The sequence below is a fragment of the Janthinobacterium sp. KBS0711 genome (genome assembly GCF_000988085.1).
Lineage (GTDB): Bacteria > Pseudomonadota > Gammaproteobacteria > Burkholderiales > Burkholderiaceae_D > Janthinobacterium > Janthinobacterium lividum_E.
Genome location: NZ_LBCO01000035.1, coordinates 617,941 through 666,047 on the forward strand (window position 1 = coordinate 617,941; position 48,107 = coordinate 666,047).

Below are 48,107 nucleotides of genomic sequence, written 5' to 3' on the forward strand. Positions count from 1 at the left end.
GCGATCTTGTCGCCCACGTTGACTTTCAATTCCTTGACGACACCGGCGTGGCTCGATGGAATTTCCATGCTGGCCTTGTCCGATTCGACCGTGATCAGGGACTGGTCGACCTTGACCGTATCGCCTGGCTTGACCATCAGTTCAATGATCTCGACTTCCTTGAAATCGCCGATATCCGGGACTTTGACTTCCACAATGCTCATAGCTTGCTCCGTTATTTTATTTGTCAGATGGACCCGCACACACGCCAGGGCGGCGCTTTCGCACCGCCCTGGCATCATCGGGTCCGCACAACGATTACTGGGTCACCGGATTCGGTTTGTTCGCGTCGATGCCGTACTTGGCAATCGCCTGCTCCACCACCGACACGTCGATCTTGCCTTCGTCAGCCAGCGATTTCAACGCGGCCACGGTGACATAATAACGGTTCACTTCGAAGAACTCGCGCAGCTTGGCGCGGCTGTCCGAGCGGCCAAAGCCATCGGTACCGAGCACTTTATAAGTGCGGCCCTTCGGCATGAAGGCGCGGATCTGTTCTGCAAACGCGCGCATGTAGTCGGTCGTGGCGACGATCGGGCCGTCCGTATCCTGCATCAGCGACGTCACGTACGGCACGCGCTGCTCTTTCGACGGGTTGACCATGTTCCAGCGTTCCGCATCCTGGCCATCGCGGGCCACCAGGGTCAGCGACGGCGCCGACCACACGTCCGCAGCCACGCCCCAGTCGTTCTGCAGCAATTCGGCGGCGAAGATCGATTCGCGCAGGATGGTGCCGCAGCCGATCAGCTGTACGCGCAGCTTGGCGTCCGCAGAGCCTTCCTGCAGCTTGTACATGCCTTTCAGGATGCCTTCTTCCTGGCCTGGCTTGATGCCTGGCTGGGCGTAGTTTTCGTTCATGATCGTGATGTAGTAGAACACATCTTCCTGGTTGGCGATCATGCGGCGCAGGCCGTCCTGGATGATGACGGCGACTTCATGGCTGAAGGTCGGATCGTACGGCATGCAGGTCGGGATGGTCGCGGCGAAGATATGGCTATGGCCATCTTCGTGCTGCAAGCCTTCGCCGTTCAGGGTCGTACGGCCAGCCGTGCCGCCCATCAGGAAGCCGCGGGCGCGCATGTCGGCCGAAGCCCAAACCTGGTCGCCGATGCGCTGGAAGCCGAACATCGAGTAGAAGGTGTAGAACGGGATCATGATGCGGTCGTTGGTCGAATACGACGTCGCCGCGGCGATCCACGAGCTCATGCCGCCCGCTTCGTTGATGCCCTCTTGCAGGATCTGGCCAGCCTTGTCTTCGCGGTAGTACATGACCTGGTCTTTGTCGACCGGCTCGTACAACTGGCCTTTCGGGTTGTAGATGCCGATCTGGCGGAACAGGCCTTCCATGCCGAAGGTACGCGATTCATCGACCAGGATAGGCACGACGCGCTGGCCCAGGTTCGGGTCTTTCAGCAGGGTCGAAATGACGCGCACGAACGCTTGCGTGGTCGAGATTTCACGGCCTTCGGGCGTTGCTTCCAGCACGTTCTTGAACGCGTCCAGGCCAGGCACCGGCAGGGTTTCTTCCGCTTTCTGGCGGCGCTGCGGCAGGTAGCCGCCCAAGGCCTTGCGGCGCTCGTGCAGGTAGACCATTTCCGGCGCGTCGTCGGCTGGCTTGAAGAACGGGATGTCGGCCAGCTTGTCGTCAGGGATAGGCAGCGAGAAGCGGTCGCGCATTTCGCGGATGGCTTCGTCGTCGAGTTTTTTCGTCTGGTGCGCCGTGTTGCGCGCTTCGCCGGACTTGCCCATGCCGTAGCCCTTGATGGTTTTCACCAGCAGGACGGTAGGCTGGCCCTTGTGTTCCTGGGCGATCTTGAATGCCGCGTAGATCTTGTGCGGATCGTGGCCGCCGCGGGTCAGGCGCCAGATGTCGTCGTCCGTCATGTTGGCAACCATTTCCAGCAGCTTCGGATGCTTGCCGAAGAAGTGCTTGCGCACGTAGGCGCCGTCTTTCGCCTTGTAGTTCTGGTATTCGCCGTCGACGGTTTCCATCATCACGCGCTGCAGGATGCCTTCTTTATCTTGTGCCAGCAGGGCGTCCCAGCCCGGACCCCAGATGACCTTGACGACGTTCCAGCCGGCGCCACGGAATTCGCCTTCCAGTTCCTGGATGATCTTGGTGTTGCCGCGCACAGGGCCGTCCAGGCGCTGCAGGTTGCAGTTGACCACGATGACCAGGTTGTCGAGCATGTCGCGTGCGGCCAGGCCGATCGCGCCCAGCGATTCCGGCTCGTCCATCTCGCCATCGCCGCAGAAGGCCCAGATCTTGCGGTTGTCGGTTTTCGCGATGCCGCGTGCGTGCAGGTATTTCAGGAAGCGCGCCTGGTAGATCGCCATGTGCGGGCCCAGGCCCATCGACACGGTCGGGAACTGCCAGAAGTCAGGCATCAATTTAGGATGCGGGTACGAAGACAGGCCCTTGCCATCGACTTCCTTGCGGAAGTTCAGCATTTGCTCTTCCGTCAAGCGGCCTTCGAGGAAGGCGCGCGCGTAGACGCCGGGCGACGAGTGGCCCTGGATGTACAGCAGGTCGCCGCCGTGGTCGGCCGTTGGCGCGTGCCAGAAATGGTTGAAACCGATGCCCAGCATGTTCGCCAGCGAAGCGAACGAGGACAAGTGGCCGCCCAGGTCGCCGTCGGCGCGGTTGGCCTTGACGACCATGGCCATGGCGTTCCAGCGCATCCACGAGCGCAGGCGCTCTTCGTATTCCAGGTTGCCGGGACAGTGTGCTTCTTGTTTGGTGGGGATGGTATTGACGTAGGCGGTGGTGCTGGAGAACGGGATCTGGGCGCCGCGGCGGCGGGCCAGGTCAACCATGCGCTCCATCAGGTAATGCGCGCGTTCCGGACCTTCATTTTCCAGAACGGCTTCGAGCGCGTCCAGCCACTCCTTGGTTTCCTGCATATCCGGGTCGGTGCCGATCTGTGTCGTTACCTGGTTCAGTTGAGCTGACATCTGTTGAGTCTCCTTTGTGAACGCCCCACCCCGATTTTCCGGATCGCTGTCGGACGGTATTTCGCTGATTATTTACTATTAAGTCGGTTTAGTGTGGGGATTCTAACAGCGTATTTACTATTTTTCAAATTACGATATAGCATTTCGTATTGTGAAATCACCCTATGAAATTTATGCTGCACTGCCGCAAATTCCACCCGGAAATTAGGGTGATCAAAGTGCCAAAAACGACGCCAAAACCCCCGGCCCTTGCGCTCCCTACGCCACCAGCACACGAGCAAAACGCATTGAGGCCCCAATCGCCCGCCCAGGCGCTTCGGGCCAAGCGGGCCTGAAAAATGTCGAGGGCAAGGCGCGGCGACGCAGACAGTACGCATGTACGGCAAGGAGCTGCAACGCCGCCATCGGCATTTTCTCAGGCCCGCGTCTCTGGCCCGCTTTTTAACATAAGGGCTTGGCGCCAAAACCGCCCCTTTGCGCCGCCCGGCTTTATAATCTGTCTTTTCCCTCCCACACAGCCTCCTACCATGCCAGCACAACTGATCGACGGAATCGCCCTCTCCCAAAAACTGCGCAGCGAGATCGCCACGCGCGCCGCCGCCCTCACGGCCAAGGGCACCCAGCCCGGCCTGGCCGTGATTCTCGTCGGCGAAGACCCGGCCAGCCAGGTGTATGTCCGCAACAAGGTCAAGGCGTGCGGCGACGTGGGTTTCCACTCCGTGCTGGAAAAATATGAGGCGGACCTGTCCGAAGCGGACTTGCTGGCACGCATCGCCAGCCTGAATACAGACCCTGCCATCCACGGCATCCTCGTGCAAATGCCGCTGCCAAAACATATCAACCCGCACAAGGTCATCGAAGCGATCGCCACGACAAAAGACGTGGACGGCTACTCGGTCCTGAGCGCAGGCGAACTGATGACGGGCTTGCCCGGCTTCCGCCCGTGCACACCATACGGCTGCATGAAACTGATCGAAAGCACGGGCGTGGACTTGCGCGGCAAGCATGCCGTCGTCATCGGCCGCAGCAACACTGTCGGCAAGCCGATGGCCCTGCTGCTCTTGCAAGCGAACGCTACCGTCACCATCTGCCATAGTGCGACCCCGGACCTGGGCCTGTACACGCGCCAGGCGGACGTGGTCGTGGCCGCCGTCGGCCGCCGCAATACCTTGACGGCCGACATGGTCAAGCCGGGTGCCATCGTCATCGACGTGGGCATGAACCGCGACGATGAAGGCAAGCTGTGCGGCGACGTGGATTTTGCCGGCGTGAAGGAAGTCGCCTCCCACATCACCCCTGTACCGGGTGGCGTGGGTCCGATGACGATTACGATGCTTCTCATGAACACGGTAGAGGCTGCCGAGCGCATTTAAGAATCACCGGGGCGGCATGACCGCCCTTTTATATATGGATGGAACCGACGATGAATACCAACCCCCTGCTTGATTTTTCCGGCCTGCCACGCTTCGACGCGATCACGCACGAGCATGTCACGCCTGCCATCGATACCCTCCTGGCCCAGGCGCGCGCCACGGTGGCGCAGCTGGAAGCGCCCATGGAAGTAGTGAGCTGGGAAAACTTCGTCGCGCCCCAGGACCAGATCGCCGAAACCCTGGGTCGCGCCTGGAGCATCGTCAACCATTTGAACAGCGTGATCGATACGCCGGAGCTGCGCGCCGCCTACAATGCCAACCTGCCCAAGGTGACGGAATTCTGGACCGAGCTGGGCCAGAACGAAATCCTGTTTGGCAAATACAAGCAATTGCAGGCCCGCGCCGATTTCGCCAGCCTGTCGCCGGCGCGCCGCCGCATCGTCGACAATGCCGTGCGCGACTTCCGCCTGGGCGGCGCCGAGTTGCCCGAAGACAAGAAAGAGCGCTTTGGCGCCATCCAGGAAGAGCACGCAGCCGTTTCGACGCGTTTTTCCGAAAACGTGCTCGACGCCACCAATGACTACAAGCTGCTGGTCGAAAACGAGCTTGACCTGGCCGGCCTGCCGGACGACGTGAAGGCGGCCGCGCGCGCCGCCGCCGAAAAAGCGGGCAAGCAAGGCTACGAATTCTCGCTGCACTTCCCGTCGTACTACCCGATCCTGCAATTTGCCGACAATCGCGCGCTGCGTGAAACCATCTACCGCGCCAACGCCACCAAGGCGTCGGACCAGGGCGACGTGTTCAGCAAGAAAGAGGACTGGGACAACACGCAAAACATCGTCACCTTGTTGCGGCTGCGCAACGAAGAGGCACAACTGCTCGGTTACGCCAATTTCGCCGAAGTGTCGCTCGTCCCCAAAATGGCCACCTCGCCCGCGCAAGTCATCGCTTTCCTGGAAGACCTGGCCAAACGCGCGCGTCCGTTCGCCGAGAAGGACCTGGCAGAACTGAAACAATTCGCCCGCGAAGAACTGGGCATCGCCGAGCTGCAGGCGTGGGACGTGCCTTACGCTTCGGAAAAGCTGCAGGAGCGCCGCTACGCATTCTCGGCCCAGGAAGTGAAACAGTATTTCCCTGAACACAAGGTGATCGACGGCCTGTTCCGCCAGATCCAGAACCTGTTCGCGGTCGAGATCAAACTCGATACGGCACCCGTCTGGCACCCGGACGTGCGTTTTTACCGCATCGAGCGCGACGGCAAGCTGGTCGGCCAGTTCTACCTGGACCTGTATGCGCGCGCAGGCAAGAGCGGCGGCGCCTGGATGGATGACGCGCGCGGCCGCCGCGCCGACGCACAGCACGTGCAAACGCCGATCGCCTACCTGACCTGCAATTTCACGGAGCCGGCCGTGGTCGACGGCAAGGCTCAGCCTGCCCTGTTCACGCACGATGAAGTGATCACCCTGTTCCACGAATTCGGCCACGGCTTGCACCACATGCTCACCGTCGTCGACGAGCTGGGCGTGTCGGGCATCGCCGGCGTCGAATGGGATGCCGTGGAACTGCCATCGCAATTCATGGAAAACTTCTGCTGGGAATGGGAAGTGCTCGAGCACATGACGGCGCATGCCGCCACGGGCGAGCCGCTGCCGCGCGCGCTGTACGACAAGATGCTGGCGGCCAAGAATTTCCAGTCCGGCTTGCAAACCCTGCGCCAGGTGGAGTTCTCCCTACTCGACATGCATTTGCACTATGACTACGATGCCAGCACGGGCCAGAGCGTGCAGCAGTTGATCGACGGCGTGCGCGCCAAGTTTTCGTTGCTCATCCCGCCTCCGTTCAATCGCTTCCAGAATGCCTTCGGGCATATCTTTTCCGGCGGCTACGCGGCTGGCTACTACAGCTACAAGTGGGCCGAGGTGCTGTCCGCCGACGCCTATGCGGCTTTCGAGGAAGCCAAGGCGCTGGGACCGGCCGCCATTACTGCAGCGGGCAAACGTTACCTGGAAGAAATCCTGTCCGTCGGCGGCTCGCGCCCCGCGCTGGAATCGTTCACGGCCTTCCGCGGCCGCGAGCCAAGCATCGACGCCCTGCTGCGCCACAGCGGCATGGCTGCTTGATCGCCATGAGCCGCGTCGATTTTCACAGCAACGTGCCGGACAAGCTGGCCTACGCCTGCCGCCTGGCGCGCAAGGCCTATATGGCCGGCAACAAGGTCGTCGTGCTGGTGGCCGACAGCGCCCAGCTCGACACCTTGAACAGCGCCATGTGGACCATTTCCGCCACGGATTTCCTGCCGCACGTGCTGGCGGGCGACCCGCTGGCGGCGCAAACGCCGATCATCCTGACCGATGACGAAACGGCGGAGCTGCCCCATCACGACATCCTCGTCAACCTGTCGCAGCTGCCGCCGGCCAATTACGCGCAGTTCCAGCGCGTCTTCGAGATCGTTTCCATGGATGAGCAAGATGCGCAGGCGGGCCGCCAGCGCTTCCTGCACTACCGCCAGCAAGACGTGCAGCCGACCCACTTCGTGGCAGGCAACTCAGTGGACAAACAATGAGCCAGCAGCCATTCGACCAGGGCATCCCCCTGCTGACGGAGGTGCTGCTGGGGCCGGAAGTGCCCGAGGCCGTCGCGCCCGCTGCGGCTCTGCCTGCCGCCGAGGAAGCGCCGGCGTTGTCGCCTACGGTGGCGCAGCCCGACTGGGATGCCATCGAACAGCGGCTGACGCAGCGCATCCTGCACCAGGTGCAGGGCAAGATCGACCATCTGCTGGAAGAGCGCATCGCCCACGTCCTGCAGACGGCCCTGCAAAACGCCCTGATCGGCATGCGGGGGGCCTTGCGCGAAGACTTGCAGCAGTCGCTGGAGCAGATCGTGGCGCATGCGGTCAGTCACGAATTAGGACACCTGCATCCTCCCGTACAGTAACTGCACGTCTGTCGGCGGCACCATTTCACCCACCGGCAAAAATCTGGGGTCAGACCCGACGGGTCTGACCCCGGCATTTCGCAAGCCTGAGCATGCTGCGCAATGTCGTGTTACGCGCTGCGCGCTAACCCGACCTACCCTATTCTCCCTCCCAACGCCATTCTTTGGTGCGCTCGCGCCTGCGAAATCGGTGCATCGCGCCTCACTTTGGTGATTGTTGCGACAAAATGTAAAAAGCCCGAAATGCGGCTTTGCGCCGCCTGTTTTTTGTTGTACCTTTCTTCACACGTACCGCCCCTCGAAGCGGTTTTCACGAGACGCCGCCGTATCTTTATCCATTGGAGAATGTTTATGCTGCTCAAGACCAAAGTCCTTCCTCTCGCCCTCGCCCTCGCTTTTGCCGGCCATGCGGGCGCACAGGAAATCATCAAGATCGGCCACGTCGCCCCGGTCTCTGGCGCCAGCTCCCACCTGGGCAAGGATAACGAGAACGCGGCCAAGATGGCCATCGAGGACTTGAACGCTAAAGGCTTCAAGATCGACGGCAAAGCCGTGAAATTCGTGCTGGTGCCCGAAGATGACGCAGCCGATCCCAAGCAGGGCACGGCCGTGGCGCAAAAGCTGGTCGACGCCAAGGTCAACGGCGTCGTCGGCCACTTGAATTCGGGCACGACGATTCCCGCCTCGCGCATTTACTTCAATGCCGGCATTCCGCAGATTTCACCGGCGGCCACCAACCCGACGTACACCCAGCAGAAATTCAACACGGCCTTCCGCGTCGTCGCCAACGACAACAAGCTGGGGGGAACTTTGGGCGCGTATGCCGTGGGCAAGCTGCAGGCGAAGAAAATCGCCGTCATCGACGACCGCACGGCCTACGGCCAGGGCGTGGCGGAACAGTTCGTCAAGGGCGCCAAGAAGGCGGCGCCCGGCGTGCAAATCGTCGGCAAGGAATTTACGAATGCCAACGCGACGGACTTCAATGCCATCCTGACCAGCATCAAGTCGAAAAATCCCGACCTGATCTTCTTTGGCGGCATGGATTCCGTGGGCGGCCCCATGCTGCGCCAGATGAAGGCGCTGGGCATCAAGGCCAAGTTCATGGGCGGCGATGGCTTGTGCACGGAACCGCTGGGCAAGCTGGCGGGCGACGCCGTGGGCGAAGACATGGTCACCTGCGCGGAAGCGGGCGGCGTGACGGGCGCGCAGCAAAAAGGCATGGACGATTTCCGCGCCCGCTACAAGCAGAAATACAATATGGAAGTGCAGCTGTACGCGCCGTACGTCTACGATGCCGTGATGACCATGGCCACCGCCATGCAGGATGCGAAGTCGTCGAAACCGTCCGTCTACCTGCCCTTCCTGGCCAAGGTGCACTACCAGGGCGTGACGGGGCCGATCTCGTTCGATGCCAACGGCGACATCAAGGATGGCGCGCTGACCTTGTTCACGTACCGGGATGGCAAGAAGACCAAGATGGAAGTGGTCAAGTAAGCGGCTGCGTCGCCACGTAAGCCTGCAAGCCTTCGGCCAGCGCGTCGAAGGTGGCGCGGCAGCGCAGGCTGCCGCGCAAGTCTTCATGCATGGTGATCCAGGTTTCCATCGGTAGCGCAAACGCTTGCGGCAACACGCGCCGCAGGGCCGGATCGCGCGCCGCCAGCCCCGCCTGGCACACGCCGATGCCGGCGCCAGCCCGTATCAGGGCCAGCTGGGCCAGGTCGCTGTCGCTGCGCCAGGCAAAATTTTCCCGCGTAAATCCCTGGAAGGCCGCGCCCGCGTTGCGCACGAAGGGGCTCGCCTCGTCGTAGCCGATGACGGCATGGCGCGCCAGGTCCTCCAATGCCAGCGGCGTGCCATGCCGCGCCAGGTAATCCGCGTGCGCATGCAGGCCCAGTTCGATATCGCCCACCTTGCGCGCCACCAGTTGTTCCTGGCGGGGCCTAAGCATGCGCACGGCGATATCCGCTTCCCGGCGCAGCAAATCCTGCACCTTGTTGCTCAATACCAGTTCGATGACCAGGTCCGGATGGCGTGCGCGCAAGCGGGCCAGGATGGGCGGCAGCACTTCCACGCCCACCACTTCGCTGGCCGCGATGCGCACGACGCCGGCCACGCCCTGCCCCTGGCTGCTGGCGGCGCGCTCCATCAGCGCGGCAGTATGTTCCATCGTTTCCGCATGGGGCCGCAGCGCCAGCGCCACTTCCGTGGGTAGCAAGCCCAGCTGGGAACGCGTGAACAGGGTCGCACCCAGCGCCTGCTCGAGCGCGGCGATATGCCGGCCGACGGTCGGTTGCGTGATGGCGAGCGCGCGTGCCGCGCCAGAAAGCGAGCCGTGCTTGAGCACGGCCAGCAGCGAGCGGTAGTATTCCCAGGCAATCGAGGTAGTCATACATAAATGTATAGCCTGTGGTCGATGCTAGTCAATTCCCAATTAGCCTTGCAGGACAGATACTGGCTCAATCAACCACACGGAGGTCATGATGGACAAAACAGCATTGGTACTGGGCGCCACGGGCGGCATCGGCGGCGAGATGGTGCGCCAGCTATTGGCGGCAGGCTGGCAGGTACGCGCCTTGACGCGGGGAGCAACGCCATCGCCACGCGGCGATAACGTCGAGTGGCTGCGCGGCGACGCCCTGTCGCGCGCGGACGTGCTGGCGGCCGCCAAAGGCTGCGCCGTCATCGTGCACGCCGTCAACCCGCCCGGCTACCGCCACTGGGGCCAGCTGGTGCTGCCCATGCTCGACAACACGATTTCAGCGGCGATTGCCGAAAACGCCACCATCGTGCTGCCCGGCACCGTGTACAACTTCGGCCCCGACGCCTTCCCCGTGCTGGCGGAAGACGCGCCGCAACGCCCGCTCACGCGCAAGGGCGCCATCCGCGTGGAACTGGAAGCACGGCTGGAGCGGGCCAGCACGCAGGGCGCCAAGGTCATCATCGTGCGCGCGGGCGACTTCTTCGGCCCCCGCGCCGGCAATAACTGGTTTTCGCAGGGCCTCGTAAAACCGGGCCAGGGCGTGCGCAGCGTGCTGTATCCGGGCGCGCCCGGCGTGGGCCACCAGTGGTCCTACCTGCCCGACGTGGCGCGCACGATGGTCCAATTGCTGGCCATGCGCGCCACCTTGCCCGCCTTTTCGCGCTTTCACATGGCAGGCCACTGGGACCACGACGGCCGGCAAATGACGGGGGCGATTGTCCGCGTGGTGGAACAAGCGACGGGAGCTGCGCCCTCCATCCGGCGTTTTCCATGGTGGCTGGTGGCGCTGGCGTCGCCGTTCGTGGCGACCCTGCGCGAAATGCGCGAGATGCGCTATCTGTGGCAAACGCCTTTGTCCATGGAGAATGCGCGGCTGCTGGCCGTGCTGGGCCAAGAGCCGCACACGCCGCTCGACGAGGCGGTGCGGGCGACATTGGAAGGCATGGGCAATCTGCAAAAGGTGGCGGGCAAAAAAAACGCGCCGGGATTGCCGGCGCGCTAATTGCTGGTACTGCGGCACAGATTATTTCTGTGCCAGTACCCATTTGACCAGGGTGTGGGCTTCAGCATCGCTCACTTGCGGGTTCGCTGGCATCGGGATCGCGCCCCAGGTGCCGGAACCGCCCTTCATGACTTTCGCCACGAGCTTGTTTTCAGCGTCTTTCTGGCCAGCGTACTTGGCAGCCACGTCCTTGAACGCAGGGCCCACCAGTTTCGTGCTCACCGCATGGCAAGCCATGCAGTTTTTTGCTTTCGCCAGGTCCGGATTGGCCAACGCTGCTTGCGATGCCAGAGCCGACACGGTCAATACACTCACCAACATAAAACGTTTCATTGTCTTTTCTCCAAAGTTACTTCCTGCGGCATTTTACTGTGTTTCCGCAGATGCACTACGAGCCCAGATCAAGCGTTTCAATGTAGTAACGCAGTGTAGTAGCGATTAGGCATTCATATTCTGCCCCATCTGCGCGTCCATGACCATGTTGTTTGTAAGGCGATGTAACGACAAGCGGCCCCGCATAGCCAAACGGGGCCGGCTGTCTTACCTGCGCAACAGATCAGCGCTTCTTCAGTTGGGACAGATCGCGCACGGCGCCCCGGTCGGCCGATGTCGTCAGCGCCGCATAGGCCTGCAGCGCCTGCGACACGTAGCGGTCGCGGTTGATGGGCAGCCAGGCCGCGTCGCCCTTCGCTTCCATGGCGGCGCGGCGCGCGGCCAGTTCGGCATCCGTCACGCGCAGGTTGATGCTGCGCTCGGGGATGTCGATGTCGATGAAGTCGCCCTCTTCCACCAGGCCGATGGCGCCGCCTTCGGCCGCTTCCGGCGAGGCGTGGCCGATCACCAGGCCCGAGGAACCGCCCGAGAAGCGACCGTCCGTGAACAGCGCGCACGCCTTGCCCAGGCCCTTCGACTTGATGTACGAGGTCGGGTACAGCATTTCCTGCATGCCGGGACCGCCTTTCGGGCCTTCGTAGCGGATGATGACGACGTCGCCTTCATGCACGGTGTCTTCCAGGATGGCAGCGACGGCTGCGTCCTGGCTTTCGAACACGCGCGCCTTGCCCGAGAACTTCAAGATGCTTTCATCGACGCCCGCCGTCTTGACGATGCAGCCCTTTTCGGCCAAGTTGCCGTACAGGACGGCCAGGCCACCATCCTGCGAATAGGCGTGGGCCTTGTCGCGGATGCAGCCGGTGGCACGGTCCGTATCCACGCTAGCGAAACGCTCCGACTGCGAGAACGCCGTCTGCGTCGGCACGCCGCCCGGCGCGGCACGGAACAGTTCATGCACGGCCGGATCGTCCGTGCACTTGATGTCGTTTTGCGCGATGGCGTCGGCCAGGGTCGGCGCGTGGATGGTCGGCAGAGTGGTGTTGAGCAGGCCGGCGCGCGCCAGTTCGCCCAGGATGCCCACGATGCCGCCCGCGCGGTGCACGTCTTCGATATGGTATTTGTCCGTCATCGGCGCCACCTTGCACAGGCACGGTACCTTGCGCGAGATGCGGTCGATGTCGGCCATCGTGAATTCCACTTCCGCCTCGTGCGCGGCGGCCAGCAAGTGCAGCACGGTGTTGGTCGAGCCGCCCATGGAGACGTCGAGCGCCATGGCGTTTTCAAACGCCGCCTTGGTGGCGATCGAGCGTGGCAGCACCGAATAATCGTCCTGCTCGTAGTGGCGCTTGGCCAGCTCCACGATCAAACGGCCCGCGCGCAGGAACAGCTGCTGTCGATCCGAGTGCGTGGCCAGAATCGTGCCGTTGCCGGGCAGGGCCAGGCCCAGCGCTTCGGTCAGGCAGTTCATCGAGTTGGCTGTAAACATGCCGGAGCAGGAGCCGCAGGTCGGACAGGCCGAGCGTTCGATTTCCGCCACGTCGGCGTCGGACACGGTGCTGTCGCCGGCCTTGATCATGGCGTCGACCAGGTCCAGCTTGATGATCTTCTGCGTGCCGTTGACCACCTTGACGACCTTGCCCGCTTCCATCGGGCCGCCCGAGATGAAGACGACGGGGATATTGATGCGCATGGCGGCCATCAGCATGCCCGGCGTGATCTTGTCGCAGTTCGAGATGCAGACCATGGCGTCGGCGCAGTGGGCATTGACCATGTATTCGACGGAGTCGGCGATCAGGTCGCGCGACGGCAGCGAATACAGCATGCCGCCGTGGCCCATGGCAATGCCGTCATCGACGGCGATGGTGTTGAATTCCTTGGCCACGCCGCCGGCCGCCTCGATTTCGCGCGCCACCATCTGTCCCAAGTCTTTCAGGTGCACGTGGCCGGGCACGAACTGGGTGAACGAGTTGACGACGGCGATGATCGGCTTGTCGAAGTCGCCGTCCTTCATGCCGGTGGCGCGCCACAGGGCGCGGGCGCCAGCCATGTTGCGGCCGTGGGTGGTGGTGCGGGAGCGGTATTGCGGCATGATGGACCTTCCAAAAGTGTTGGTGCCTGACTGTGCTGGTCTGCAGTAAAACCCTGCATGCAGTGGGGGTACGTCAGATTGCCTTGCGCGCGCCCCACTGTCAAATATATGATGCGCGTGTCTGTGAGTCGCTTTACATATCACAGCAATCAATTCACATGGAAACATATATGAATCTGGAGCTGCGCCAGCTGCGCTACTTTGTCACCGTCGCCGAGGAATTGCACTTCGGCCGAGCCGCCGCGCGCCTGCACATGACGCAGCCGCCCCTGTCGCAAACCATCATGGCGCTGGAAGAACTGCTGGGCGCGCCGCTATTCGTGCGTACCCGGCGCGAGGTGCAGCTGACGCCGGCCGGCACGGCCCTGCTGCCCGAGGCGCGCCGGCTGCTGGCGCAGGCGCAGGATTTACCCGCGCTGGTGCGGCGGGCCGCGCAGGGCGAGGCGGGACGGCTGAGCCTGGCGTTTGTCTCGTCGGCCGACTACAGCGTGCTGCCGCCCCTGCTGCGCGCTTACCAGGCGGCCTATCCGCAAGTGCACATCCAGCTACAGGAAGCCACCTCCGACCTGCAGCTCGACGAACTGCTGGCCGGGCGCACGGATGCGGGCCTGCTGATCCCGCCCCTGCCCGAAAAAGCGAAAGGGGAACTCGACTACCTGCCCGTGCTGGCCGAACCGCTGGTGCTGGCTGCGCCGTCCGGCCTCGACGTATTGAACACGCCAGGCCCCGTGCGCCTGCGCGACGTGCCGCCCCTGCCCTTGATCATTTTTCCGCGCGCCATTTCTCCCGCCTTGCATGACGCGATCCTTGGCGTGTTCCGCGCGGCCGGCATCACACCGCAGATCGGCCAGGAAGCGATCCAGATGCAGACCATCGTCAGCCTCGTCTCGGCTGGCATGGGCATCGCGCTTGTGCCACAATCGGTATCGAATCTGATGCGCCCGGGCGTAGAATACAGGCCGCTGCAGGATGCCACGCCGCTGGTGGAAACGGGCCTGGCCTGGCGCCGCGACAATCCGTCCGCCGTGCTGCAAGGTTTTTTGGCGCTGCTGCGCAAGCAGATCGGCGCGGCCGCCGATTAAATTAAGTGGCCGCTAAGACAAAAAACGTCCAGCGCCCCCATACTACGCAACCTTGGCTTTAAACAAAGAAAGAAACCCCATGCTGATACACCCGATGCCCGACCCGATAGCCATCCAGATCGGCCCGCTCGCCGTGCACTGGTACGGCCTGATGTATGTGCTGGCCTTTGCCCTGTTCATTATCCTGGGCAGAGTGCGCATCAAGCAGCCGCACATCGCCGTACTGGGCTGGAAGAAGGAAGACCTCGATGACATGCTGTTCTACGGCATGCTGGGCGTGGTGATCGGCGGGCGCCTGGGTGAAGTGCTGTTCTACCGTCCCGAATACTTCATGCACAATCCACTCGAGATCTTCATGGTCTGGCATGGCGGCATGTCCTTCCATGGCGGCTTCCTCGGCGTCATCCTGGCCATGTACCTGTGGAGCCGCAAGGCGGGGCGCAACCTGTTCGACGTGCTCGACTTCATCGCGCCGCTGGTGCCGCTCGGCTACGCGGCCGGCCGCCTGGGCAACTTCATCAATGCCGAACTGCCGGGCCGCATCGCGCCGGACACCCTGCCGTGGGCCATGCAGTGGCCGGGCATTCCCTATCCCGTGCACCCGTCGCCGATCTACCAGATGCTGGTCGACGGCATTTTGGTATTCATCATCCTGTGGCTGTTTGCGCGCAAGCAGCGCCCGCGCATGGCCGTGGGCGCCATGTTCACCCTGCTGTACGGCTGCGCGCGCTTCTTCACGGAATACTTCCGCACGCCGGACTGGGAAGTCGTGTGGCTGGGCGTGCCGATCACGTCGGGCCAGATGCTGTCCCTGCCGATGATCGTCGGCGCCATCGCCCTGCTGGTGTGGGCATATAAAAGCCAGGTGATGGGCACCCCGCCCACCAAGGCGCGTCCGGTAAATACGTAAAACCATAGTTCTTCCGGTGGCGCGCCAGACAGGTGCGCCACCCTCCCCCCTCTCCGGCAACATTTCCCTAAAAACAGCAAAATTTCCGTATGGAATGGACTTGCTGTTGACATCTAGGTATCATCGTTTTCACGTGCCGCCACCGGGGAGTGTCTTGCCATGCCGCCTGCCAGGCAAAAACTGACATGTTCAATTGCGCTGGGCGCCTGCTATGTGCTGGCGCAGCTGGCCTTGACGGCCTGGGCCGGCACGCGCGCCCCCTGGGTCAGCTATGCGTTCAACATTGTCGCGCCCCTGCTGGCGCTGGCCGCCTGTTGCCGCTGCGCCTATGTCAGCGCGGCAGGCGCGGCCAGGACAGGCTGGGCTCTGTTCGCCGTGGCCATGCTGTTCTGGAGCACGGGCATGATATTGTCGGCTTGGCAGGATCTGAGCGGACAGGTGGCGTCCGACGCCACGTATTTTTCCGATTTCGCCTATTTCATGTATGGTGCGCCCCTGCTGCTGGCCATGTCGTCCGTGACGCACGAGCACCCCTCGCGCACCCTGCAATGGCTCGATGCCGTGCAGGTGCTGCTGGCGGCCTACCTGGCCTATACGGCCATCTTTTCCGTGTCGCCCTTCGACCAGCGCTCGATCGCGCCGATTCCCGCCAGCCTGCTGGTGCTGACCTACAACGTGGAAAACCTGGCCCTGGCCTGCTGCGCTTCACTGCGCCTGCTGGCGCATCGCCGCGATGGCGGCCAAGGCCGCTTTTACCTGCTGCTGACGGTGTTCTTGTGGTGCTATGCGGGCTGCGCGGCCGCGTACAACTATCTGACCTTGCATGGCGTGACGCAAGCATGGAGCGAAGTGCTGCCCAGCCTGCCGTTCCTGACCTTGGTGCTGCTGGCCACGCGCGTCCAGGCGGCGCAGTCCGGGGAGGAAAATACACAGGCGCAGCAGACCCCGCAAAAGCTGACCCTGCTGATCGACAATTTTAGTCCCATCTTCTTTACGGCCGCCTTGCTGGGCCTGGGCTTTGCCATCATGCGCGTGCATTTCTACCTGGCGGCGGCGTCGCTGTTCGTCGCGCTGCTGGTGCACGCGCTGCGCTCGGCCACCTTGCAAAGCCGCTACATGCAAAGTGAACTGGCCTTGCGGGCGGCGCATGACAAACTGGAAAAGCTGTCGTTGACGGATGGCTTGACGGGCATCGCCAACCGACGCTGCTTCGACCAGACCTTGCAGCTGGAGTGGCAGCGCGCCGCGCGCAACCATCAAGGGCTGGCGCTGCTGATCATCGATATCGATTTCTTCAAAAGCCTCAACGATACTTTCGGCCACCCGTATGGCGACGCCTGCCTGGTGCGGATCGCCGCCGCCCTGCACTCGGCGCTGCCACGCGCCAGCGACCTGGCGGCCCCCTTCGGCGGCGAGGAGTTTGCCGCCATCCTGCCCGCCACCGACCGCACGGGGGCGCTGGCCGTGGCACACAAGATGCAGGAAGCGATCGCCGCGGCCGCCATCGTCCACGCGCCGTCGCGCGGCGGCCTGGTGACGGCCAGCATCGGCCTGGCCTTGAGTGACGCAGGACAGACGCCGGAACAATTGCTGGCCGCCGCCGACCAGGCCCTGTACCGGGCCAAGCAGAATGGCCGCAACCGGGTCGAGGGCTAAACTTTCAGCTTATTGGTAATCACTTCCCATTGCGCCGGCGTCACGGGCGTGATCGACAGCCGGCTGCCCTTCTTGAGCAGCAGCATGTCTTCCAGTTCCGGCATCTGGCGCATTTCGGACAGGGGCAGCAGCGCCGTCTTCTTCAGGCCGCGCACGTCGACGCTGATCCAGCGCGGCTGTTCCTGTGTGGCCTTCGGGTCGAAGTATTTGCCACCCTCTTCAAACTGGCTGTGATCGGGATACGCGCCGCTGGCCACTTCGGCCACGCCCGCCACGCCCGGCTGCGGGCAGCTCGAGTGATAGAACAGCACGCCATCGCCCGGCTGCATGCCATCGCGCATGAAGTTGCGCGCCTGATAGTTGCGCACGCCAAACCACGGCATGGTGTGCTTGGGCGCCGCCATCAGGTCGTCGATGCTCACTTCATCGGGTTCGGATTTCATCAGCCAATATTGTTTCATGCAGACTCCGTGTCAAAGCAGCAGGCGTAAAAAAACGGTTGCGCATCAATGCTGCAACCGTTTTCAGTTGTACTACCAAGTACTGCGAATTAGGCCCCGCCTGTGCCGCTATGCCGGCATCCCGAACCAAACGGTTCAAGGTGGTCACGTTAGTTCAATTTCGGGTTCGTCGAACGAGCGACGCTCACTCCCATCAAACAAAATTCGCAACCGATGCGCATAAATGGTTCAAGGAATATATGGCAATCGCGAACACCGCAGGGTAGACCCAAGTTTACTCCTTTGCTCGCGCATCGCAAAGACAAATCGTCGCGTACGCGCTTAAAAAAGGTTTTCCTGGGGCGTCAGAGCGCTATCCAGGACAGTATGCATGGCCGAGATTTTCTGCTTCACTTCCAGGATCGTCAATTCCGACAGCGGACCTTGCGGCGACTTCACGGAAAGGAACTCCGCGGCCACGCCCAAGGCGGCCAGCACGGCGATGCGGTCGTTACCCTTGACCTTGCCCGCGTCGCGGATGGCTTTCATTTTGCTATCGAGATAGATCGCCGCTTCGCGCAGCGCGCGCTCTTCGCCGTCGCGGCACACCATGCTGTAGGACTGGCCCATGATATTGACATCGACACGCGGCATTACGCTTCCTTCTCGTTCTCGGCAATATAGGCGCCCGCTTCCGAAGCGGCTTGCTCCAGGCCGGCTTGCACCAGTTCGGGAATCTTTTCCAGCAAGGCCTCGACCCGCTCCTGCGCTTCGCGCATGCGCTGCACATACAGGGCGTTCTCGGCGGCCAGCGCGGCATTGTCCTTGCGCAGTTGCGCGTTTTCACGACGCAGCGCATGGGTCATTTCGGCCAGCAGGCCTATTTTGTCGGATAATTCGTTGAATTCGGAAATCATCCCGCCACTATAGGGCGGACGCTCCATGGGCGTCAATCGAATCACGCCGCTGTCACACATATTTACATCAATGCAGGGCAGTTGGCGGACAATACACACTTTTTCCGGCGCTTTTCGCCAAGTGCGCGCATCTTCCGGCGCCGCGATGGCAGCGTTTTACTCGTCGACGTAATCGGGTTCGATATCGAGTCCGCCATAGCGGTTTTCGCAAGAGCGGCGCGTCAGCGTCTGTTGTCCACCCTTGCCATCAAGCACCATTGTCAAATCGCGGCAAGTACGGCTGTAGCTGCCAGGTTTGGCGTCCGTGCCCGAGGGCGTCAGGCGCACTGCCAGCGGTACGACATTGCCCAGTCCCTTGTTGCTCCACTGGCGCGTCTTGCCATCCTCTTCATCTTTCACGGTGCGCACGGCCGCCTTCAGCAGCGATGCTTGCTCTTTCGCGTTCAGCTTGGCGACCGTCACGTCGGACAGGAAAGGCGGATACACGACGGGCGCCGGGTCCTTGCCCTGCACATCCCAGCGGCCGCTGCTCTGCGAACAGGTGCGGCGGCTCAAGTCCTGCGTTTTGCCAGCCGCCGTGACGACGAATTTCAAGTCGCGGCACACATGCGCCTTCAGGCTGTGCTCCGTCATGCCGGAGTTGCTGAAGTTATATGTCACTTTCACCAGCACGCCGCTGTCGCCGCCGTTGTCCCACACGTGCGCTTCCTGGTCGTCGTCATCCTTGTTCAGATCGTTGAACAGGTCACCCAGCAGCGTTTCCTTTTGCTGCGGCGTCAGGGCCGCCACGGAGATCTCGTCGACGATGGTGGGCGTTTGCGCGGCGGCATTGCCCAGGCAGGCGAGACCGATGAGGGTGGCGCCCAGCAGGCGCAGGGCGGGACGGGAAGTGATCGATGGCATGGTGTGCTTTCTCGTGCAGATGAGGATATGTGGCGATATTGATATGCAATTACAATCATCTTATCAAAGTCCATAGTAAAACTCTGTTTCCTGTGCGTACAGGAACGCCCTTCGCCTGGCGGGCATGCTAGAGTCGCGCCTGTTGCTGACGCCCGGGAACGAGGCTTGCGTTTGCGCAAACCCTGCGTAAATGCAGGCTGCGCTGAACGTCTAAGCTTATCTTCCCGGAGAATAAGCCCTTGAATAAGCCCCCTACCGTCCCTATAATTAGCACTCGTTAGTAGAGAGTGCTAACAAACTCTTTCGTAGCAATCCTCAGGACATGATGGTGTCTGCCGGGCAACAGCAGGGAACGCTACGCGGCGGGCGACGCCGCGATGCCACCACTGCCTAGCTGGCACGCACTCGATGACATGGGGTTTGCTTGACCGTTGCGGGCTGCTTTCAACGGCGGTCACTGAAAGCACGCCTGGCGCTGTGCCAGGCATGTATTCATTTAGCAACACCTATCCATTGAACTTTAAGGAGTTTTGTATGAATCTGCGCCCATTGAACGATCGCGTCATCGTCAAACGCCTCGACCAGGAAACCAAAACTGCGTCCGGCCTCATCATTCCTGATGCAGCTGCTGAAAAACCGGATCAAGGCGAAGTCCTTGCCGTAGGCAATGGCAAGATTCTCGACGACGGCAAAGTGCGTCCTCTGGATGTCAAAGTGGGCGACCGCGTCCTGTTCGGCAAGTACGCTGGCCAAACCGTCAAAGTTGACGGCGATGAGCTGCTGGTCATGCGCGAAGAAGACATCATGGCGATCGTCGTCAAGTAATTGTTTCCACGTTGTAGACAGATACATCCCGAAACTCAGGAGAATTGAACATGGCAGCTAAAGAAGTAGTATTCGGCGACGCAGCGCGCGCCAAGATGGTCGAAGGCGTCAATATCCTCGCCAACGCAGTCAAAGTCACCTTGGGCCCGAAAGGCCGCAACGTCGTTCTGGAGCGCTCGTTCGGCGCCCCTACCGTCACCAAGGATGGTGTGTCGGTAGCGAAAGAAGTTGAACTCAAAGACAAGCTCATGAACATGGGCGCGCAAATGGTCAAGGAAGTTGCTTCCCGCACCAGCGACAACGCCGGCGACGGCACCACCACCGCAACCGTGCTGGCACAAGCCATCGTGCGCGAAGGCATGAAGTTCGTTGCCGCCGGCATGAACCCGATGGACCTGAAGCGCGGTATCGACAAAGCTGTTGCAGCAACCGTCGAAGAACTGGCGAAAATCGCCCGTCCTTGCACCACGACCAAAGAAATCGCCCAAGTTGGCGCGATCTCGGCGAACTCGGACTACTCGATCGGCGAGCGTATCGCTGAAGCGATGGAAAAAGTCGGCAAAGAAGGCGTCATCACCGTAGAAGACGGCAAGTCGCTGAACGACGAGCTGGACATCGTTGAAGGCATGCAGTTCGACCGCGGCTACCTGTCGCCATACTTCATCAACAACCCAGAGAAACAAGTTGCCGTACTGGACAGCCCATTCGTCCTGCTGTGCGACAAGAAAATCTCGAACATCCGTGACCTGCTGCCGGTACTGGAACAAGTCGCAAAAGCTGGCCGTCCACTGCTGATCATCGCAGAAGACATCGAAGGCGAAGCGCTGGCCACCCTGGTTGTGAACAACATCCGCGGCATCCTGAAAACTTGCGCAGTGAAAGCACCTGGCTTCGGCGACCGCCGCAAAGCCATGCTGGAAGACATCGCTGTCCTGACCGGCGGCCAAGTGATCGCTGAAGAAGTCGGCCTGACCCTGGAAAAAGTGACCCTGGCCGAACTGGGCCAAGCGAAACGCATCGAAGTGGGCAAGGAAAATACCATCGTCATCGATGGCGCCGGCGAAGCTGCCTCGATCGAAGCACGCGTGAAACAAGTGCGTGTACAGATCGAAGAAGCGACCTCGGACTACGACCGTGAAAAACTGCAAGAGCGCGTCGCCAAACTGGCTGGCGGCGTTGCCGTGATCAAGGTTGGCGCAGCCACCGAAGTCGAAATGAAAGAGAAAAAAGCCCGCGTTGAAGATGCACTGCACGCAACCCGCGCTGCCGTGGAAGAAGGCATCGTGCCAGGCGGCGGCGTAGCCCTGCTGCGCGCACGCGCCAACATCACGGTCAAGGGCGACAATCCTGATCAAGACGCTGGTATCAAGATCGTCCTGCGCGCAATGGAAGAGCCACTGCGCATGATCGTGCAAAACGCTGGCGAAGAAGCTTCGGTCGTCGTGGCAGCCGTACTGGCTGGCACGGGCAACTACGGCTACAACGCTGCCAACGGCACGTATGGCGACATGGTTGAAATGGGCGTCCTGGACCCAGCCAAAGTGACCCGTTCGGCGCTGCAAAACGCCGCTTCGATCGCTTCGCTGATGCTGACAACCGACTGCATGGTCTGCGAAATCGCTGACGACAAAGCAGGCGGCGGCATGGGCGGCGGCATGGGTGGTATGGGCGGCATGGGCGGCATGGACGGCATGATGTAATGTCCGGTGGCCAGTCGCGCAGGCGACGGCGCGACTGGCCGCATACGCCGCGACAGGGCTGGCAGACCAAAAGCTGTCAGCGCCTCCCCGGCGGCCCCGAAAGCCACCTTCTACGGAAGGTGGCTTTTTTTCGTCCATGGATTTGGCAAACCCGTTGGCAAGCCCGGCGATTGCCGGCCTGTGCGTTTTGCTTTAGCATGGCCGCCATCGTCCCTCTTTCTCACGCCCACCATCATGCCGCCACGCGCCTCTTCTTCCAAAACCACCATCATCGCCGGCATCCTGGCTGGCTTGCTGGCCGCCGGGCTCGGCGCTTTTTACGTGCACCAGCAGTCCGCGCCGCACGGTGACAATGCCCCGGCCGCGAGCGGCAACACGGCGGCGCAAGAGCAGAACGCGCGCGCCGTCGACGCCTTGATGGCATTGCCTGAAATCAAGGCCTGGTCGGCGCATATCGAAAAAACCTCCGGCGGCCGCGCCCATGGCGCCGTGATGGAAACGTCGCCAGAAGCACGCCTCATCGACGGCCAGCCTTACTATGACTTGAACTTTGTGGAAAACACGCCGGACGCGGCGCACCGCTGGGAGAGTTTCGTCGTCTCCCAAGATGGCAAGCGCATCCTCGTCGACGACGTCGTCAGCGGCGACCTGATCAGCCTGGAACAATGGCGCAAGGACAACGCGCCCATGCAGCGCATCGCCACGCAGTAACTCCCTACGCCGGCGAGCCTTGCGGCGGGACGCCTGCGTTGCAGCGCAAGCTTTACTTTCTGGCATCGAAGACCGATACTCGCCCACATGCCCGCCATCACTGTCCGCCCCCTCACGCCAGACGACGCCAGCGCCTACCGCGCGCTGCGCCTGGCCGGCATTACCGAACTGCCTGCCGCCTTCTGCACCACGCATGCGGCGGAAAGCGGCTTGCCGCTGGCACAGATAGCCGGGCGCTTGCGCGCCACATCGTACCAAATAATATTTGGCGCTTTCGACAAGGAACAATTGATCGGCATTGCCGGCCTGCGCCGCGAACCGATTGCCGTCGTGCATGACAAGGCCAGTCTGTGGAGCGTGTACGTGGCGTCGCAGGCGCGCGGGCGCGGCGCGGGACGGCAACTGGTGCAGGCGGCCATCGCGCACGCCTGCAGCGTGCCCGAACTGGCCCGCGTGCGCCTGGCCGTGGTGCAGGACAACCACGCGGCATTGACCCTGTACCTGGCTTGCGGTTTTACCCTCGAGGACAGTCCCGCATCGGATGGCATGCTGCAAATGCAACTATTACTGCCCCGCCCTGCCCGTGCAAGTGCCGAAAGTAATGTCTTTATGAAAATCAATACCTTACAAATCCCTGCGAAATAGCGGACAGGCCGTTTTTTCTGTTGCAAGCAAACGCGGCAGGCCTTAGCATCGCGGCTTACAAAAAAAACTTGGGGAGAGCCAATGTCATCGGCCGAGACACAAACCGCCACGGGCAAAATGCCGCGGCAAATACCGTACATCATCGCCAACGAAGGCTGCGAACGCTTCAGCTTTTACGGCATGCGCAACATCCTGACGCCATTCCTCATCAGCACCTTGCTGCTGATGATCCCGATCGACCAGCGCACGGGCGAAGCCAAGCACGTGTTCCACACCTTCGTCATCGGTGTGTATTTCTTCCCGCTGCTGGGCGGCTGGCTGGCCGACCGCTTCTTCGGCAAGTACAACACCATCTTCTGGCTCAGCCTCGTGTATTGCGCCGGCCATGCCTGCCTGGCCCTGTTTGAAAACAGCGTCAACGGCTTCTATTTCGGCCTGTTCCTGATCGCCTTCGGTTCCGGCGGCATCAAGCCGCTCGTGGCCTCGTTTGTCGGCGACCAGTTCGACCAGACCAACAAGCACAAGGCCAAGCTGGTCTTCGACCTGTTCTACTGGATCATCAACTTCGGCTCCTTCTTCGCCTCGCTGCTGATGCCGATGTTCCTGCGCGACTTTGGTCCATCGATCGCCTTCGGCATCCCCGGCCTGATGATGCTGGCCGCCACCCTTGTCTTCTGGATGGGCGCCAAGAAATACGTGCACGTGCCGCCAGCACCGCCGAACCCCGATTCATTCACCCGCGTGGCCCGCACGGCCCTGCTGGCGCGTGTCGATGGCGGTTCGCGTCCCGGCCTGTACGTGGCCTACGTCGGCGTGGTCGGCGCCCTGTATGCTTTCTACAGCATCCCGGAATGGGGCTTCGTGATTTCCGCGTGTACCGCGCTGGTATTGCTGCTGGCCTTCGGCAGCATCGGCACGGCCATGCAGCTGGAACGCGCACGCGGCATCCACCCTGACGAAGCCGTCGAAGGCGTGCGCGCCGTGCTGCGCATCCTCGTCATCTTCGCCCTCGTCACGCCGTTCTTCTCACTGTTCGACCAGAAGGCCTCGACGTGGATCGTGCAGGCGAACACCATGGAAAAACCAAGCTGGTTCCTGCCGGCGCAGATGCAGGCGCTGAACCCGATGCTGGTGATGCTCCTGATCCCGTTCAACAACCTGGTGCTGTACCCGATGCTGAACCGCTTCGGCCTGGAAGCGACGGCCCTGCGCCGCATGACGGCCGGCATCGGCTTTTCCTCGCTGGCGTGGATCGTCATCGGCCTCTTGCAACTGGCCCTCGACAGCGGCAGCGCCGTCTCCATCATGTGGCAGATCCTGCCGTACGCCCTGCTGACGTTCGGCGAAGTGCTGGTCTCGGCGACGGGACTGGAGTTTGCCTACAGCCAGGCGCCCGTCTCGATGAAAGGCGCCATCATGAGCTTCTGGAACCTGTCGACCACGGTAGGCAACCTGTGGGTGCTGATCGTCAACCGCAGCGTCATGAACGAAGGCGTGATCGGCAAGATCGCCGAAAGCGGCATCAGCGTGACGGCCTTCCAGATGTTCTTCTTCGCCGCCTTTGCCGCCGTGGCCATGCTGGCCTTCGGCCTGTATGCGAAGCGCTACAAGATGGTGGATAACTACCGCCAGGCGGTGGTGCCGGGCAAGGCGTAATCACACAAGTAGGTCGGATTAGCCCGAAGGGCGTAATCCGACAACGCTGCTGACAATGTCGTCGGATTACGCGTGGCGATGCCACGCTAATCCGACCTACGCGTCCTTCTTTTTTACGTCGTCACCGTCGGCCCATCGCGCCCAGTGCGCTCGCGTATCTGCGCCAGCTGCTCGGCTACCGCGATCAGCCCTGCCAGCGCTTCCTGGGTGGGAATATCATGCCGGGCCGGATCGGCTTCGTAGCGCTCCAGGTACAAACGCAGGGTGGCGCCTTCGGTGCCCGTGCCGGACAGGCGCAGCACGATGCGCGCGCCGTCCGTCATGATGACGCGGATGCCCTGCTGCGTGGCCACGGAGCCGTCGACGGGGTCCGTGTAGCTGAAGTCGTCGGCCAGCGCCACCGTGCAGCCATTGACTACCTGACCTGGCAAGGCGGCCAGCTGGCCGCGCACGGCCTCCATCAGCTGCGCCGCAGCGGCACTGTCGATGTCTTCGTAGTCGTGGCGCGAATAGTAGTTGCGGCCATACGTGACCCAGTGCGCGCGCACGATGTCTTCCACCGATTGTTTTTTCTCTGCCAGCAAGTTGAGCCAGAACAGCACGGCCCACAGGCCATCCTTTTCGCGCACGTGGTTCGAGCCCGTGCCGTAGCTTTCTTCGCCGCACAAAGTGGCCATGCCGGCGTCGAGCAGGGTGCCGAAGAATTTCCAGCCCGTCGGCGTCTCGTAGCAAGGGATGCCCAGCGCGCTAGCGACCCGGTCGGCCGCGCCCGACGTCGGCATGGAGCGGGCAATGCCTTTCAAACCGTCGCGGTAGCCGGGCGCCACGCTGGCGTTGGCGGCCAGGATGGCCAGGCTGTCCGAGGGCGTGACGTCGAAGCGCCGGCCGACGATCATGTTGCGGTCGCCATCGCCATCGGAGGCTGCGCCAAAGTCCGGCGCATCGTCGCTGGCCATGCGCGTAATCAATTCCTGCGCATTGACGGGATTCGGGTCCGGATGGCCGCCGCCGAAGTCTTCCAAGGGCACGCCGTTGATGACGCTGCCCTTCGGCGCGCCCAGCATGCCTTCCAGGATGGCCGTCGCATACGGGCCGGAGACGGCGTGCATGCCGTCAAAGCAGATGCGCAAGCCGCCCGCGAACAGGGCGCGGATGGCGTCGAAATCGAACAGCTGCTGCATCAGTTCCGCGTAGTCCGCGACGGAATCGATCACTTCGACCGTCATTTGCTCGATGCGCACGGTGCCCAGGGTGTCGAGGTCGATATCGGCAGCGTCGCTGATGCGGTATTCGGCAATGGTTTGCGTGCGCGCAAACATGGCTTCGGTGACCTTTTCAGGCGCCGGGCCGCCATTGGCGATGTTGTACTTGATGCCGAAATCGCCATCGGGGCCGCCCGGGTTATGGCTGGCCGACAGGATGATGCCGCCGCTGGCGCCATGCTTGCGGATGACGCAGCTGACGGCAGGCGTCGACAGGATGCCGCCCTGCCCCAGCAGCACGCGCGCGTAGCCGTGCGCTGCGGCCATGCGCAGCACCGTCTGGATGGCCGCGCGGTTGTAGTAGCGCCCGTCGCCGCCCAGCACCAGGGTCTGGCCGCGGCAGTCGCCGAGCGTGTCAAAAACGCTCTGCACAAAGTTTTCCAGGTATTGCGGCTGGCTGAACACGCCCACTTTCTTGCGCAGGCCCGACGTGCCTGGCCGCTGGCCGGCTATCGGCGCCGTATTGATGATTTGAATAGCCATCTTGCCTCCATATTAACTTCCCATGTTAACGCATGCGGGGCCAGCGGCAAAGCGTTGTAGGCCTGCCACGGTGCGGTAAACCGCTTACGCTGGCTGCGGCATTGCTGCACCGCACTCTTGCATGTCTCGCAACCCCGCACTATAATAAGAATAGTTCTCATTCACATTTAGACTCTGACCAGAGTCTGCACGCAGCCACCGGCTGGTGCGCAGCTGGATGACACGCTGCGCCAGCCAGGCATCCCTGCCAAGCAAGCCTTCCCATATCAATAACGAAAGAAGAAAGTTTCATGGCACGAGCACGTTCGCTGGCCGGCGCTGCCGCCGCGACTTCCCGGTACTTTTCACCGCTGCGATAACCATGTTTCTCATCAAAAACCAAGGGATACACCATGCACATCACTTCCATCGCGCGCCTCGGCGCCCTCGCCACCGCCCTGCTGGGCGCGGCCCTCGTTTCCGGCAGCGCCAGCGCGCACCAGATCTGGCTGCAGCAGGATGGCAAGGCGGCCAGCGTGTACTTCGGCGAATTCGGCGACAACCTGCGCGAGGCGTCGCCGGGCCTGCTCGACAAGTTCAGCATCAAGAACGTGATGTGGGTGTCGGCCAAGGGCGCGCAGCAGCTGCAGTCGAGCAAGACGGCCGGCGCGTTCCTCCTCAATGGCAAGGTGGACGCCGGCGAAAGCATCATCGTCGAGGAAGACAACTACCCGTCGTGGGAAGAGAAAAAGGATGGCAAGGCCACGCGCACCGTGTGGGTCCCGGCAGCGCGCCTGATCGCCGACGGCAAGGCGCAGACGCCCGCGCTGACCCTGGACCTGGTGCCGACCGGCAAGCCGGGCCAGTTCCAGGTCAGCTACCAGGGCAAGCCGCTGGCGCAGGCCAAGGTCAACGCCGTGGTGCAATCGGGCTGGGGCAAGGAAGCGTGGAGCGATGCGCAAGGCCTGGTCAGCTTCGCGCTGCCATGGAAGGGCACCTATGTGCTGGAAGTGCAGCACACGGACAAGACGGCCGGCCAGCGCGGCGCGCAAGCCTATGACAAGGCCATGTTCGTGACCACCCTGAGCCTGGTGCAGCCGCAAGGCGTGACGCCGCTGCCTGCCGGTCCGGCCGTTCCCCCCAGCAAGGATCACGACTGACCATGCAAGCGTCAGCCTTCACTAAAATGCCGCGCCTGCGGCTGTCCGCCGGCGCCGTGTACCGGCTCGGCGTCGCATCGCGCAGCGTGGCGGCCATCGTCGGCGGCTATGTGCTGGCCGCGCTGGTCACCATGCTGCTGTCGGTGAGCCTGCCCATGGCCCGCTCGGAAGCCGTCATGACAGCCACCCTGCTGTCGTTTGCCATCTATACCTGCGCCGTGCTGTGGGTCTTCGCCACGCACAGCGCCCTGCGCGCCTGGCTGGGCCTTCTGATGCCGGCCACCGTCATCGCCGCCATCCTGCAGTGGATGGACGCACTATCCTGGAGTCTCGCATGAAAGAAGGTTTCCGCCAGTCGATGGCATGGCTGCACACCTGGTCCGGCCTGCTCGTCTGCTGGATTTTATTGCTGGTGTTTTGCGCCGGCACGGCCAGCTACTACCGCAATGAAATCACCTTGTGGATGCAGCCCGAATTGCACGGCGCCGCCGCCAGTCAGGTAAGCACCGAGGAAGCAGCCAAGGTCGCGCAGAAGGCGATGGAAGAGCGGGCCGAAGGCGCCACGCGCTGGTTCATCAGCCTGCCCGGCGAGCGCAGCGCCGCCACCCAGCTGGGCTGGAGCAAGCCGTCGCAACCGGGCGAAAAGAAACGCGGACGGCGCGGCAATTTTCATAGCGAGAAAGCCGATCCGGCCACGGGCGAGGTGCTGTCCAAGCCGCGCGAGACGCGCGGCGGCGAATTCCTCTACCGCCTGCACTTCGACCTGCACTACATGCCGGCCATCTGGGCCCGCTGGATCGTGGGTTTCTGCGCCATGTTCATGTTCGTCTCCATCATCAGCGGCATCGTCACGCACAAGCGCATCTTCAAGGACCTGTTTACCTTCCGGCCGAAAAAGGGCCAGCGCTCATGGCTCGACGCGCACAACGTGACGGCCGTGCTGGCCCTGCCCTACCACATCATGATCACCTACACGGGCCTCGTCACCCTGATGTTCCTGTACATGCCCTCGGGCGCCACGGCCGCCTACAAGGGCGACCAGGACGCCTTCTTCGCCGAAGCGTTTCCCGGTCGCTCGGGCGACAGCAAGCCGGCGGGCGTGGCCGCGCCGCTGACGTCGATCGCGCCCCTCGTGCGCCAGGCGGAACAGCACTGGGGCGGCGGCAAGGTCGAACGCATCTCCGTCAGCCATCCGGGCGACGCCAACGCCACCATTTCGCTCACGCGCGCCGGTGGACGCGACATGTCGTCGAAGCAGCCGTCGATGGAGTTCGATGGCGTGTCCGGCAAGCTGCTGTCAAGCGATGGCGACGCGCAGCCCGGCGCGGCCGCCACGCAAGGCGTGATGGTGGGACTGCACGTCGCGCATTTCGGCGGCCCGCTGCTGCGCGCGCTGTTCTTCCTGTCCGGCCTGGCCGGCTGCGCCATGGTCGCCACGGGCGCCCTGCTGTGGGCCGTCAAGACGCGACAGAAGCAGGCCAAGGCGCTGGCCGCTGGCAAGCGCGCCAGCTTCGGCCTGCGCCTGGTCGAGGCGCTCAACATCGGCGCCATCGCCGGCATCCCGATCGCCTTTGGCGCCTACTTCTGGGCCAATCGCCTGCTGCCGGCGGCGATGGAAGACCGGCCGCAAGAGGAAATCGCCTGCTTCTTCGGTGCCTGGGCCCTGGCTGCCATCATCGCCCAGCTGCGCCCGTCGCGCGCCATGTGGCGCATGCAGCTGGCCGCCGGCGCCTTCCTGCTGGCGTCGCTGCCCGTGCTGAACGTCTTCACCACCGATTCGCACCTGGGCGTAACCCTGTTCCTGGGCCGCGGCCCCGTGACGGTGGCCGCCTTCGACCTGGTGGTGCTGGTGCTGGGCCTGGGTCTCGCGTATGCGGCGTTCAGACTGAAACCGCTGCCCGTGAAGGCGGCCAAGGCGGCACCGGCCAAGCCGGCAACGACGATGGAGGCCGCGTGATGGAACTGCTGTCGAACTTCCTCGCGAATTTTCTTGTCTTTGCCTTGTGCTATGCGGGCCTGTCCTCGCTGTGCCTGGCGATGGACCGCCACTACGCCGACTTGCACGGACGCGGCGCCGAACCGCCCGCGCCGCTGCGCCGCCGCCTGCAGTGGGCCGGCTGGCTGGCGCTGGCCGCCGGCCTGGCCTGGGCCATGCACATCGCGGGCGGCGGCTATGGCCTCGTCTACTGGGTCGGCAGCCTGACGGGCTGCGGCTTGCTGCTGATCTGGCTGCTGCCGTATGCGCCGCACCAGGCCATGCGCCTGGCGCGCATGATCGGCGTGGCGGCCTTGCTGGCCGCCGTCGCGCTGGCAGTACGGTAACGATCATGGCCATGCCACCCCTGCTGTCCACGCAGCTGGAAAGCCATTACCGCGCGCACCACGGCTGGCTGGCGCACTGGCTGCAGCGGCGCCTGGGCAATGCCGCCGAGGCGGCCGACCTGATGCAGGACACCTTCGCGCGCCTGCTGTCCGGCGCGCCCATGCAGCCGCACACGCCGGCCCTGCGCGCACCCAAGGCTTACCTGGCGACCGTCGCCAAACACCTGCTGATCAACCACTTGCGCCGCCAGTCGCTGGAACACGCGTGGCTGGCCGCGCTGGCCGCCCTGCCCGAACAGCATGCGCCATCGACCGAGCAGCGCGCGGAAATCCTTCAGGCGCTGCAAGCCGTCGATGCCATGCTCGACGGCCTGAAACCGAAGGTGCGCGCCGTCTTCATCATGGCGCAGATCGAAGGCCATGCCTATGCCGACATCGCCGCGCAGCTGGGCATCGGCGAGCGCTCCGTGAAACGCTACATGGCCGAGGCGCTGACCGAATGCGTGCTGCTGGCGCAGGACTTGCCGGCATGAGCGCGGCCGCTACGCCATATCCACCGTTGTCGCGCAAGGTGGCGCGCCAGGCCGTCGAATGGTATTTATTGGAGCAGTCGGGCCAGGCCACGCCGGACGACCTGGCCGCCAGCGCCCGGTGGCGTGCGCGCGACCCGGAACACGCGCGCGCCTGGAACAGGGTGCAGCAGGTGAGCCAGACGGCCGGCCTGCTGCCGCCGGAGTTGGCCGTGCCCGTGCTGCGCCGGCCGCAGCGCCGCGTGGCAGTGCAAGTGCTGCTGGCGCTGATGGCGGCGCCCGCCGCCTGGCTGCTGGTGCGCCACGACATGCTGGCCGATTACCGCAGCGGCGTGGGCGAACGGCGCGAAATATCGCTGCCCGACGGCGGCACCCTCGTGCTCAACACGGACAGCGCCGTCGATGTGGCGTATGGCGCCGGCGAACGCCGGCTGACCCTGCGCCGCGGCGAAGTGCTGGTGCAGACGCGCCCTGACCATGCGGGCAGCCGCCCTTTCATCATCGCCACCTGCCATGGCCGCATCCGCGCGCTGGGCACGCGCTTCACCGTGCGCGTCGACGACGACGGCAGCCGCGTGACGGTGCTGGAACACGCGGTGGAAATCACGCCGCGCGCACCCTCGGCCACCGTCCGCACGCTCGTGGCAGGCCAGCAAAGCCGCTTCGACGCCAGCCACGCCGGCCTGCCCACGCCGGCGCCGCTGCAAGCCGACGCATGGGCGCACGGCATGCTGGCGGCGCAGGACATGCGCCTCGATACCTTCGCTGCCGAATTGTCACGCTATCGTCCCGGCCTGCTGCGCGTGGAACCGCAAGTGGCGGGCTTGCGCCTGTCGGGCGCCTTCCAGCTCGACGACACGGACGCCGTGCTGGACAGCCTGGCGCGCATGCTGCCCGTCGACGTGCTGTACCGGACCCCGTACTGGGTCACTATCGCGGCCCGCAAAAAATAATTGTTAAAAATTGGCCCTTTTTTTCGCCGTGACCTGTCCTGATGGTATTACAACGATACCTTACAACGACACTCGCCGGAAAGGCCACACCATGCAACCACCCCGTTTGACTCCCCTCGCACGCGCCATCGGCAGCGCCGTGATCCTGCTGTCGCTGGCGCAGGCGCCGGCCATGGCGGCCGATGCCGCCGCGCCAGCCGCCACGCAAACGACCTTCCACGTGCCGGCCGGCGAGCTGTCCGCCGCCATCGCCAGCTTTGCCATCGAAGCAAAAGTGAGCGTGGGCGCGGCGGCCGAACTGCTGCAAGGCGTGCGCACGCCGGGCCTGAGCGGCAGCTATACGGTGCCGCAGGCACTGGCCCGCCTGTTGGCCGGCACGGGCCTCGAGGCGCTGCCAAGCGGGGAACGCAGCTACGTGCTGCGCAAGGCGGGTGCCGCATCGACCGGCGCGCCGATTGCCGCCACCCTGGACGAAGTGGCCGTCAGTTCCAGCGCCCTGCGCGACGGCACCACGGAAGGCAAGCGCGGTTACGCGGGCCTGACCAGCGCCACGCGCCTGAACCTGTCGCTGCGCGAAACGCCGCAGGCCGTCAGCGTCATCACGCGCCAGCAGATCGACGATCAGGGCTTGCGCACCTTGCAGGACGTGCTGGTGCAGGCGCCCGGCATCACGGTCGACCATTCGTCGAGCACGCGCGAATACGACCAGGTATTTTCACGCGGCTTCGAAGTGACGTCGTACATGTTCGACGGCATCCCGACCAGCAAGAACCTGGAAGCGCGCACCTACGACATGGCCATCTACGATCGCGTGGAAATCATCCGCGGCGCCACTGGCCTGATCAGCGGCACGGGCAGCCCGTCGGCCGCCATCAACCTGGTGCGCAAGCGCCCGGGCGGCAGCTTTGCCGCCACGGCCGGCGCGCAGCTGGGATCATGGGACCGCTACCGCATCGAAGGCGACGTCTCGACGCCGTTGACGGCGGACGGCAAGGTACGCGCGCGCCTCGTCGCCGCGCATGAAGACCAGCGCTCGTTCATCGACCGCTACCGGCAGAAAAAGGATGTGCTGTACGCCATCGTCGAAGCGGACCTGACCCCGTCGACGGTGCTCAGCGCCGGCATCAACTACCAGCAGGAAAAGCTCAAGGGCGCGGGCCGCGAATTCCCCATCTTCTATGCCGACGGCTCGCAGACGCGCTTCCCCCGCTCGATGAACGGCACGGCCGCGTGGAGCACGTATGACCGCGAGCAGAGCATGCTGTTCGCCACGCTCGACCATTATTTCGACAACGACTGGATCGCCAAGCTGGCCGTCAGCCGCAGCAGCAACCAGTACGACGCCTTGCAGGGTTTTTCCGGCAATGGCTATCCGGACCGCGTGACGGGCGGCGGCATGCGGCTGTGGCTGGCCAACTGGCACAGCAAGCCACAACAGACCTCGCTCGACGCGTACGTCAGCGGACCGTTCCGGGCCTTCGGCCGCCAGCACGAACTGGTGCTGGGCGTGAGCGCCTCGGAACTCGAGACGAATAGCCCCATCTATCCGGGCTGGCGCCTGGCCGGCTATGACCATGCGGTGCCGAATATCCACGCCTGGAATGGCGATATGCCGGTACCCGACTACAGCGGCATGCGGCTAGGCAGCTCGTACGACAAGGAACGCGAAAGCGGCCTGTATTCGACGCTGCGCCTGCGCCCGACGGATGCGCTGTCGGTGATTTTGGGCGCGCGCCTGTCGTACTGGAAGCGCGACATCCGCAGCGATTACGATGCCGACACGGACCTGTACGACGCGATGCGCGAAAACGGCAAGATCACGCCGTATGCGGGCCTCGTCTACGACCTGGGCCGAAACTGGTCGGCCTATGCCAGCTACACCAGCATCTTCACGCCGCAAAGCCAGCGCGACGTCAACAGCCGCTTCCTGGCGCCGCTCGAGGGCAAGAACTACGAAGTGGGCGCCAAGGGGGAATTCTTCGGCGGCAAGCTCACTACCAGCGCCGCCCTCTTCCAGCTGAAGCAGGAAAACCTGGCCGAAGCCGATCCGGGCAATGTCTGGATCATCGGCACGGGCGGCGGTTCCTACGCCTATCACACGGTCAAGGGCGCCACCACGCGCGGCTTCGAGGCGGAAGTATCGGGCCAGTTGCGCCCCGACTGGCAACTGACGGCCAGCTATGCGCATAGCCGCATCCGCAATGCGGCCGGCGCACGCATCCAGACCAACCAGCCGCAAAACATGCTCAAGCTGTGGACCACCTGGCGTCTGGCGCAAGGCGTGCCTGGCCTGGTGCTGGGCGGCGGCGTGAACTGGCAGAGCGATATCTACATGGACGACCGCGGGCCGAATGGCGAACGCTTCACGCAGAAGGCGTATGCGGTGGCGGGACTGATGGCGCAGTACCAGGTCAGCAAGCAACTGGTGGCGACACTGAACATCAATAACGTCTTCGACAAGAAGTACTACTCGACGGGCATGGGCGGCTACTACGGCGATCCGCGCAACGCCATGCTGTCGCTGCGCTATCAGTTCTGAATGGCTTCGCTACTTTTGAGCAGCGCCTCGATGTCCTCGGGCGCCACGGCGCGGCCAAGAAAATAGCCAAATGCTTCGTCGCAGCCCATCTCGGCCAGCAGTTCCAGCTGCTCGCCGCTTTCCACGCCGCCGGCGATGGTGCGCAGTCCGAGCGTGCGCGCCATCGCCACGATGGCGCGCACCATGGCGCTGTCGCCGCCCGGCTTGTCCAGGTCGTCGACGAAGCACTTTTCGATCTTGACGGCATCCGTGGGAAAGCGTTTCAGGTAAGTGAGCGAAGCGTCGCCCGTGCCGAAATCGCTGATGGCGATCGCCATGCCCAGCTGGCGGAACTGGCGCAGTATCAGCTCGCAATTCTGGCTGCTGTCGATCAGGATGCCGGCGGCGATTTCCAGTTCGATGCAATGGCCAGGCACGCCGGCCGCCTCCAGCGCGGCGGCGAAATTGCGTGCGATATCGCGCTGGTAGAACTGGCGCGCGGACAGGCTGACGGACACGGTCAGCATCTGCCCTTGCGCAATCCAGTTGCGCGCCTGCTCCACCGCCGTGGCCAGCACCCAGGCGCCCACCGGCAGGATCAAGGCGCTTTCCTCCAGCACCGGCAAAAAGTCGAGCGGCATCATCAGGCCCAGTTCCGGGTGCTTCCAGCGCAGCAGCGCCTTCACGCCCGTGATCCTGCGCGTCTTCAAGTCCATGCGCGGCTGGTAGTACAGCACGAATTCATTGCGTTCGAGCGCGTGGCGCAGGGCCGTCTCGAGGATGGTGCGCGAATACGACTGCGTCTGCATGCGCGGCGCATAGCGCTGGCAAGTACCGGGCGCGTGGCGCTTGGCCGCGTACATGGCCAGGTCGGCCTTTTCGATCAGCGCATTGACGTCATCGTCGTCGTCCGGGTACAGGGCCACGCCCACGCTGGCCGCCACCGTCAGGCTGTATTCGCCGATGACGAAGGGGGCGGCGATGGCGCGGACGATTTTCTCGGCCACCCGCTCGGCATCGTGCGCCGTGCGCAGTTCCGTCAGCAGGATGATGAATTCGTCGCCGCCCTGGCGCGCCACCGTATCAACCTTGCGCACGCACTGCTGCACCCGGCGCGCGAACTCCGTCAGCACCTGGTCGCCCACGTCGTGCCCCAGGCTGTCGTTGATGGATTTGAAGCGGTCGATGTCGACGAACAGCACGGCCAGCAGCCCCTGGTGGCGGCGCGCGTAGGCGATGCCGTGCTCGAAGCGGATCTGGAAATGCAAACGGTTCGGCAAGCCCGTCAAGCCGTCGTGGTGGGCGATGAATTCCAGCTGCTGCTCGGCGCGCCGGCGCGCCGACACGTCGTGCAGCAGCAGCACCGCGCCGCCCTGCGCCAGCGGCGCGCAGCTGTACTGCACGTCGATGCGCTTGCCGTCGAGATGGCGCAGCAGCACGGCGCCGCGCGCCACTTCCAGCACTTCCTGCCGCGCCACGCAGTCGCGCACCTGGCGCGCCGCGTCGATGGGCGTGCCGTCATGGAACAGCGGCAGCAGCTGCGTCACGGCCTGGCCCGGGCCATCGTCGCCCTGCAAGCCGCCCATGGCGCTGGCGCGGGGATTCAGGTACCGCACCACGCCATCGTGGTCGGTGCCGATGACGGCCGCCGGCAACGCATGCAGCAGCGCCAGCGCATCTGCCATGCGCCGCGCCTGCGCTGCCTGCAGCACCACGCCCGTCGCATGGCGCATGCGCCACGTGCGCGCCGCCCGCCACTGGCAGGCCAGCAGCACGGCGAGCACCATGGCCAGGGCCAGGCACAGCGCCAGCAGCAGCGCCGTCATGCGTCACCCGGCAGGCGGAAAGTACGGAACATGGTTTTCCTTTGCAACGTGCGCCATGCGGCCGGGCGCAGATACATGCTGAAAGGAAATAGTATAAGAATTTCGGCGCGATATTTGCCTGATCGGGCGCCGCTTGACTGGCATCAAGCGGCGCGTGGCGCGCCCGCTTCAGGCCAGCGACAGCGTCCTGGCCGGGGCGATGCCCGCCGCTGCGGCCACGCCGGACGTGCCGTGCAGCTTGAAGATGCTGACGGCGTCGGCCAGGCTGGCCGCCTGCTGCTGCAGCGCGTCCGCGGCGGCGGCGGCCTGCTCCACCAGGGCCGCGTTCTGCTGCGTCACGCCATCCATCTGGCTGATGGCGATGCTGATCTGCTCGATGCCGTCGCGCTGCTCCACGCTGGCCACGGCGATCTCGCCGATGATGGCGTTCACGCGCTGCACGCTGCTCACCACGTCATCCATCGTGCGCCCCGCCTGGCCGGCCAGCACGCTGCCCTCTTCCACCGTGCGCACGGATTCGCCGATCAGCTGCTTGATTTCCATGGCCGCCGCGGCCGAGCGGTGCGCCAGGCTGCGCACTTCCGTCGCCACGACGGCGAAACCGCGCCCCTGTTCGCCCGCGCGCGCCGCTTCCACGGCCGCATTCAGGGCCAGAATATTCGTCTGGAAGGCGATGCCGTCGATGACGGCGATGATGTCGACGATGCGCTTGGACGAAGCATTGATATGGCTCATGGTCTGCACCACCTGCGCCACGGCTGCGCCGCCGCGCTGCGCCACGTCCGACGCGCCGCCGGCCAGCTGGCGCGCCTGGTCGGCATTCTCGTTATTCTGCCGCACCGTGGATGTCAGCTCGATCATCGAGGCGGCCGTCTCTTCCAGCGAACTGGCTTGTTCTTCCGTGCGCGAGGACAGGTCCATATTGCCGCTGGCGATTTCCGCCGAGGCCGTGGCGATGGCGTCCGTGCCGGTACGCACACGTCCCACGATGGCGGCCAGGTTGCCACTCATGGCTTTCAGGGCCCGCAACAGGTCGCCGATTTCATCGCGGCTGCCATCGGCCACCACGGCGCGCAGGTCGCCGGCGGCCACTTGCTGGGCGATGCCGACGGCCGCGCCCAGCGGCAGCGTGATGCTGCGGATCAGCCACCACACGGTGACGCTGCCGACGACCAGGGTCACCAGCACGGTGGCCAGCATGGCGATGCTGGCGCTGCGGTGCGCGGCCGCGTCCTGCTCCTTCATCTGCGCCATCAGGCTGTGCGACTGTTTGCCGATGGTCGTCACGATGGCGTCGATCTGGCGCGTCGGTTCGCGGTCCATGCCCTTGACCAGCGCATCGACCACGTGGGCGCTGTCAGCGCGCGCGCCATCGAATTTTTGCAGGGCCGCCAGGTAACTCACGCCCAGCGCGTCGTGCGCCTGCAGCGCCTGTTCCACGGGCGCCGTGTCGAGGCCCAGCGCCGCCATCATCGATTGCAGGCTTTTCAATTCCTTGCGCGTCTGCGCGCCGCTGGCGACAAACGCTTCGCGGTAACGCTGGAAGGCGGCCGCATCGCCGCCGCGCAGCAAAATGTTTTTCCACTCCTGCACCTGGATCTTGAATTCCACCTGCGCACTGCGCGCCGCATCGACGGCTTCCGTCAGGGCCACGGAACGCTGCATGGCGTCCGCGCTGCGGGCACTGGCCGCGTCGAGCGCGCTCCAGCCGCGCGCGCCGACGAACACCAGCGCAAGAAAGAAGAAGGCGCCCAACAGACCGAGGCGGACGGAGATTTTAAGATTCGCAAGTTGCATGTGTTTCTCCCGGCTGCAAGAACAGGATGGCAACAAAGGCGCCGCCAAAAACTATCCAATTCTCACCAAATGGGAAATCATGCGGCGCGCCCCGAGAAAAACCAAGCAAGGCTTTCGCTAGAGAAACACTTTCAACATAGAAACAACAAATTACAAGGAAAGGTTGACTGCCTAGCCATAGTGACGTGTTCGCAGCATGGTCAGGCCGGCAATCTTGCCGGTCGTTTCAGCGCTACGCCGCGGCCGCTCCCGCAAACTCCTCGCGCAGCAGCGGATACAAACGCCGGTAGCGCGCCAGGCGTTCGTCCAGCACGGCGGAGGCTTGCGGCGCGACCGTTTCCTGTACGGGCGGGCGCGTGCACACCTGCGCGGGCGGCAAGCCCGTCACGGCCATCTGCGCCAGGCGCGCAGCACCCATGGTGCCGCCAGCCGCGCCGTGGTCGTGGCGCAGCACATTCAAGCCCGAGGCATTCGCACACAGCTGCGCCCAGAAGCGGCTGCGCGAGCCGCCGCCCACGAACGACGCTTCTTCCAGATGCGTGCCGGCGCTGCGCAAGGCCGCATTGCCGTCGGCCATGGCAAAGGCCACGCCTTCCATCACGCTGTAGGCCAGTTCGGCGCGCCCGTGTTCCGTCGACAAACCAAAAAACACGCCGCGCGCGGAAGCGTCGTTATGCGGCGTGCGTTCGCCGCTCAGGTAAGGCAAAAAGACGGGCGCCGTGCGCGCCTCGACGCTTTCCGCCAGTGTCACCAGTTCCCCGATGTCGCTCGACTGCGTCAGCCGCGCCACCCAGCTGAGGCTGGACGCGGCGCTGAGGATCACGCTCATCTGGTGCCAGCGCTCGGGCAGGCAATGGCAGAACGCGTGCACGCCCTGGCCCGGATTCGGTGCAAAACCGTCGCTGCCGGCGAACAGCACGCCCGAGGTCCCCAGCGACAGCAGGCCGGCGCCCGGCTCCACCACGCCCAGGCCGACAGCCGCCGCCGCATTGTCGCCCGCGCCGCCGGCCAGCAGCACCGGGTGCGCGATGCCCCATTCCTGGCACAGCGAAGGCCGCACCTGCGCGGCGGCGGCGCTGCCCTCGACCAGGCGCGGCATGTGCTCGCGCGTCAAACCGGTGGCGGCCAGCATGCGCTCGGACCAGTCGCGTTTGGCCACGTCCAGCCACAAGGTGCCGGAAGCGTCGGACATGTCGGACACATACTCGCCCGTCAGGCGCAGGGCCACGTAATCCTTGGGCAGCAAGACCTTGGCCGTGGCGCGGAACAGCGAGGGCTCGTATTTTTGCAGCCACAGCAGCTTGGGCGCCGTGAAGCCGGGCATGGCCTGGTTGCCCGTGATGGCGCGCGACTCGGGCACCAGCGCCTCGAGTTCCACGCACTCGGCAAAGGCGCGCGTATCGTTCCACAGGATGGCCGCGCGCAGCACGTGCTGCTGCTTGTCGAGCAGGGTCGCGCCATGCATCTGGCCCGACAGGGCGATGCCGCGCAAGCCGGAAAATGCCACCGGCTGCGCGGCGCGGATGGCGGCGATGACGTCGAGGGTGGCGTGCCACCAGTCTTCGGGATTCTGTTCCGTCCAGCCGGGATGGGGGCTGGACACGCGCAGGGTCACGCCGGCGCTGGCGAGGATGGCTTGGGCGTCATCGGTGAGGATGGCCTTGACTTCGGAAGTGCCGATATCGATACCGAGATAAGTCATTTGATTCCAGAATAAAGTTAAGAATGGCCGTCGCCGGATGGATCGGGCATGTTCATCAGCAGGCAGGAGCGGAATTTAGACGGCGACATCTGCTTGTGCGCCAAAAACTGGCGGTTGAAATTGGAAAGGTTATTGAAGCCCGTGCGGTAGCAGATATCGGTGACCTTCATGTCCGTGTTCATCAGCAGCTCGCAGGCCAGCGCGATGCGCTCCTGGTTCACGTATTGAATGAACGAGGTACCCGTATGCTTGCGGAAGAAACGCGTGAATTTCAAGGTATTCATTTCCGCCACGTCGGCCACGTCCTGCTCGCAAAAATCGAGCGTGATGTTCTGCTTGATATACGCCAGCACCAGGTTGATGGTCGATGACATGTAGCGGCCCGCCTGCGCCAGATAAGTGACGCTGGCCAGGGGCCGCCGCTCGCGGCACTCGCACAGCTCGCCGAACAAACGCGTAAACAGTTCGACCCGGCGCAAGCCCTGCGCCGTTGTCAATTCCTTCATCAGCGGCACCAGGCGCAGGCCCAGCGCATCGGGAAATTGCAAGCCCCTGCCAGCCTCGCCCAGCAGGGCTTTCAGGGGCGCCATTTCCGGGAACAGCAGCGCGCAGCGTTCGATGAAGTCGCTGGAAAACTGCAGCACCAGGTCGCGCTCGGGCAAGACCACGCCTTCCGGCAGTTCGCTCACCCAGTTATGCGGCAGGTTCGGCCCCGTCAGGATCAGATTGCCCGCTCCGTAACTGCCGATATGGTCGCCGATAAAAAATTTGCCGTTTGACGTGATGATGAAGTGCAGTTCGTACTCGGGATGAAAATGCCATTTCGCCACCGTGTGCGGAAAGCCGTGCGCCCACGCGCGAAACGATTCGTGGATCGGTTTGTGGATCAGTTCCAGGTCAGGCGTCACGGCAGTTCCTTGCGCGGTCTCGTTGTCAGCTATTCTAACCACTTAGTGGCCACTGGCCGCCACGGCCAGCCCGCTGTCGGCGTCGAACAGGTGCATGTGCTCTTCATCGAAGGCCAGCGCCAGGGTCTGCCCCACCTGCGCCGCGCTGTTGGCCGCGTTCGCCGGCAGCAGGGCCGACAGGCTCAAGGCGCCGCACTGGAAGCTGATCAGCGCTTCGGCGCCCAGCAGCTCGACCAGGTCGATCACGCACGCCAGGCCATGCGTGCCTGCCTGTTCCTGCGGCAGCGCCGCGCGCAAGTGATTCGGGCGCAGGCCGAAGACCACGCGCGTGCCCTCGGCCAGCGCGGTGAAGCGGGGCGATATCAATGGCCAGCGGTAGCCGGCGCAGACGAGCACCGTTTGCCCGCCCTCTTTTTCGACGACGCCATCGATGAAGTTCATGGCAGGGGTGCCAATGAACCCTGCCGCGAACAGGGTGCGCGGATGGTTGTACAGTTCCGCCGGCGTGCCGATCTGCTCGATATGCCCGCCCTTCATCAGCACCACCCTGTCGGCCAGGGTCATGGCTTCGAGCTGGTCGTGCGTGACGTACAGGGTGGTGGTGCGCAGGCGGCGGTGCAGGCGCTTGATGTCGGCGCGCAGCTGCGCGCGCAGCTTGGCGTCCAGATTCGACAGCGGTTCGTCGAACAGGAACACCTGTGGCGTCTTGATCATGGCGCGCGCAATGGCCGTGCGCTGCTGCTGACCGCCCGACATGGCGCGCGGCTTGCGTTCCAGCAGGCTGTCCAGGCTGAGGATGGCCGCCACCTCGCGCACGCGGCGCTCGATCTCGTCGTTCGGCACCTTCAGGCGGCGCAGGCCGAAGGCGATATTGTCGTACACCGTCATGTGCGGATACAGCGCGTAGTTCTGGAATACCATCGCCACGTTGCGCGCACGCGGCGGCAAATCGTTGACGATGGCCCCGCCGATGTGCAGCTCGCCGCCGCTGATGTCTTCCAGGCCCGCGATCATGCGCAGCAGGGTCGACTTGCCGCAGCCCGATGGCCCCAGCAGGACGATGAATTCGCCGTCATCGATTTCCAGGTCGAACGGCTGCAGCACGGCCGTCTTCTGGTCATAAGTCTTGTGCAGCTGCCTGCAGGCGATGTTTGCCATGATCAGTCTCCTGCCAGTTCAATCTGGATCTTGACGTCGCGCGGATGGCCCTGGGCCGCTTCCTCGAACGCCTGCACGCCGTCGGCAAAACCGAAGGTGCGCGAAATGAAGGGCTTCACGTCGATCTTGCCGGAAGCGAGCAAGGCGATGGCGCGCGGGAAGATGTTCGCGTAGCGGAAGACGGATTCGATGCGCACTTCCCTGGCCTGGATGGCGACGATATCAAAGGGGACGTTCTCGGGCGGCATGCCGACCAGCACCAGGCAGCCGTTCGGGCACAGCAGGTCGACGATGTTGTCGTAGGCACGCATGCTGCCGCTGGCTTCAAAGACGATGTCGGCGCCCCAGCCGTCCGTCAGTTCGCGCACCGTATCAAACAGGCTGGCGTGGCGCACGTCGACCGTGGTCACGGCGGGATTGTCCACGAACAGGGCCAGCTTTTCCGGCACCAGGTCGGCCAGGATCACGCGCGAGCAGCCGCTCGCCAGCGCGGCCAGCGCATTCATGGCGCCGATGGTGCCGGCGCCGATCACCACGGCCACGTCGCCTGGCTTGATGGCCGCCTTCTTTGCCGCCTGCAGGCCGATGGCCAGCGGTTCGACGATGGCGCCTTCGCCGAAGCTGACGTTGTCGGGCAGCTTGAAGGTAAAGGCGGCCGGATGCACGACGTACGGCGTGAGGCAACCATGGATGGGCGGCGTGGCCCAGAAGCGCACGGCGGGATCGAGGTTGTACAGGCCGCGCATGGTGGCCGGCGAATCGAACTGCGGCACGCCCGGCTCCATGCAGACGCGGTCGCCCACCTTCAGGTGCGTCACGTCATCGCCCACTTCCGCCACCACGCCGGACGCCTCGTGGCCGAGCACCATCGGCGCTTCGACGGCGAAGGGGCCGATCTTGCCATGTTTGAAGTAATGCACATCGCTGCCGCAGATGCCCACGGTGTGGATCCTGATTTTGACGTCGCGCGGGCCGACGGCCAGCGGCAGGTCGATGTCGCGCAGGGTGATGGAATGCGCGTGTTCCAGTACGAGTGCTTGCATGATGGGTTTCCTTATTTATGTTTGAGCATGGAGTTGAGCAGCCGTCCCAGGATGCCGACGAACAGCAGGGGCGGCAGCGCCAGCAGCACGGTGGAGGCGTTCACCACGCCCCACGGCACTTCCTGGCCCATCGAGGTAAAGGCCGACGCCACCACGGGCAGGGTCATGCTTTTCGACGAGGTGAGCGCCAGCGCGATCATCAGTTCATTCCAGACCAGCACGAAGCTGAAGACGATCCCGCCCATCAGGGTTTTCGACGCCACCGGCAGGGCCACGTACCAGAACACCTGGTAAGGGCCGTAGCCGTCGAGCGCCGCCGCTTCCTCGATCTCTTTCGGGATGCGGGCAAACGCGGGAATCGACAGCCAGATGATGGTCGACAGGGTCACCAGCAGATACGTCACCACCATCGACAGGCGCGAGTCGTACAGACCCAGGTCGATCCAGATCGAGATCAGCGGAATGGCGACGGCGACCGGTGGCAAAAAGCGCAGCGACAGCAGGAAGAACTGGATATCCTTCTTGGCCGGAATCGGATAGCGGGCGATCGCATACGCGGCCGGCACGCCCAGCACGGCGCCCAACAGCACGGCGACGCCGACGATGGCCACGCTGTTGCCCAGTCCCGTCAGCACTTCCGGGCTGGCCAGCACCTGCTTGTAATTGGCCAGTGTCGGGCTGAAGAAAAAGCGCGGCACGGGCGTGACGATGTCCATCAGCTCCTTGAAAGAATTGAGCACGGCCCACAGGATGGGGAACAGCGCCACCAGCACGATGACGGTGGTAATGACGGTGGTGGTGATGGCACCAATGCCGCCCGGGGTGCGCAGCACCCTAAGACACCTGACAAAACCGTTGCGAGCAGATGTGAGTTGTGGCTGAGAAGCGGAGCTGTGCGCATGCACAGTGAGCATCGGAGGCCGCAAATCGCGCTGCGCAGTAGGTTTGGTTAGGGTGTTCTTAGTCAGTTTTCCCATTTGGCGACTCGCTTCCAGAGCAGGGTGAATATTACTGTCGTGGCCAGCATCATCAGCACGGCCATGCTGGACGCGTACGACACCTTGCCCATCAGGCCGATGCCTTGCGCATACGCATACATGTCCAGCGTTTCCGTGGAAATGCCGGGGCCGCCCTTGGTCATCACGTAAATCAGGTCGAACGAACGCAGCGACTCGACCATCTTGATGAACACGAGGCTCATGATGGGCACCTTCAGCATGGGCAGCGCGATATACGCATACACCTGGAGCGTGCTGGCGTAGTCGAGGCGCGCCGCTTCCAGCGGTTCGCCGGGCAGGGTTTCCAGCAGCTTCAGGATCACGGCGCCAAAGAACAGGCCCCACTGCCAGATGTCGACCAGCGCCACCGCGTACAGGGCCGTGGCGGGGTCGGACAGCAGCGCCGTGCCGCCCAGGGCCACGCATTCGAGCATCCAGTTGAGGATACCCATCAGCGGCGAATACATGAACTTCCAGATGAAGGCGGCCGACACGCGCGGCAGCAGCACGGGCACGATCAAGAGCAGCGCGATGATGTCACGCGTGCGTCCCTTCACCTTCTCGAACAGGAACACGGCCAGCAGCACGCCGACGATCAGCGAGCCGGCCACGGTGACCACTTCCCAGATGGCCGATACCTGCACGGCATTGACGAAGCGGCGGTCGCCGAACAGGCGGAGAAAATTGGCAAAGCCGACGTAGTCGCTGTCGCTGTAGCGCAGCACACGGTTTTGCAGGGCCAGGTTGATGGCGGCGATGCTGGGCACCAGGCCCAGTACCAGCAGGACCAGCAGCGGCAAGGTCAGGAAGACGGCCGGCAGCCAGGTGTGACGTTTTTTATGGATGATATGCGGCATAGGAATCAACTTTCAAACGAGAACGGGCAAGCGCTGGCTTTAACCCAAAAGCAAGAGCTGGTGTCAGACCCGGCGGGGGATTGCGCCCCAGTGGGGCGCAATCCGATCGCGAAGCGACTGACCCCGGGGTTTATTTGCGCTTCTTCGCCCGCGAAACTACTTCCGTCGCGTATTCATTCGCCTCATCGAGCGCGCTTTGCACGTCGCCGCGCGTGCCCGTAAACACTTCTTCCAGCACGACGCCCAGGTTGTCGCCGATGTCCGGCCACTCGGGGCTAGGCCAGATGGTCACGCGCGAGACGGGCGTGGTGTCCGTCAGGCCCGCCTGGATCTGCGGCTTGACGTGCTTGCGGAAGTAGTCGCTGTTGATGGTGCTGGTGCGGTTGTAGTCGCTGAAGACGTTGTCCTTCAGGCGCGCCTGCTCCTGCTCCTTGCCCGTGGCGAAGGCGATGAACTTGCCGGCCGCCTGGCGCGTGCATTCATCTTTCGCACCGGTGGCGGAAATGGCCAGGCCGTGGCCATACGCGGCCGATGGCAGCGGCGATGGCGGACGCACATAGCCGACCTTGTCGACCACCGAGGATTTTTTCGGGTCTTCCATCCAGTCGGCAAACGGCGTCGACTCGATCATGAAAGCCACCTTGCCCGACCTGAATGCTTCGAGCGCGTTGCTCCAGTCGTAGGTGGCGCCGCCCGGCGGCGAATACTTGAACAGCTCGCGGTACAGCGTGGTGGCTTTCACGGCCTGCGGCGAATTGAAGGCCGGCACGCCATTGTTTTCCCACTTGCCGCCGGCGGCCAGCATGAACGGCGCCCAGCGCCACACATTCATGCCCGAGCCGCGCTGGCCCCGCGCGGCCCAGCCATACACGTTCGGCGGGCTGTTCATTTTCTTGACGGCGGCGACCAGTTCGTCGAGCGTCTTCGGCACGGCGATGCCGGCCTTTTCCAGCAGATCGCGGCGGTAGAACAGGAAATCGCTGCCGCCGATCAGGGGGGCGAAATACGCCACGCCCTTGTACGAGGCGACGGCGCGGCGGCCCGGCAGGAAGTCGTCGTAATCGGCGTCCTTGGGCAGGTATTTGAGCAGGGGGACGACCCAGCCGGCCGTGGCGAATTCGGCCACGTTGGCTTCGTCGATGTAATAGATCTGGTAGGAGCCGGCCTTGGTGGAAGCATCGAGGCGGGCTTTCGAGCGGCGGTCGTTTTCGCCGAAATAGCTGATTTGTACCTTGGTGCCGCTTTTCTTTTCATACTCGGCGAGGGTCTTTTCCATCACCGTCAGGCCCAGGCTTTTTTGCGCCAGCACCTTGATCACGGGCACCGAACAGCTTTGCGCCGAGGCGTCTGCAAATCCGGCGGACATGAGGGCGCCCCATGCAACAGCAGTCATGATTTTCATAACACGTCTCCATTTTTATAGTCCGGCGGTTTTCCACCGGTGAACTCACTATAAAAACAAAGCAGGCCCGCCACCACTGCAAAAGCGGCCAGTTTTCAAATACTATTTTTCAGCAAAACGGCCTCCATGCCGGCCGCGACGGGCTGGTCTTTTTTACCACACACAATATATAAAGCCGCTTGATTTATTAATTAGCCGGGCGTATATTTGGCTCGGGCACCGCATTGACGGCCGCCCCCAGGCCGAGGCAATCGCCTCCCGGTAAAAAATAAATAGATTCTGGAGACAACACAATGAACGTCAAACAATGCATCGCACTGGCTATCCTGACGGCAGCCGGCGGCGCCGCCATGGCCGAGGAACCGATCGTCGGCCTGATCACCAAGACCGATACCAACCCCTTCTTCGTGAAGATGAAAGAAGGCGCGCAGCAACGCGCGAAACTGAAGGGCGCCAAGCTGTTGACGGCGGCCGGACGCGCCGACGGCGACAACGCCGGCCAGGTCACGGCGATAGAGAACATGGTGGCCGCCGGCGCCAAGGCGATCATGATCACCCCGAGCGATTCGAAAGCCATCGTGCCGGCCATCAAGAAGGCGCGCGCGGCCGGCGTGCTGGTGATCGCCCTCGACAGCCCGACCGAGCCGCAGGACGCCACCGATGCGCTGTTCGCCACCGACAACTACAAGGCCGGCTTGCTGATCGGCCAATACGCCAAGGCCGCCTTCGCCGGCAAACCCGTCAAGATCGCCATGCTGGACTTGTTCCCCGGCCATCCGGTGGGTATAGCCCGCCACAACGGTTTCCTGGCCGGCTTTGGCGCGCCGGGCATCAGCGCCAAGACGGTCGGGCCGGCGAAAACCGCCGACGTGGTGTGCATGGCCGACAGTTTCGGCGACCAGGGCAAGGGCCAGACGGCGATGGAAAACTGCCTGCAGAAAAATCCCGACATCAATCTCGTGTACACCATCAACGAACCGGCCGCTGCCGGCGCCTACAAGGCGCTCAAGGCCGTGGGCAAGGAAAAGAACGTGATGATCGTCTCGGTCGACGGCGGCTGCGCCGGCGTGCGCGACGTCAAGGCCGGCGTCATCGCGGCGACCTCGCAGCAGTATCCGCTGAACATGGCAGGCCTGGGCGTCGAAGCCGGCGTCGAGTACGCCAAGAACGGGAAGAAGGCCAGCGGCTACGTCGATACCGGCGTCACCCTGATCAGCGACAAGCAGCAAGCGGGCGTCGAGAGCCGCGACACGGCGTTCGGCCTGAACTCCTGCTGGGGTAAATAAATCCACGCAGTCAGCCGCGTTCGGCAAGACGATCTGCCTTGCCGGCGCGCGGCCGCCTGCGCGCCTCCTTTTTCCCCTCTTGAATATGGATAACAGATGCGTTCCACCGTTCCGACATTTATGCCGCCGCTCTCCAAACTGGGCCCGGTCATTGCCCTGCTCGCCGCCTGCGTGTTCTTTGCGTCGCAAAGCGACCGCTTCCTCAGCAGCCAGAATTTTTCCCTGATCTTGCAGCAAGTCATGGTCGTCGGCATCATCGCCATCGGCCAGACCCTGATCATCCTGACCGCCGGCATCGACCTGTCCTGCGGCATGGCCATGGCGCTGGGCTCGGTCATCATGACCAAATTCGCCGTCGACCTCGGCATGAACCCCTATCTCGCGATCGGGTGCGGCATCGCCGTCACCGTGCTGATCGGCTTCATCAACGGCGCGCTGGTCACTTCGATCAAGCTGCCGGCGTTTATCGTCACGCTGGGCACGATGAACATTGCCTTCGCCGTCACGCAACTGTACTCGCAGGCCCAGACCGTCACCGGCCTGCCGGAAGCGATGGGATTTTTCGGCAACACCTTCCAGCTTGGCCAGGCCACCTTTACCTACGGCACCGTGCTGATGCTGGGCATGTACGTGCTGACCTGGCTGTACCTGCGCGAGACCGCGCCCGGCCGCCACCTCTACGCCGTCGGCAACAATCCGGAAGCGGCCCGCCTGACCGGCATCGCCACGAATAAAGTTTTGCTGGGCGTCTACATGATCGCCGGGATGTGCTACGGCATCGCCGCGCTGATGTCCGTGGCGCGCATGGGCGTGGGTGACCCGCAGGGCGGCCAGACCGACAACCTCGACAGCATCACCGCCGTCGTGCTCGGCGGCACCAGCCTGTTCGGCGGACGTGGTTCGATCATGGGCACCCTGGTCGGCGTGCTGATCGTCGGCGTGTTCCGCAACGGCCTGACCTTGATGGGCGTGTCCTCGGTGTACCAGATCCTGGTGACGGGCATCCTGGTCATCCTGGCCGTGGCCACCGATCAACTGACACACAAGAAAGGTTGATGAGCATGACGACACATGTGCAAGCCGTATTCCAGGCCCGCGGCCTGGTCAAGCGCTACGGCAGCGTGACCGCCCTCGACGGCACCGATTTTGATTTGTTGCCGGGCGAAATACTCGCCGTGATCGGCGACAACGGCGCCGGCAAGTCCTCGCTGATCAAGGCGCTGTCGGGCGCCCTCGTCCCCGACGAGGGCGAGATGCTGCTCGACGGCAAGCC

Annotated in this window: 41 protein-coding genes, 1 other RNA gene and 2 pseudogenes; 24 read left to right on the top strand and 20 right to left on the bottom strand. The window is 63.6% G+C overall.

Annotated features, from left to right (window positions below):
- Both VM94_RS28785 and aceE read right to left on the bottom strand, forming a co-directional pair.
- A partial coding sequence (locus VM94_RS28785; protein ID WP_327063256.1) for a biotin/lipoyl-containing protein occupies positions 1-203 on the bottom strand: 203 nt, incomplete at its 3' end.
- Between the two features lie 94 nt (positions 204-297).
- Entirely contained in the window at positions 298-2,994 is a 2,697-nt protein-coding gene (gene aceE / locus VM94_RS25950) for a pyruvate dehydrogenase (acetyl-transferring), homodimeric type (protein WP_046686023.1), read from the bottom strand.
- 527 nt (positions 2,995-3,521) lie between these two features.
- Between aceE and folD the strand changes: the two genes are divergently transcribed.
- From folD to VM94_RS25975, 5 genes are all read left to right on the top strand, one after another.
- Positions 3,522-4,367 carry a bifunctional methylenetetrahydrofolate dehydrogenase/methenyltetrahydrofolate cyclohydrolase FolD gene (gene folD, locus VM94_RS25955; RefSeq protein WP_034747393.1) on the top strand — a complete coding sequence of 282 codons (846 nt, stop codon included), beginning with the start codon at positions 3,522-3,524 and terminating at the stop codon, positions 4,365-4,367.
- 50 nt (positions 4,368-4,417) lie between these two features.
- Entirely contained in the window at positions 4,418-6,487 is a 2,070-nt protein-coding gene (locus tag VM94_RS25960) for a M3 family metallopeptidase (RefSeq protein WP_046686024.1), read from the top strand.
- Between the two features lie 5 nt (positions 6,488-6,492).
- Entirely contained in the window at positions 6,493-6,930 is a 438-nt protein-coding gene (locus VM94_RS25965) for a DNA polymerase III subunit chi (protein ID WP_046686025.1), read from the top strand.
- Complete coding sequence (locus tag VM94_RS25970) at positions 6,927-7,301, top strand: hypothetical protein (protein WP_046686026.1); 375 nt, start codon at positions 6,927-6,929, stop codon at positions 7,299-7,301. The genes VM94_RS25965 and VM94_RS25970 overlap by 4 nt, the downstream gene beginning before the upstream one ends.
- A gap of 351 nt (positions 7,302-7,652) precedes the next feature.
- The gene (locus VM94_RS25975; protein ID WP_046686027.1) at positions 7,653-8,795 is read left to right on the top strand and encodes a branched-chain amino acid ABC transporter substrate-binding protein; all 1,143 of its coding nucleotides are present in this window, start codon (positions 7,653-7,655) and stop codon (positions 8,793-8,795) included.
- Here the strand turns inward: VM94_RS25975 and VM94_RS25980 are convergent.
- Positions 8,788-9,690: a LysR family transcriptional regulator gene (locus VM94_RS25980; protein WP_046686028.1), complete on the bottom strand. Its 903-nt coding sequence runs from the start codon at positions 9,688-9,690 to the stop codon at positions 8,788-8,790. The two genes, VM94_RS25975 and VM94_RS25980, sit on opposite strands and share 8 nt — an antisense overlap.
- 88 nt (positions 9,691-9,778) lie before the next feature.
- On the opposite strand from VM94_RS25980, the gene VM94_RS25985 reads away from it, so the two are divergent.
- The gene (locus VM94_RS25985; protein WP_200899273.1) at positions 9,779-10,783 is read left to right on the top strand and encodes an NAD(P)H-binding protein; all 1,005 of its coding nucleotides are present in this window, start codon (positions 9,779-9,781) and stop codon (positions 10,781-10,783) included.
- A gap of 21 nt (positions 10,784-10,804) precedes the next feature.
- Here VM94_RS25985 and VM94_RS25990 read toward each other — a convergent pair whose 3' ends face one another.
- A complete protein-coding gene (locus tag VM94_RS25990) occupies positions 10,805-11,104 on the bottom strand; it encodes a c-type cytochrome (protein ID WP_327063255.1) in 300 nt (99 codons plus the stop codon).
- Positions 11,105-11,339: 235 nt separating this feature from the next.
- Positions 11,340-13,205 carry a dihydroxy-acid dehydratase gene (gene ilvD, locus VM94_RS25995; protein ID WP_046686029.1) on the bottom strand — a complete coding sequence of 622 codons (1,866 nt, stop codon included), beginning with the start codon at positions 13,203-13,205 and terminating at the stop codon, positions 11,340-11,342.
- A gap of 170 nt (positions 13,206-13,375) precedes the next feature.
- Between ilvD and VM94_RS26000 the strand changes: the two genes are divergently transcribed.
- From VM94_RS26000 to VM94_RS27575, 3 genes are all read left to right on the top strand, one after another.
- Positions 13,376-14,287 carry a LysR family transcriptional regulator gene (locus tag VM94_RS26000; RefSeq protein WP_046686030.1) on the top strand — a complete coding sequence of 304 codons (912 nt, stop codon included), beginning with the start codon at positions 13,376-13,378 and terminating at the stop codon, positions 14,285-14,287.
- A 79-nt stretch (positions 14,288-14,366) separates the two neighbouring features.
- Positions 14,367-15,197 carry a prolipoprotein diacylglyceryl transferase gene (gene lgt, locus VM94_RS26005; protein ID WP_046686031.1) on the top strand — a complete coding sequence of 277 codons (831 nt, stop codon included), beginning with the start codon at positions 14,367-14,369 and terminating at the stop codon, positions 15,195-15,197.
- 159 nt (positions 15,198-15,356) lie between these two features.
- Complete coding sequence (locus tag VM94_RS27575) at positions 15,357-16,853, top strand: GGDEF domain-containing protein (RefSeq protein WP_052755944.1); 1,497 nt, start codon at positions 15,357-15,359, stop codon at positions 16,851-16,853.
- On the opposite strand, the gene VM94_RS26015 is transcribed toward VM94_RS27575, so the two are convergent.
- The 5 genes from VM94_RS26015 to VM94_RS26030 form a co-directional block, all read right to left on the bottom strand.
- Positions 16,850-17,314, bottom strand: a complete 465-nt coding sequence (locus tag VM94_RS26015) for an EVE domain-containing protein (protein WP_046686032.1) — start codon at positions 17,312-17,314, stop codon at positions 16,850-16,852. The genes VM94_RS27575 and VM94_RS26015 overlap by 4 nt on opposite strands.
- A gap of 89 nt (positions 17,315-17,403) precedes the next feature.
- A non-coding RNA gene (gene ssrS / locus VM94_RS28000) (6S RNA) lies at positions 17,404-17,581 on the bottom strand.
- Positions 17,582-17,635: 54 nt separating this feature from the next.
- On the bottom strand, positions 17,636-17,947 hold the full coding sequence (locus VM94_RS26020) for a cell division protein ZapA (RefSeq protein WP_034747344.1): 312 nt from the start codon (positions 17,945-17,947) through the stop codon (positions 17,636-17,638).
- Positions 17,947-18,237 carry a DUF904 domain-containing protein gene (locus tag VM94_RS26025; RefSeq protein WP_306594795.1) on the bottom strand — a complete coding sequence of 97 codons (291 nt, stop codon included), beginning with the start codon at positions 18,235-18,237 and terminating at the stop codon, positions 17,947-17,949. Before VM94_RS26025 ends, VM94_RS26020 begins: the two co-directional genes overlap by 1 nt.
- A 129-nt stretch (positions 18,238-18,366) precedes the next feature.
- Positions 18,367-19,113, bottom strand: coding sequence for a hypothetical protein (locus VM94_RS26030; RefSeq protein WP_046686033.1), 747 nt, complete (start codon positions 19,111-19,113; stop codon positions 18,367-18,369).
- Between the two features lie 534 nt (positions 19,114-19,647).
- On the opposite strand from VM94_RS26030, the gene groES reads away from it, so the two are divergent.
- The 5 genes from groES (at position 19,648) to VM94_RS26055 (ending at position 24,650) form a co-directional block, all read left to right on the top strand.
- A complete protein-coding gene (groES, locus tag VM94_RS26035) occupies positions 19,648-19,938 on the top strand; it encodes a co-chaperone GroES (protein ID WP_010400979.1) in 291 nt (96 codons plus the stop codon).
- Between the two features lie 50 nt (positions 19,939-19,988).
- Complete coding sequence (groL, locus tag VM94_RS26040; RefSeq protein WP_010400981.1) at positions 19,989-21,638, top strand: chaperonin GroEL; 1,650 nt, start codon at positions 19,989-19,991, stop codon at positions 21,636-21,638.
- A gap of 234 nt (positions 21,639-21,872) precedes the next feature.
- Entirely contained in the window at positions 21,873-22,349 is a 477-nt protein-coding gene (locus VM94_RS26045) for a hypothetical protein (protein ID WP_052755945.1), read from the top strand.
- Positions 22,350-22,436: 87 nt separating this feature from the next.
- Positions 22,437-22,994, top strand: coding sequence for a GNAT family N-acetyltransferase (locus VM94_RS26050; protein WP_052755946.1), 558 nt, complete (start codon positions 22,437-22,439; stop codon positions 22,992-22,994).
- Between the two features lie 117 nt (positions 22,995-23,111).
- A complete protein-coding gene (locus VM94_RS26055) occupies positions 23,112-24,650 on the top strand; it encodes a POT-type proton-dependent oligopeptide transporter (protein WP_185982169.1) in 1,539 nt (512 codons plus the stop codon).
- 113 nt (positions 24,651-24,763) lie between these two features.
- On the opposite strand, the gene VM94_RS26060 is transcribed toward VM94_RS26055, so the two are convergent.
- The gene (locus VM94_RS26060; protein WP_046686035.1) at positions 24,764-26,395 is read right to left on the bottom strand and encodes an alpha-D-glucose phosphate-specific phosphoglucomutase; all 1,632 of its coding nucleotides are present in this window, start codon (positions 26,393-26,395) and stop codon (positions 24,764-24,766) included.
- A gap of 392 nt (positions 26,396-26,787) precedes the next feature.
- Between VM94_RS26060 and VM94_RS26065 the strand changes: the two genes are divergently transcribed.
- From VM94_RS26065 to VM94_RS26095, 7 genes are all read left to right on the top strand, one after another.
- A complete protein-coding gene (locus VM94_RS26065; protein ID WP_046686036.1) occupies positions 26,788-27,534 on the top strand; it encodes a DUF4198 domain-containing protein in 747 nt (248 codons plus the stop codon).
- Positions 27,535-27,536: 2 nt separating this feature from the next.
- Positions 27,537-27,872 carry a DUF3649 domain-containing protein gene (locus VM94_RS26070; protein ID WP_138829003.1) on the top strand — a complete coding sequence of 112 codons (336 nt, stop codon included), beginning with the start codon at positions 27,537-27,539 and terminating at the stop codon, positions 27,870-27,872.
- On the top strand, positions 27,869-29,491 hold the full coding sequence (locus VM94_RS26075) for a PepSY-associated TM helix domain-containing protein (RefSeq protein WP_046686037.1): 1,623 nt from the start codon (positions 27,869-27,871) through the stop codon (positions 29,489-29,491). Before VM94_RS26070 ends, VM94_RS26075 begins: the two co-directional genes overlap by 4 nt.
- Positions 29,491-29,856, top strand: coding sequence for a DUF3325 domain-containing protein (locus VM94_RS26080; RefSeq protein ID WP_046686038.1), 366 nt, complete (start codon positions 29,491-29,493; stop codon positions 29,854-29,856). The genes VM94_RS26075 and VM94_RS26080 overlap by 1 nt, the downstream gene beginning before the upstream one ends.
- Before the next feature lie 5 nt (positions 29,857-29,861).
- Positions 29,862-30,389, top strand: coding sequence for a sigma-70 family RNA polymerase sigma factor (locus tag VM94_RS26085; protein ID WP_046686039.1), 528 nt, complete (start codon positions 29,862-29,864; stop codon positions 30,387-30,389).
- Positions 30,386-31,339, top strand: a complete 954-nt coding sequence (locus VM94_RS26090; RefSeq protein WP_046686040.1) for a FecR domain-containing protein — start codon at positions 30,386-30,388, stop codon at positions 31,337-31,339. Before VM94_RS26085 ends, VM94_RS26090 begins: the two co-directional genes overlap by 4 nt.
- A gap of 91 nt (positions 31,340-31,430) precedes the next feature.
- Positions 31,431-33,878: a TonB-dependent siderophore receptor gene (locus VM94_RS26095; RefSeq protein ID WP_046686041.1), complete on the top strand. Its 2,448-nt coding sequence runs from the start codon at positions 31,431-31,433 to the stop codon at positions 33,876-33,878.
- Here the strand turns inward: VM94_RS26095 and VM94_RS26100 are convergent.
- The 9 genes and pseudogenes from VM94_RS26100 to VM94_RS26140 all read right to left on the bottom strand — a co-directional run bounded on the left by VM94_RS26100 (position 33,869) and on the right by VM94_RS26140 (position 45,548).
- Positions 33,869-35,683: a putative bifunctional diguanylate cyclase/phosphodiesterase gene (locus VM94_RS26100; RefSeq protein ID WP_082127912.1), complete on the bottom strand. Its 1,815-nt coding sequence runs from the start codon at positions 35,681-35,683 to the stop codon at positions 33,869-33,871. The genes VM94_RS26095 and VM94_RS26100 overlap by 10 nt on opposite strands.
- A 168-nt stretch (positions 35,684-35,851) precedes the next feature.
- A complete protein-coding gene (locus VM94_RS26105; RefSeq protein ID WP_046686042.1) occupies positions 35,852-37,480 on the bottom strand; it encodes a methyl-accepting chemotaxis protein in 1,629 nt (542 codons plus the stop codon).
- Positions 37,481-37,712: 232 nt separating this feature from the next.
- A complete protein-coding gene (gene xylB, locus VM94_RS26110; protein WP_046686043.1) occupies positions 37,713-39,182 on the bottom strand; it encodes a xylulokinase in 1,470 nt (489 codons plus the stop codon).
- A gap of 17 nt (positions 39,183-39,199) precedes the next feature.
- Complete coding sequence (locus VM94_RS26115) at positions 39,200-40,090, bottom strand: AraC family transcriptional regulator (RefSeq protein ID WP_046686044.1); 891 nt, start codon at positions 40,088-40,090, stop codon at positions 39,200-39,202.
- 69 nt (positions 40,091-40,159) lie between these two features.
- A pseudogene (locus VM94_RS26120) lies at positions 40,160-41,248 on the bottom strand (ABC transporter ATP-binding protein); the annotation flags it as partial.
- A 2-nt stretch (positions 41,249-41,250) separates the two neighbouring features.
- Positions 41,251-42,291, bottom strand: coding sequence for an NAD(P)-dependent alcohol dehydrogenase (locus tag VM94_RS26125; protein ID WP_046686045.1), 1,041 nt, complete (start codon positions 42,289-42,291; stop codon positions 41,251-41,253).
- Positions 42,292-42,302: 11 nt separating this feature from the next.
- The gene (locus VM94_RS26130; protein ID WP_046686285.1) at positions 42,303-43,103 is read right to left on the bottom strand and encodes a carbohydrate ABC transporter permease; all 801 of its coding nucleotides are present in this window, start codon (positions 43,101-43,103) and stop codon (positions 42,303-42,305) included.
- 152 nt (positions 43,104-43,255) lie between these two features.
- Positions 43,256-44,146: a carbohydrate ABC transporter permease gene (locus VM94_RS26135; protein ID WP_046686046.1), complete on the bottom strand. Its 891-nt coding sequence runs from the start codon at positions 44,144-44,146 to the stop codon at positions 43,256-43,258.
- A gap of 130 nt (positions 44,147-44,276) precedes the next feature.
- The gene (locus tag VM94_RS26140) at positions 44,277-45,548 is read right to left on the bottom strand and encodes an ABC transporter substrate-binding protein (protein WP_046686047.1); all 1,272 of its coding nucleotides are present in this window, start codon (positions 45,546-45,548) and stop codon (positions 44,277-44,279) included.
- A gap of 293 nt (positions 45,549-45,841) precedes the next feature.
- On the opposite strand from VM94_RS26140, the gene VM94_RS26145 reads away from it, so the two are divergent.
- The 3 genes and pseudogenes from VM94_RS26145 to VM94_RS29275 all read left to right on the top strand — a co-directional run.
- Complete coding sequence (locus tag VM94_RS26145) at positions 45,842-46,834, top strand: sugar ABC transporter substrate-binding protein (protein WP_046686048.1); 993 nt, start codon at positions 45,842-45,844, stop codon at positions 46,832-46,834.
- A gap of 96 nt (positions 46,835-46,930) precedes the next feature.
- Positions 46,931-47,890: an ABC transporter permease gene (locus VM94_RS26150; protein WP_046686049.1), complete on the top strand. Its 960-nt coding sequence runs from the start codon at positions 46,931-46,933 to the stop codon at positions 47,888-47,890.
- A pseudogene (locus VM94_RS29275) lies at positions 47,890-48,107 on the top strand (ATP-binding cassette domain-containing protein); the annotation flags it as partial. The gene VM94_RS26150 and the pseudogene VM94_RS29275, both read left to right, overlap by 1 nt.

Coding starts and splice junctions, on each gene's coding strand:
- aceE (WP_046686023.1), bottom strand. CDS start 2,994: ATGTCAGCTCAACTGAACCAGGTAACGACACAGATCGGCACCGACCCG.
- folD (WP_034747393.1), top strand. CDS start 3,522: ATGCCAGCACAACTGATCGACGGAATCGCCCTCTCCCAAAAACTGCGC.
- VM94_RS25960 (WP_046686024.1), top strand. CDS start 4,418: ATGAATACCAACCCCCTGCTTGATTTTTCCGGCCTGCCACGCTTCGAC.
- VM94_RS25965 (WP_046686025.1), top strand. CDS start 6,493: ATGAGCCGCGTCGATTTTCACAGCAACGTGCCGGACAAGCTGGCCTAC.
- VM94_RS25970 (WP_046686026.1), top strand. CDS start 6,927: ATGAGCCAGCAGCCATTCGACCAGGGCATCCCCCTGCTGACGGAGGTG.
- VM94_RS25975 (WP_046686027.1), top strand. CDS start 7,653: ATGCTGCTCAAGACCAAAGTCCTTCCTCTCGCCCTCGCCCTCGCTTTT.
- VM94_RS25980 (WP_046686028.1), bottom strand. CDS start 9,690: ATGACTACCTCGATTGCCTGGGAATACTACCGCTCGCTGCTGGCCGTG.
- VM94_RS25985 (WP_200899273.1), top strand. CDS start 9,779: ATGATGGACAAAACAGCATTGGTACTGGGCGCCACGGGCGGCATCGGC.
- VM94_RS25990 (WP_327063255.1), bottom strand. CDS start 11,104: ATGTTGGTGAGTGTATTGACCGTGTCGGCTCTGGCATCGCAAGCAGCG.
- ilvD (WP_046686029.1), bottom strand. CDS start 13,205: ATGCCGCAATACCGCTCCCGCACCACCACCCACGGCCGCAACATGGCT.
- VM94_RS26000 (WP_046686030.1), top strand. CDS start 13,376: ATGAATCTGGAGCTGCGCCAGCTGCGCTACTTTGTCACCGTCGCCGAG.
- lgt (WP_046686031.1), top strand. CDS start 14,367: ATGCTGATACACCCGATGCCCGACCCGATAGCCATCCAGATCGGCCCG.
- VM94_RS27575 (WP_052755944.1), top strand. CDS start 15,357: ATGCCGCCTGCCAGGCAAAAACTGACATGTTCAATTGCGCTGGGCGCC.
- VM94_RS26015 (WP_046686032.1), bottom strand. CDS start 17,314: ATGAAACAATATTGGCTGATGAAATCCGAACCCGATGAAGTGAGCATC.
- VM94_RS26020 (WP_034747344.1), bottom strand. CDS start 17,947: ATGCCGCGTGTCGATGTCAATATCATGGGCCAGTCCTACAGCATGGTG.
- VM94_RS26025 (WP_306594795.1), bottom strand. CDS start 18,237: ATGGAGCGTCCGCCCTATAGTGGCGGGATGATTTCCGAATTCAACGAA.
- VM94_RS26030 (WP_046686033.1), bottom strand. CDS start 19,113: ATGCCATCGATCACTTCCCGTCCCGCCCTGCGCCTGCTGGGCGCCACC.
- groES (WP_010400979.1), top strand. CDS start 19,648: ATGAATCTGCGCCCATTGAACGATCGCGTCATCGTCAAACGCCTCGAC.
- groL (WP_010400981.1), top strand. CDS start 19,989: ATGGCAGCTAAAGAAGTAGTATTCGGCGACGCAGCGCGCGCCAAGATG.
- VM94_RS26045 (WP_052755945.1), top strand. CDS start 21,873: ATGCCGCCACGCGCCTCTTCTTCCAAAACCACCATCATCGCCGGCATC.
- VM94_RS26050 (WP_052755946.1), top strand. CDS start 22,437: ATGCCCGCCATCACTGTCCGCCCCCTCACGCCAGACGACGCCAGCGCC.
- VM94_RS26055 (WP_185982169.1), top strand. CDS start 23,112: ATGCCGCGGCAAATACCGTACATCATCGCCAACGAAGGCTGCGAACGC.
- VM94_RS26060 (WP_046686035.1), bottom strand. CDS start 26,395: ATGGCTATTCAAATCATCAATACGGCGCCGATAGCCGGCCAGCGGCCA.
- VM94_RS26065 (WP_046686036.1), top strand. CDS start 26,788: ATGCACATCACTTCCATCGCGCGCCTCGGCGCCCTCGCCACCGCCCTG.
- VM94_RS26070 (WP_138829003.1), top strand. CDS start 27,537: ATGCAAGCGTCAGCCTTCACTAAAATGCCGCGCCTGCGGCTGTCCGCC.
- VM94_RS26075 (WP_046686037.1), top strand. CDS start 27,869: ATGAAAGAAGGTTTCCGCCAGTCGATGGCATGGCTGCACACCTGGTCC.
- VM94_RS26080 (WP_046686038.1), top strand. CDS start 29,491: ATGGAACTGCTGTCGAACTTCCTCGCGAATTTTCTTGTCTTTGCCTTG.
- VM94_RS26085 (WP_046686039.1), top strand. CDS start 29,862: ATGGCCATGCCACCCCTGCTGTCCACGCAGCTGGAAAGCCATTACCGC.
- VM94_RS26090 (WP_046686040.1), top strand. CDS start 30,386: ATGAGCGCGGCCGCTACGCCATATCCACCGTTGTCGCGCAAGGTGGCG.
- VM94_RS26095 (WP_046686041.1), top strand. CDS start 31,431: ATGCAACCACCCCGTTTGACTCCCCTCGCACGCGCCATCGGCAGCGCC.
- VM94_RS26100 (WP_082127912.1), bottom strand. CDS start 35,683: ATGACGGCGCTGCTGCTGGCGCTGTGCCTGGCCCTGGCCATGGTGCTC.
- VM94_RS26105 (WP_046686042.1), bottom strand. CDS start 37,480: ATGCAACTTGCGAATCTTAAAATCTCCGTCCGCCTCGGTCTGTTGGGC.
- xylB (WP_046686043.1), bottom strand. CDS start 39,182: ATGACTTATCTCGGTATCGATATCGGCACTTCCGAAGTCAAGGCCATC.
- VM94_RS26125 (WP_046686045.1), bottom strand. CDS start 42,291: ATGCAAGCACTCGTACTGGAACACGCGCATTCCATCACCCTGCGCGAC.
- VM94_RS26135 (WP_046686046.1), bottom strand. CDS start 44,146: ATGCCGCATATCATCCATAAAAAACGTCACACCTGGCTGCCGGCCGTC.
- VM94_RS26140 (WP_046686047.1), bottom strand. CDS start 45,548: ATGAAAATCATGACTGCTGTTGCATGGGGCGCCCTCATGTCCGCCGGA.
- VM94_RS26145 (WP_046686048.1), top strand. CDS start 45,842: ATGAACGTCAAACAATGCATCGCACTGGCTATCCTGACGGCAGCCGGC.
- VM94_RS26150 (WP_046686049.1), top strand. CDS start 46,931: ATGCGTTCCACCGTTCCGACATTTATGCCGCCGCTCTCCAAACTGGGC.